The 57,486-nt window shown below is 59.1% G+C and carries 44 protein-coding genes and 17 pseudogenes (2 of these 61 cut by a window edge); 10 read left to right on the top strand and 51 right to left on the bottom strand.

Annotated elements, in window-relative coordinates:
- Positions 1–209, bottom strand: partial view of an amino acid synthesis family protein gene (locus PZL22_RS30595; protein ID WP_014528548.1) — the start only. The gene continues 394 nt to the left of window position 1, outside the view; 209 of the gene's 603 nt are visible here — the first part of the coding sequence; the start codon lies at positions 207–209; its stop codon lies off the left edge, out of view.
- A 466-nt stretch (positions 210–675) separates the two neighbouring features.
- The gene (locus PZL22_RS30590) at positions 676–1,371 is read right to left on the bottom strand and encodes a GntR family transcriptional regulator (RefSeq protein WP_088196075.1); all 696 of its coding nucleotides are present in this window, start codon (positions 1,369–1,371) and stop codon (positions 676–678) included.
- A gap of 1,173 nt (positions 1,372–2,544) precedes the next feature.
- On the opposite strand from PZL22_RS30590, the pseudogene PZL22_RS30585 reads away from it, so the two are divergent.
- A pseudogene (locus PZL22_RS30585) lies at positions 2,545–3,958 on the top strand (alanine/glycine:cation symporter family protein).
- A 580-nt stretch (positions 3,959–4,538) separates the two neighbouring features.
- Here PZL22_RS30585 and PZL22_RS30580 read toward each other — a convergent pair.
- Positions 4,539–5,132, bottom strand: coding sequence for an NUDIX hydrolase (locus PZL22_RS30580; protein WP_284718749.1), 594 nt, complete (start codon positions 5,130–5,132; stop codon positions 4,539–4,541).
- Between the two features lie 481 nt (positions 5,133–5,613).
- Here PZL22_RS30580 and PZL22_RS30575 point away from each other — a divergent pair, with 481 nt between their 5' ends.
- The gene (locus tag PZL22_RS30575; protein WP_014528033.1) at positions 5,614–5,817 is read left to right on the top strand and encodes a cold-shock protein; all 204 of its coding nucleotides are present in this window, start codon (positions 5,614–5,616) and stop codon (positions 5,815–5,817) included.
- A gap of 165 nt (positions 5,818–5,982) precedes the next feature.
- Here the strand turns inward: PZL22_RS30575 and PZL22_RS30570 are convergent, their stop codons facing one another.
- Entirely contained in the window at positions 5,983–6,189 is a 207-nt protein-coding gene (locus PZL22_RS30570; RefSeq protein ID WP_234827234.1) for a transposase, read from the bottom strand.
- A gap of 168 nt (positions 6,190–6,357) precedes the next feature.
- Here PZL22_RS30570 and tnpA point away from each other — a divergent pair, with 168 nt between their 5' ends.
- The 3 genes from tnpA to PZL22_RS30555 all read left to right on the top strand — a co-directional run bounded on the left by tnpA (position 6,358) and on the right by PZL22_RS30555 (position 8,866).
- Positions 6,358–6,801, top strand: a complete 444-nt coding sequence (gene tnpA, locus PZL22_RS30565; protein WP_127702012.1) for an IS66-like element accessory protein TnpA — start codon at positions 6,358–6,360, stop codon at positions 6,799–6,801.
- Positions 6,798–7,151: an IS66 family insertion sequence element accessory protein TnpB gene (gene tnpB / locus PZL22_RS30560; protein WP_010975539.1), complete on the top strand. Its 354-nt coding sequence runs from the start codon at positions 6,798–6,800 to the stop codon at positions 7,149–7,151. The genes tnpA and tnpB overlap by 4 nt, the downstream gene beginning before the upstream one ends.
- A gap of 62 nt (positions 7,152–7,213) precedes the next feature.
- Positions 7,214–8,866 (top strand): IS66-like element ISRm14 family transposase, encoded by a 1,653-nt coding sequence (locus tag PZL22_RS30555; protein ID WP_127702011.1) that lies wholly within the window; start codon positions 7,214–7,216, stop codon positions 8,864–8,866.
- A gap of 408 nt (positions 8,867–9,274) precedes the next feature.
- Here the strand turns inward: PZL22_RS30555 and noeB are convergent, their stop codons facing one another.
- The 17 genes and pseudogenes from noeB to PZL22_RS30470 form a co-directional block, all read right to left on the bottom strand.
- The gene (gene noeB / locus PZL22_RS30550) at positions 9,275–10,936 is read right to left on the bottom strand and encodes a nodulation protein NoeB (RefSeq protein WP_127701860.1); all 1,662 of its coding nucleotides are present in this window, start codon (positions 10,934–10,936) and stop codon (positions 9,275–9,277) included.
- A 6-nt stretch (positions 10,937–10,942) separates the two neighbouring features.
- Positions 10,943–12,373, bottom strand: a complete 1,431-nt coding sequence (gene noeA, locus PZL22_RS30545; protein ID WP_088196073.1) for a nodulation protein NoeA — start codon at positions 12,371–12,373, stop codon at positions 10,943–10,945.
- Positions 12,351–12,566, bottom strand: a complete 216-nt coding sequence (locus PZL22_RS30540; protein ID WP_088196072.1) for a hypothetical protein — start codon at positions 12,564–12,566, stop codon at positions 12,351–12,353. Before PZL22_RS30540 ends, noeA begins: the two co-directional genes overlap by 23 nt.
- A 196-nt stretch (positions 12,567–12,762) precedes the next feature.
- The gene (nodL, locus tag PZL22_RS30535; RefSeq protein ID WP_088196071.1) at positions 12,763–13,314 is read right to left on the bottom strand and encodes a nodulation O-acetyltransferase NodL; all 552 of its coding nucleotides are present in this window, start codon (positions 13,312–13,314) and stop codon (positions 12,763–12,765) included.
- 199 nt (positions 13,315–13,513) lie between these two features.
- Positions 13,514–14,586, bottom strand: a pseudogene (locus tag PZL22_RS30530) (heavy metal translocating P-type ATPase); the annotation flags it as partial.
- 58 nt (positions 14,587–14,644) lie between these two features.
- Positions 14,645–15,514 carry a cytochrome-c oxidase, cbb3-type subunit III gene (gene ccoP / locus PZL22_RS30525; RefSeq protein WP_284718748.1) on the bottom strand — a complete coding sequence of 290 codons (870 nt, stop codon included), beginning with the start codon at positions 15,512–15,514 and terminating at the stop codon, positions 14,645–14,647.
- A 3-nt stretch (positions 15,515–15,517) separates the two neighbouring features.
- The gene (locus PZL22_RS30520; protein ID WP_046067137.1) at positions 15,518–15,670 is read right to left on the bottom strand and encodes a CcoQ/FixQ family Cbb3-type cytochrome c oxidase assembly chaperone; all 153 of its coding nucleotides are present in this window, start codon (positions 15,668–15,670) and stop codon (positions 15,518–15,520) included.
- A 12-nt stretch (positions 15,671–15,682) separates the two neighbouring features.
- On the bottom strand, positions 15,683–16,414 hold the full coding sequence (gene ccoO, locus PZL22_RS30515; RefSeq protein WP_088196053.1) for a cytochrome-c oxidase, cbb3-type subunit II: 732 nt from the start codon (positions 16,412–16,414) through the stop codon (positions 15,683–15,685).
- Positions 16,415–16,425: 11 nt separating this feature from the next.
- Complete coding sequence (ccoN, locus tag PZL22_RS30510) at positions 16,426–18,045, bottom strand: cytochrome-c oxidase, cbb3-type subunit I (protein WP_284718744.1); 1,620 nt, start codon at positions 18,043–18,045, stop codon at positions 16,426–16,428.
- Between the two features lie 312 nt (positions 18,046–18,357).
- Positions 18,358–18,812, bottom strand: a pseudogene (locus PZL22_RS30505) (pyridoxamine 5'-phosphate oxidase family protein).
- An 80-nt stretch (positions 18,813–18,892) separates the two neighbouring features.
- Positions 18,893–19,528, bottom strand: a complete 636-nt coding sequence (locus PZL22_RS30500) for a helix-turn-helix domain-containing protein (protein ID WP_127702041.1) — start codon at positions 19,526–19,528, stop codon at positions 18,893–18,895.
- Between the two features lie 78 nt (positions 19,529–19,606).
- The gene (locus PZL22_RS30495) at positions 19,607–19,951 is read right to left on the bottom strand and encodes a transcriptional regulator (protein WP_284718747.1); all 345 of its coding nucleotides are present in this window, start codon (positions 19,949–19,951) and stop codon (positions 19,607–19,609) included.
- A gap of 104 nt (positions 19,952–20,055) precedes the next feature.
- On the bottom strand, positions 20,056–20,670 hold the full coding sequence (gene fixJ / locus PZL22_RS30490; RefSeq protein ID WP_088196049.1) for a response regulator FixJ: 615 nt from the start codon (positions 20,668–20,670) through the stop codon (positions 20,056–20,058).
- Positions 20,663–21,647 (bottom strand): annotated as a pseudogene (locus PZL22_RS30485) (PAS domain-containing sensor histidine kinase); the annotation flags it as partial. The gene fixJ and the pseudogene PZL22_RS30485, both read right to left, overlap by 8 nt.
- A 315-nt stretch (positions 21,648–21,962) precedes the next feature.
- Positions 21,963–22,655 (bottom strand): flavin reductase family protein, encoded by a 693-nt coding sequence (locus tag PZL22_RS30480; protein ID WP_127584950.1) that lies wholly within the window; start codon positions 22,653–22,655, stop codon positions 21,963–21,965.
- Between the two features lie 1,083 nt (positions 22,656–23,738).
- Complete coding sequence (gene nodD2, locus PZL22_RS30475; protein WP_046067437.1) at positions 23,739–24,665, bottom strand: transcriptional regulator NodD2; 927 nt, start codon at positions 24,663–24,665, stop codon at positions 23,739–23,741.
- A gap of 123 nt (positions 24,666–24,788) precedes the next feature.
- Entirely contained in the window at positions 24,789–24,968 is a 180-nt protein-coding gene (locus tag PZL22_RS30470; protein WP_201271949.1) for a hypothetical protein, read from the bottom strand.
- Between the two features lie 24 nt (positions 24,969–24,992).
- Here PZL22_RS30470 and PZL22_RS31525 point away from each other — a divergent pair.
- Positions 24,993–25,750: pseudogene (locus PZL22_RS31525) on the top strand (hypothetical protein); the annotation flags it as partial.
- Between the two features lie 225 nt (positions 25,751–25,975).
- Here PZL22_RS31525 and PZL22_RS30465 read toward each other — a convergent pair.
- The 6 genes and pseudogenes from PZL22_RS30465 to PZL22_RS30440 form a co-directional block, all read right to left on the bottom strand.
- Positions 25,976–26,264: pseudogene (locus tag PZL22_RS30465) on the bottom strand (IS3 family transposase); the annotation flags it as partial.
- Between the two features lie 126 nt (positions 26,265–26,390).
- Positions 26,391–27,115, bottom strand: a pseudogene (gene istB, locus PZL22_RS30460) (IS21-like element helper ATPase IstB).
- 12 nt (positions 27,116–27,127) lie between these two features.
- Positions 27,128–28,656, bottom strand: a pseudogene (istA, locus tag PZL22_RS30455) (IS21 family transposase).
- Between the two features lie 193 nt (positions 28,657–28,849).
- A pseudogene (locus PZL22_RS30450) lies at positions 28,850–28,966 on the bottom strand (transposase); the annotation flags it as partial.
- A 23-nt stretch (positions 28,967–28,989) separates the two neighbouring features.
- Entirely contained in the window at positions 28,990–29,454 is a 465-nt protein-coding gene (locus PZL22_RS30445; RefSeq protein ID WP_234827300.1) for an IS66 family transposase, read from the bottom strand.
- Positions 29,452–29,595, bottom strand: a pseudogene (locus tag PZL22_RS30440) (transposase); the annotation flags it as partial. The pseudogene PZL22_RS30440 and the gene PZL22_RS30445, both read right to left, overlap by 3 nt.
- A 142-nt stretch (positions 29,596–29,737) precedes the next feature.
- On the opposite strand from PZL22_RS30440, the pseudogene PZL22_RS30435 reads away from it, so the two are divergent.
- Positions 29,738–30,763 (top strand): annotated as a pseudogene (locus tag PZL22_RS30435) (IS110 family RNA-guided transposase).
- 368 nt (positions 30,764–31,131) lie between these two features.
- Here PZL22_RS30435 and PZL22_RS31770 read toward each other — a convergent pair.
- Positions 31,132–31,236 (bottom strand): annotated as a pseudogene (locus PZL22_RS31770) (transposase); the annotation flags it as partial.
- 228 nt (positions 31,237–31,464) lie between these two features.
- Here PZL22_RS31770 and PZL22_RS30430 point away from each other — a divergent pair.
- Positions 31,465–32,411 (top strand): IS630-like element ISRm2011-2 family transposase gene (locus PZL22_RS30430; protein ID WP_011970797.1). Its coding sequence is split into 2 segments (ribosomal slippage): positions 31,465–31,804 and positions 31,804–32,411, totalling 948 coding nucleotides; the frame shifts between segments, so codons are not numbered across the junction.
- On the opposite strand, the gene PZL22_RS30425 is transcribed toward PZL22_RS30430, so the two are convergent.
- The 7 genes from PZL22_RS30425 to PZL22_RS30395 form a co-directional block, all read right to left on the bottom strand.
- The gene (locus tag PZL22_RS30425; protein WP_284718746.1) at positions 32,383–34,062 is read right to left on the bottom strand and encodes an MFS transporter; all 1,680 of its coding nucleotides are present in this window, start codon (positions 34,060–34,062) and stop codon (positions 32,383–32,385) included. The two genes, PZL22_RS30430 and PZL22_RS30425, sit on opposite strands and share 29 nt — an antisense overlap.
- A gap of 374 nt (positions 34,063–34,436) precedes the next feature.
- Positions 34,437–35,450, bottom strand: a complete 1,014-nt coding sequence (locus tag PZL22_RS30420; protein WP_127624187.1) for an ABC transporter ATP-binding protein — start codon at positions 35,448–35,450, stop codon at positions 34,437–34,439.
- Positions 35,443–36,453: an ABC transporter ATP-binding protein gene (locus tag PZL22_RS30415; protein ID WP_088196064.1), complete on the bottom strand. Its 1,011-nt coding sequence runs from the start codon at positions 36,451–36,453 to the stop codon at positions 35,443–35,445. Before PZL22_RS30415 ends, PZL22_RS30420 begins: the two co-directional genes overlap by 8 nt.
- Complete coding sequence (locus PZL22_RS30410; RefSeq protein ID WP_088196063.1) at positions 36,450–37,403, bottom strand: ABC transporter permease; 954 nt, start codon at positions 37,401–37,403, stop codon at positions 36,450–36,452. Before PZL22_RS30410 ends, PZL22_RS30415 begins: the two co-directional genes overlap by 4 nt.
- On the bottom strand, positions 37,403–38,401 hold the full coding sequence (locus PZL22_RS30405; protein WP_088196062.1) for an ABC transporter permease: 999 nt from the start codon (positions 38,399–38,401) through the stop codon (positions 37,403–37,405). The genes PZL22_RS30410 and PZL22_RS30405 overlap by 1 nt, the downstream gene beginning before the upstream one ends.
- A complete protein-coding gene (locus PZL22_RS30400; RefSeq protein WP_127701723.1) occupies positions 38,401–40,071 on the bottom strand; it encodes an ABC transporter substrate-binding protein in 1,671 nt (556 codons plus the stop codon). The genes PZL22_RS30405 and PZL22_RS30400 overlap by 1 nt, the downstream gene beginning before the upstream one ends.
- A 139-nt stretch (positions 40,072–40,210) precedes the next feature.
- Positions 40,211–41,638, bottom strand: a complete 1,428-nt coding sequence (locus PZL22_RS30395) for a C69 family dipeptidase (protein WP_127701724.1) — start codon at positions 41,636–41,638, stop codon at positions 40,211–40,213.
- 211 nt (positions 41,639–41,849) lie between these two features.
- Between PZL22_RS30395 and PZL22_RS30390 the strand changes: the two genes are divergently transcribed.
- Together PZL22_RS30390 and PZL22_RS30385 are read left to right on the top strand one after the other, a co-directional pair.
- Positions 41,850–42,641, top strand: a complete 792-nt coding sequence (locus tag PZL22_RS30390) for a helix-turn-helix domain-containing protein (protein ID WP_234706469.1) — start codon at positions 41,850–41,852, stop codon at positions 42,639–42,641.
- Between the two features lie 89 nt (positions 42,642–42,730).
- Positions 42,731–42,900, top strand: a pseudogene (locus tag PZL22_RS30385) (efflux transporter periplasmic adaptor subunit); the annotation flags it as partial.
- Positions 42,901–43,422: 522 nt separating this feature from the next.
- On the opposite strand, the pseudogene PZL22_RS30380 reads toward PZL22_RS30385, so the two are convergent.
- The 16 genes and pseudogenes from PZL22_RS30380 to PZL22_RS30305 all read right to left on the bottom strand — a co-directional run.
- Positions 43,423–44,141: pseudogene (locus tag PZL22_RS30380) on the bottom strand (copper resistance D family protein); the annotation flags it as partial.
- 11 nt (positions 44,142–44,152) lie between these two features.
- Positions 44,153–45,096, bottom strand: a protein-coding gene (locus PZL22_RS30375) for an IS630-like element ISRm10-1 family transposase (RefSeq protein ID WP_284718745.1) whose coding sequence is annotated in 2 segments (ribosomal slippage) — positions 44,153–44,760 and positions 44,760–45,096 — 945 coding nt in all. Because the reading frame shifts where the segments join, the coding sequence is not laid out codon by codon here.
- An 86-nt stretch (positions 45,097–45,182) separates the two neighbouring features.
- A pseudogene (locus PZL22_RS31520) lies at positions 45,183–45,847 on the bottom strand (copper resistance CopC family protein); the annotation flags it as partial.
- A gap of 75 nt (positions 45,848–45,922) precedes the next feature.
- Positions 45,923–46,451: pseudogene (locus tag PZL22_RS30360) on the bottom strand (YcnI family copper-binding membrane protein).
- A 159-nt stretch (positions 46,452–46,610) separates the two neighbouring features.
- Entirely contained in the window at positions 46,611–47,036 is a 426-nt protein-coding gene (locus PZL22_RS30355; protein ID WP_234836935.1) for a DUF2946 family protein, read from the bottom strand.
- 239 nt (positions 47,037–47,275) lie between these two features.
- The gene (locus PZL22_RS30350) at positions 47,276–47,956 is read right to left on the bottom strand and encodes a Crp/Fnr family transcriptional regulator (RefSeq protein ID WP_014531561.1); all 681 of its coding nucleotides are present in this window, start codon (positions 47,954–47,956) and stop codon (positions 47,276–47,278) included.
- A gap of 91 nt (positions 47,957–48,047) precedes the next feature.
- On the bottom strand, positions 48,048–48,197 hold the full coding sequence (gene ccoS, locus PZL22_RS30345) for a cbb3-type cytochrome oxidase assembly protein CcoS (RefSeq protein ID WP_013845435.1): 150 nt from the start codon (positions 48,195–48,197) through the stop codon (positions 48,048–48,050).
- The gene (locus tag PZL22_RS30340; RefSeq protein WP_127701779.1) at positions 48,194–50,473 is read right to left on the bottom strand and encodes a cation-translocating P-type ATPase; all 2,280 of its coding nucleotides are present in this window, start codon (positions 50,471–50,473) and stop codon (positions 48,194–48,196) included. The genes ccoS and PZL22_RS30340 overlap by 4 nt, the downstream gene beginning before the upstream one ends.
- On the bottom strand, positions 50,470–50,958 hold the full coding sequence (locus tag PZL22_RS30335; RefSeq protein ID WP_013845437.1) for a FixH family protein: 489 nt from the start codon (positions 50,956–50,958) through the stop codon (positions 50,470–50,472). Before PZL22_RS30335 ends, PZL22_RS30340 begins: the two co-directional genes overlap by 4 nt.
- A complete protein-coding gene (gene ccoG, locus PZL22_RS30330; RefSeq protein WP_127701780.1) occupies positions 50,955–52,529 on the bottom strand; it encodes a cytochrome c oxidase accessory protein CcoG in 1,575 nt (524 codons plus the stop codon). The genes PZL22_RS30335 and ccoG overlap by 4 nt, the downstream gene beginning before the upstream one ends.
- A gap of 228 nt (positions 52,530–52,757) precedes the next feature.
- On the bottom strand, positions 52,758–53,627 hold the full coding sequence (gene ccoP, locus PZL22_RS30325; protein WP_127701781.1) for a cytochrome-c oxidase, cbb3-type subunit III: 870 nt from the start codon (positions 53,625–53,627) through the stop codon (positions 52,758–52,760).
- A 3-nt stretch (positions 53,628–53,630) separates the two neighbouring features.
- Positions 53,631–53,783, bottom strand: a complete 153-nt coding sequence (locus PZL22_RS30320) for a CcoQ/FixQ family Cbb3-type cytochrome c oxidase assembly chaperone (protein WP_046067137.1) — start codon at positions 53,781–53,783, stop codon at positions 53,631–53,633.
- 12 nt (positions 53,784–53,795) lie between these two features.
- On the bottom strand, positions 53,796–54,527 hold the full coding sequence (gene ccoO / locus PZL22_RS30315) for a cytochrome-c oxidase, cbb3-type subunit II (protein WP_088196053.1): 732 nt from the start codon (positions 54,525–54,527) through the stop codon (positions 53,796–53,798).
- Between the two features lie 11 nt (positions 54,528–54,538).
- Positions 54,539–56,158, bottom strand: a complete 1,620-nt coding sequence (gene ccoN / locus PZL22_RS30310; RefSeq protein WP_284718744.1) for a cytochrome-c oxidase, cbb3-type subunit I — start codon at positions 56,156–56,158, stop codon at positions 54,539–54,541.
- 244 nt (positions 56,159–56,402) lie between these two features.
- Positions 56,403–56,841 (bottom strand): annotated as a pseudogene (locus tag PZL22_RS31755) (pyridoxamine 5'-phosphate oxidase family protein); the annotation flags it as partial.
- 77 nt (positions 56,842–56,918) lie between these two features.
- Positions 56,919–57,486, bottom strand: partial view of a helix-turn-helix domain-containing protein gene (locus PZL22_RS30305; protein ID WP_284718743.1) — the 3' portion only. It continues 68 nt past the right edge of the window; 568 of the gene's 636 nt are visible here — the last part of the coding sequence; its start codon lies beyond the right edge, outside the window; its stop codon occupies positions 56,919–56,921.

Raw genomic sequence — 57,486 nt, 5'->3', positions numbered from 1 at the left:
TCGATGATCATCCTAGTTAGAAGCTCGCCCAGTACCGGTGCCGCCCTGTGAATCTCCGGCCTCAGATCTTCGACGAAGCCGTGCCCAACCCACGGATTTTTCACCACCGCCACCGCCGAAAACAGCTTTAACGGCTGAGGGGCGGCTTTCCCGCCCTCGATCAGGGTCGTTTCCATCTGGAGAAGCGTCTTGCGGATCTGAACGGGCATAGGACATCCTTCCTGTGAGCTATTTGATCTTATGGTATGCCATCATATAGGACAGTCAAGTGGCTCTTCAACGCAAAGCCCGAATTCCGGCCAAGTGCCCGATTTTGGTAGGAAAAAATTTGCGATTGAGGGCGAACGCAAACCGAGCGCTTTGATCGCGGTCGGTTTTTTGCTGCGGAATGCGGGGGATGACGCATCGTGCGCAAACCCGAGCACGTCAGCAGCGGCCACGTTAAGCGGCGATTCTCATGCGTTCAGAGGATGGCGTTCAGGCGGCGGCACAACCCGAAGGATGTTCCATAGGGCAATACCCAACCACATCATGCTGCACAAACGCTACGGATTACCCAACGAGTGCAATCAGAAGAAGGGAGGCGCCAGTCCGCTGGCGGCCAACGAGCAGATCTGAGAGCCAGTGTGAGGTGGGTTGAGGCAGCCTTCGTCGCGGATCGTAGTCGTAACCTCGTCAGTCGCCCGTCTGCTGCGCTGAGAGTACGGCCTCCGCGATGACGGAAGCTCTGGCGACATGATCAAGGGCAGCCTTGTAAGCCGCTTCACCGTCGCCTTTTCGAATGGCCTCAACGATCTTTTCCATCTGTGCCGGTCCTTCGACGTCACGATTCCTAGTCTTGATCGTCATGGAACGGAGATGGTTGATCCGGACGGTCAGCAGGCTGACGACACCCCAGGCAACGTGGCGATCGACCTTGGTGAAAAGCGTCTGGTAGAAAGCGGAGGTGTGATTGAGAACCGCGGGCATATCCTTAGCAGCATAGCTCTGGCGGATGCCTTCCAAGGACGCTTCAAGGGCTGCAACAATGGTCGAGTCTTTTCGCTCCGCACAAAGTCGGGCGGCCATCCCTTCGAGGGCGCCGCGAATTTCGTAGATCTGCTTCGCTTCATTCAGATCTAGACGCGCGACGATCGGCCCTTTGTTAGGCAAGTTCGCGACGAGGCCCTCGGATTCGAGGTGCCGCAGCACCTCACGGACGATTGTACGACTGACACCGAGTTGCGCACACAGATCGCGCTCGACAAGGCGATCACCCGGTCTGAAATAACCGTCTACAATAGCGTCCCGCACCTTGTCGAGCGCCAGTTCCCGCAATGTCTTTGTCGGACGCTCTACCCGAATGGCATTCCCTGCCAGTGCATCGTTCATCGGCTCACCTCGTCTAAATCCGCCCAATCAGGTATAAGCTCCGCACGAGAACGAGTCCGCCCTGCCGTATTATGGCGTACCAGTATATAACCTGGATGCCCCGCTTAAGGCAACTGCCATGACCAGTTGCTCGCGATCACTATCGCGTCGATGTTTCCGATGCGTAGCAACGGGACTCGTGAAGTCCGAATTGCTGGGCCGTGGCCGCACCTATTTATGATGCTTGATATCACCGCATTGAGCCAGGCTCATGATGTCAAAGTTCCGCCGCGGGGCGTGCTCACCATCTCGAGGAGTCGCATTTGACCCCTCGATCACTCCATGATCGCGCCATCGCGTGAACCCTTCGAGCATACAAAAAAATTGAGAAAGGCGAACTACGGCATATCCCGCAATGCAGTGCCGTACCGCGACCGTCGTGCAGGTCTCGTGCCGCGCGTACATTGAACAATCAATCGGCGGTTGCTACTCAGTGAAGTGCTACTCCTTCGTTCGGAACCACGTTGTATCGTCGGCTCACGACGTGTTCGAGAGGATAGTCGAGAGCCTTGATCCTTTGGCGGGCGGTTGTACACCCAGCTTTGCCGAAGAGAAAATGCCGAACGAGACGCAAAGCGCGTCCGTTCCAGGCAACACCACGCTGTCCGGTCTAATCATTTCCGTACCCGAGACCGCCGGTGGTCCATTCCCTCCCCTACCCTTGGAGAACAAGGGCGAGTTTGTCGACGTCGACAGTTGCGCGGTTGAACGGACCGTGGCCACACAGACTTGCTTCTCGCTTCTAAGGTAGCGTGTTCGTTCCTAAATAGCTGAAACAAAGCCAATTATCTCTTGATCGTAAGCGTGGCGTGGTGACCGCTTGGACTATGCTGGTGTGGGACAGTGCCACCACGATTAAGTGGACACTATGGCGGTATCCGATCTCGGAGAAGCGCGGCCGAAGCGCAATCGACCTCTCCGGCCTGCGGAGGCAGCTTAGTGATACCGGAGGATGCATCTATGCGAAGTTCCCAGGATATCTCACTGATCATGTTCTGCTGGATCTTGAACGCCAGACCTTGACCTGCGCCAAGTTCGCGCCGTAATGCCGCACAGTGCGTCGCATCAATCCAAACGGGAATTTGACCCGGGCGCAATTTCCAAAATCGACGGCATTCGAGGAGCGAGCACCGCATGAATACGATCATAGCCTTTCTGAACACCATCCTCTGGGGCTATGTGCTCATCTATGGTTTGCTAGCCGTCGGCCTTTTTTTACAATTCGCCTCGGCCTTCCTCAGATCATCCACTTCGGCGAAATGTTCCGAGTGCTAAGCAGCGGCGGATCCAAGGACACCTCCGGCATCAGCCCCTTTCAGGCCTTGATGGTCAGCCTCGCCTCGCGGGTCGGCACAGGCAATCTGGCCGGCGTCGCTGTCGCGCTCTATCTGGGCGGACCGGGCGCGACCTTCTGGATGTGGATGGTAGCACTCGTCGGCATGGCGACGGCCTATGCGGAAAGTGCGCTGGCGCAGCTCTACAAGGTGCGCAATGAAGATGGCCAGTACCGTGGCGGCCCGGCCTTCTACATCGCTCACGGGCTCAATGCCCCTTGGGCGGCGGCAATCTTCTCCGTCTGCCTCATCATCTCCTTTGGTCTTGTTTTCAATGCCGTTCAGGCAAACTCCATCGCCGATGCGGTCCAAGGCGCCTTCGGCGTTCCGAAGCTAACAGTCGGTTTCGGGCTCGCGGTGCTGTCCGGCGTCGTTATCTTTGGGGGCATCCGGCAGATTGCCCGTGTTGCTGAAATCATCGTGCCCTTCATGGCGGTCGCGTATCTGCTCATGGCGGTTTATGTGCTGATCGCCAACGCGGCGCTGGTGCCTCACGTTCTCTGGACGATAGTTTCGAGCGCCTTCGGCCTGCAGGAAGCAGCCGGTGCGTCACAGGTGGAATTGCAGCGGCGATGCTAAACGGCGTCAAGCGCGGTCTTTTCTCCAACGAGGCCGGCATGGGCTCGGCTCCAAACATTGCGGCCGTTGCCACTCCTGTGCCGCATCATCCTTCCTCGCAGGGCTTCGTTCAGTCTCTCGGTGTCTTCATCGACACGATTCTGATCTGCACGGCGACATCGGTGATGATCCTGCTTTCGGGAACGCTGGACCCCGGTTCCAACATCACCGGAACGCTCACGCAAGCCGCAATGAATGTCCACATTGGCGCCGCCGGAACCTATTTCATCGCAATCGCGATATTCTTCTTCGCGTTCACTTCAATAATCGGCAACTACTCCTACGCTGAAAACGCGTTGACCTTTCTTGGTGCCGGCAATCGCCTGGGTCTGACGATCATGCGCTGCGCCACGCTAGTAATGGTGGTCTGGGGCGCCTACGAGAGCATTGCCACCGTTTTCGACGCAGCCGATGCCTCGATGGGCCTGATGGCGACGATCAATCTAATCGCGATCCTGCTCCTCTCAGGCACCATCGCGAAATTGACGAAGGACTATTTCAAGCAGCGGAAGCAGGGTCTCGCACCGGTTTTCCACGCTGCGGATTACCCGGAGCTGCAAGGCAAGATCGACCACGGGATCTGGTCACGCGTCTGATGTGCCAGCCGGCGGCACATGTCCCGGCGCTGAGCACGCGGCAGGTGCAAAGCTCTCGCGAACCGCATGCATCCGCTATCGCGCGCTTAGGCGGCGCGCTCGGCCTCTCTGACGAGCAGATCGACGCTATGACGGCGGCAACCGCCAGCCTCTAACGGCTTTGTCAACGCTCGAGCTTGGTTTCTTCCGCCATTCGGCGACTGCGATTGCAGATCTGAACAAGGCGGTCCGCATAGCCAGCGCTCAGAGAGATCTGATTCATCCGAGTAAAAAAGCTTGCCGTCAAAGCGTAAGACTCGGTCGCCTAAACCGGGCGGCTGGCGCGCTTGCGGCGCATACCAGCGACGGGCCTAAGATTGCCGTCCGACCCGTCCGACAGCAGCATTTCACAACCATCGCACCCGTTCCCGACCGGGAGGCCCTCTGTAACTTAGTCGGGCGCTTTGTAAAATGGTATTCGAACGAAACGGATGAGCGGCGCTAAATTCCGAACCACCGGGCCGCGTGAGCTCGATCGCCTGACGCCTTGCCGGTAAACGATAGCAAGGAGCTTTGCGGAAGCAGATTTCTAGTGGCGGGTCTATCGAAGCGATTGTTTGAGCATGCGCATCAGTAACCCTTTCAATTCCGGCTCCTGCACACGCCTGGCGGCCTCGACTGGAGACAGCCACGCCACCTCCCTCTCTCCTCGTTCCGGGAACTCGAGGTGCAGTTCGTCCACCTTCAGTCTGAACACCTCAACGACCGATGGCGTTGTTTGTCCGTCGCCGAGAGTTTTTAGATACGTGAAATAGCCCAGAGCTCGCTTCTTCGCTTTTCCGGCTACGCCAGCCTCCTCCCACGCTTCTCTTTCTGCCGCCTGATGTGGCTTCAGGTTCTTAATGGGCCAACCTTTCGGAATCGTCCACCGCCCGGAATCGCGGGTTGTGATCAACAAGACTTCAACGGCGCCCGTTTCGTTGGTCCGGTAACAGATTGCTCCGATCTGATGGGCGGCACCACCTTTCAACAGTGAGCTCGCATGGGGCGCAAGTCTCGCGAGGTAGCGATCCGCTTTTTTCATTGCGGCGCACCAGTTAGGGTGCTGCGTCATCAAAGAAATGTCTTTGCCAGAGAACCGATTATAGAACCCACACAAAACATCGCGTCGAAGTTCACGCTGCAGATGTTTCATGAGTTCTCCGTCCTTGCGTCCGAGCAATGGATCAGAAAGAGGGTCACAAGTCGAGCCTGGAGGCCGCCGATTTGGCGGCCGCCACCCATGGGGCCTCGCGTGCACGCCATCAGTGTAGAAGCGCAGCCGCCAGGAAAGCGGACGCCGTGCTTGCAAACACGATGATCGCGCATCCGCGCAGTATCTTCCGCCGGCGCGTTTGCTTGCCGGTCCAATCGTAGCCCATCAGCGCCTCCGAACGGCATCATGCCGCTCCTCTGATGTTCTGGCCAAATATCCCTAACAAAAGGAAAACTTCACGCCGATACCATTTCGAGCCATTGAAGCACGTCGGCGCCTCCTGCCATCCGAATTGGGGAACAGGCATTCGAGCAAAATACCTAGCTAAAAGTCATCGAAGGATTTGCTCGCCTTGAGACCTCTTGCGGTCCCGGGCATTGACCGGTATTGCGAGGGATGCTCAGCAACCAACGAGGACAAGATGGCAACTGGCACCGTAAAATTCTTCGCCCAAGACAAGGGCTTTGGCTTCATTACCCCTGACAGTGGCGGCCCAGACGTATTCGTTCACATCTCGGCGCTCGGTTTTGGCGGTTCTCTTCAGGATGGCCAGAAGGTCAGCTACGAGCTGGGACAAGACCGCAAGACCGGCAAGTCGAAAGCCGAGAACGTCAGCATTCTTTGAAGCAGTGTCGCCTCGGCCCGTCTTGCGGCAATGTACATTTGCCGCTAGACGGGCTACTAACATCGTAGCTCAAAACAAAAAACGCGGGATCCCCCGCTTCCGTGATTGCATACCGGTCCGGTGTCGCGCCAACTTGCTAGCGACAGACGATGGCGGAACTAACGACTACCGACATGGCGTTGCTCGACGGTCTCGCCAGGCCCCAGTGATGAACACGGCGCCAAGCCCCATTTCGAAAAGCAGGTTGCTGTTGACCCCGCGCCGGCGCGCCACCTCCGCTACCGAGTTTCCGGGAAGCTGCGCTTCTTCAACAATTCGCCATTTGTCTTCCAGCGACCAGTTTCGTCGACCGCGCTTCGCCGCTTCGCTCATTCCCGACATCAATCACCGCCATAGTGTCCACTTAGCACTTGGTGCACACTATCCCACTCCACGGCAGCGCCGGTAGGCGGTAAGCGCCGTCTCCGCCCCATTGGACAGGCTGTATTTTGAGGCTGGCTGGGCGTGCGAAAAGGTTTCCAGGACTATCTGGAGATTTGCATGGCAGATGATGGATTTGTTGGGCGCTACGAAGTTGTCGAGCCGCGCCGCGGAAACCGGCGTTGGCCCGATGATGTGAAGGCGCGGATCGTCGCGGAAAGCCTTGAGCCTGGTGTTCGTGTTGTTGATGTCGCGCGCCGTCATGACGTTGTTCCGCACCAGCTTTCCTTCTGGCGCCGACAAGCGCGCGAGGGCATTCTGGCGCTGCCGTTTGAGGCTATGCCGGGCCTGTCGGAGAGCGGCGATGCCGAGCCTGCATTTGTGCCTTTGGCGATTGCGGCAGAGCCGAGCGAGGCTGTGAGTGTTTTGGCGCCGCCGCTGTCGGAGGCGGTTTCGTCGGTCTTAACGCTGGAGATCGGGCCGGACGTTGTGATGCGGGTTCCCGGCGATGTGCCGGTTGAACGTGTGGTGGCTCTGGTGCGAGCCATGCGAGGGACGGCATGATCGTCGCGGGCCAACGACTTCCGATCCTGATTGCAACGCGGCCGGTGGACTTCCGCTGTGGGCATCAGGCGCTGGCTCTGATGATGCAGACCGAGTTGAAGCTCGACCCGCATTCCGGGGTGACGGTGATCTTCCGGTCGAAGCGCGGTGATCGTCTGAAAATCCTGGTATGGGATGGCACCGGCATGGTGCTAACCTACAAAATTCTTGAACATGGAAGCTTTGCCTGGCCCAAGGTGCAGGATGGGACGATGCGTCTTTCCAGGGGGCAATACGAAGCTTTGTTCGAAGGTCTTGATTGGCGACGGGTCATGGCGCAACGGGTGACCGCGCCGTCGGCGGCAGGGTAAATATACGGCTGCCTTTGCATTGTTTTATTTGGCTTTTTTGTGCTGCCTTGCTATAAGACCGCATGTCGTCACCCCTTGATCTCAGCCTGTTTCCGGACCTTCCGCCAGAGGTGGTGAAGGCGTTTGCGGCGATGCAGTTCGAACTGTCGGTCGAGCGTGCTGCACGTCAGCATGAGCAGGCTGTGGTTGCCGAAAAGGACGCCTTCATCGCCGAGCTGAAGGAACTGGTCGAGAAGCTTGAAGGTCAGGTTCACGACTATCGGCGCACGAAGTTCGGGCCGAAATCGGAAAAGCTCGATCCGGCGCAGATGGAACTGGCGCTGGAAGACCTTGAAACGGCAATTGCCGAAACACAGGCGCGGATTGCCGCCGTCGAGAAAAAGATCGAAGCCAGCGCATCCGATCCGGACAAGGTCGCTCCTCGCAAGGAGCGTAAGGCCCGTGCACTGCCCGAACACCTGCCGCGGGTCGAGCGGGTGATCGAGCCCGAGAGCATCGTTTGTCCCTGTGGTTGCGGCAACATGGTCCGGATCGGCGAAGACCGGACGGAACGGCTCGACCGGATTCCGGCGCGCTACGAGGTGATCGTCACGATCCGCCCGAAATACGCCTGCCCCAAGGGTCGAACGGGCGTCGTCCAGGCCAGAGCGCCGGCGCATCTGCTGGAAGGGAGCTGGCCGACCGAAGCCCTTCTGGCTGAGATTGCCGTCTCCAAGCATTCCGAACATATGCCGCTCAACCGGCAGGCCGAGGTCATGGCGCGACACGGGGTGCCGATAGACCGCACCGTCCTGGCCGATTGGATGGGCAGGACGGGTGCTGCGATCGCGCCGGTGGTCGACCATCTGGCCAAACGGCTGCTGTGGGAAAGCACGCGGCTTTATGTCGACGAGACAACGGCTCCGGTGCTTGATCCGGGGCGAGGCAAGACGAAGACCGGTTATCTATGGGCCGTGTTGCGTGACGATCGCGGCTGGAATGGCTCTGCGCCGTCGGGCGTGGTGTTCCATTATCGACCTGGGCGTAAAGGCGAATATGCCGCTGAAATCCTCGACGGGTTCAACGGGACAATCCAGGTGGATGCCTACGGTGGTTACTCTCACCTCGCCACGTCGGACCGGGTGGGTGGCGATCCCTTGAGGCTGGCTTTCTGTTGGGCGCACGGGCGCAGAAAGCTGATCAAGGCCACGCCAAAGAGTGGATCGCCCATCGTCGACGAGGCGCTGGTGCGGATCGCCGCGCTCTACAAGATCGAAGACAGTATCCGTGGCTCAGATCCCGAACATCGCCGGGCAGTTCGACAGGACCTCTCCCTCCCGCTGGTGGACGCGTTCTTCGCCTGGCTGGCAGCGCAAGCCAAGCGCGTCTCACGCAAGTCTGACCTCGGAAAAGCCCTGGCCTATATGCTAACGCGGCAGGACGGGTTCCGGCTGTTCCTGGACGACGGCCACGTCGATATCGACTCCAACCTGGTGGAAAACGCGATCCGCCGACCGGCCATGAACCGCCGCAATGCGCTCTTTGCGGGGCACGATGAAGGGGGCCGCAATTGGGCCCGGTTTGCCAGCCTGATCGGCACTTGTAAAATGAACGGCGTTGAGCCCTACGCCTATCTGTGCGATCTCTTCACCCGCCTCGCAAACGGCCACCTCGCCAAAGACATCGATGCCCTGATGCCATGGGCCTATGCCGCCCGCATCACGGCCTCACAATGAGCTCGTCAGGTACTCTTCGGTGAGCTCATTTGACCGCCGAGGATCGGCCTCAGATCGCCGCAACTGAAAAATCAATGGGGCGTGGACGTCGCATACGGTAGGCGGTCATCACGCCACGCTTACTCTTGATCGACTGATGCGAGCCAATTGGCCTGACTCTTCAACGTTTACTTGTAGGCGCGCAAGCTGCCCTAGGTTCGATAGCGCGGAGATTAGCTCTTTCGCAAGCTGAGAGCGATTGACCCTGCCCGCAAGTTTATCCAATTTTCGCTCCAGCCGTTTCGGGTTGCGCATTCGTAGCGGCGAGTTGCGGTGCGGAGCCATTTCGGCTGCGCAGAAAGTGTGTGGGCCGTGGGGATACTAATGGGAGCCCGCTGAAGCGATGAGTCCGCGGATGCAGGCGAGGGATCAATGGGATGCGTCAAAGTCATGCATCGGCACTATAGCAACGTGGTCTGGGTCGGTAATGGGTGCGTACACTGCTGGATCGTCAGATTTACCCTGCATAGATCCTACTACGGTCGGGGCAACCTCTGATACATTGCCACGGAACAGAGAAGCGTTTAACCACTGGACCGAGTGTAGCTTGTAGTCCGTACCCGTCGCCACGCCCGGCTTTCTGACCGCGTAAAGAGCGGAATAATTGTCGACGTAATCCCTCGGAGACATAGTCTCGACATTTCTACCCGCAGAAATACGTGAGCCGTGGTCGCCATGAACGACTATCGTAGCGTCCTGAAATCTCTTATCGCTGAGAACCACATTAAAGAACTTATCTAGTTGCTTGGCGAGACACAGCGTCTGAGCGAAGTAGAATCCATATTCTTTCACCCGCGCTTCATCTAGCTCTTGACCTGCCAACCCGCGGACTTCCGTAAGATAGGACCTCTCAACCCAACGGTTCGTTGGTTTGCAATCTTTGTTGTAGACCGAGGGACTATGCGGAAATAGAAAATGTGCAAAAAAGGCGTTTCCACGACCTTTATCTAGAATCATGTTCTGAAACTGTCCGAGCCAGTAAGGGAAGGCTAGTTGGTCGTAAGATCGCGGGTGCCATTCTTGTAGTGCCGTTTCCTTCGTCTCCAGCAAGTTGGAGGCCACCAAGCCAACGGCTGCCATTGCAAGGCTTTGCCTGTTTCCCTCGACCAGCGCCTTAACATCCGCCAGCGAAGCGGAAGCGGGTGGAACGTCCCGGTATGGGCCGCCCTCGGTCCGCTGCCGTTGAATAAATCTACTTCCGTCAAATGATGCAAAGGTGTGACAGTCGACTAGTGCTTCAGTTTTGCAGAAATCAAGATGAGCAGACTGGAAGACATTGACGGATAACCCTTGTCGATGCCACAGATTGAATAACGACAGTTCCTTGAACTTTGTTACCTCCCCCGGGTAGGCATAATGCGATCTATCGCCGGGAAAATTATAAGAATAGTCCATGTTCAAGGCGGCTGGTACTGAAACCTGAGTCAGAATGTGGCGACTGAAAGCCTTGGAATGGAGCCGAAACCCATGTTTCTGGAAAACCCGCGACAATGCGGCTTTGGCTTCTGCTCCATGGGGTAATCTTGTGTCGATCCCGGAAATGCCGATCATTTCATCAGTTACGATATAAATCACGGCCGGCGCGGGCTCTTCGGCGCTCGCCTCAGTAATCAAGCCGCGATCAAGAACTGTAGAGCCCAGTAGGGCTACGGCAAATGCGGCCATCATACGGGGCACAGCGGCCATGAGTTTGAATAGGATAAGAATAAGTACAACCAGTCCAGCAAACGCCAATGCGGCGGCGCCCTCCATTCCGATGTGGTCTGCTAGTCTCCAGAAAACACCGTATGAAAGATCGCCAAAAAGGAAAAGGGTAACGGCGAGGGTGCCTGCTGTTACGACGTTGCCAACAGCTCCCCTTTTATAGCAAAAGGTTGCAATCATGCCCAGGGCGAGCCCAATTATGGCAACACAAGCGATGACGGCGTACCCTGCATCGCTTCTGGGGTCAATATACACTCCCTGAAACGCGTCAATGATCGGGCTAAGCAAGATTACCAGAGGTGATAGCAGTAAGACGATTCGCTTCATTTCTGCTTACTCCGATCTTTCGAACGTGTACAAAGTTCGTTTGCTGCCAGGTATCAAGTGCTTGCTCACCACCCGGGCTTTCTGGCTGAGCGCGCTTGCAAAAGTTTCTTCGTTGTAGTCACTGAAGATGTCCTCTCGACCCGCCAACATGCGTCGCACAGTCTCGTCCTCCTTCGGAACGAATTCGATAATGCCCTTTGGTGCAACTTGGGTCACCCATGCGACAACCTCGGCGAGAGGAACGTTGTGAGCAATTGCCAAATGATGTTCGAAGGCTAGCGCCAGAACAGCATCTGCCGAAAACCTTGAGCTGAACCCTTGGCGCTCCCGTTCGCCCCACCCTTGGCTCGGCGATGGATTACGTGCATCAAGGTAGAGTGGAAGAAAGTTCTGTGATGTCTGAACTGACCGGTCGAACGCGGCGTCGAGCGCGTGCGGGTCGAAATCAAAGCCGATCGCCTTCTCTGCACCATTCTCCAAAGCTACGTAGCTAAAGTCACCGGTATTACAGCCAAGGTCGATTATAGTCCGCGGCTTATGTTGAGCGACAAACTCTGCGACGTACTGCCCTTTATCGCTTCTCTGGGTAGCTGTGTACGTGTTGTTCGCAGCGTATCCTTGCCAAACCGATTGTTTTCCAACATCAACTTTCAGTTCGCTAATCCAGCTGTAAAGTTGGGCGAGCATGGCGCGGAAGGCATCCTTGGGAAGCCGTCTCGCACGAGAGTCTCCAAGGTCTACCTTGGTCTGCGATGTCCTAGATGACTGCAGCTTTGCAGGCAAAATGATATGCATGAACAACTTGTGGGAAAACCAATGTCGGGTACTCAGCAGCTTTACGAAATCCGCACTCGGCACCCCTTCGAGATTGCCGCGATACCAGCTGTGATGCGTGATGTCGAAAACGGATCGTAGTAACAGTGGAACGAGGAACTGCTCACAAAACTGCTTATGTCCATACCAAAGCTGTCCATCGCGGTACGGCTTTATCGACAGATGATCGATGAAAGTTGGTCGTGACCCTTCAAACTGAACGTTATAAGCGGTCGCATCCGACAGGCAAAAACCCTGATCAAGTAGATCAAGCTGCAGTTGAAGATGAAAAAGCGCCGCCGCCTTCAATCCAGCAAACGACCACTCGTATGGGTAGGTGATTTGCTCCAGGAGGGGATGCTGCAGAACTCGGGCAATACTCCCTTGAAAAAGCTGATGAAGGCTCGGCTCCGCGTCTGAGAAGTCGACGAGTCGCCCTTCATCCACGAGCTGTCGCATTACTCTCTCAGCACTGGCAAACTCGATTGCAGCAGCCGTATCCATTGTCCGCAGAATGCGATCCTGGAAGTGGAAGACTTGACCAGAGGGATCTCTAAAGGAACCGGCGACGCGTCCGGGTCTCGGTGCGGCCGCGACCAACTTACTTTCCGCCATTCTTGCCATTGTTCTCCCGGCCTAAAACAGATCTGACAGCCCATCTGATCTTATTCCAGTATCCGGAGACAGCTGCTCCGCCGATCGCCAACGCACCGATCAAGCCCTGAACGAGCATGCTGCCCGTGCCGGGGTCGAGATATGCATGAGCTGGCACAATAGAAAGGATGAGAAATCCCACAACACTCATAATTATCGGCATCGATATCCCCTTCGCATGTTGGTTGTTATTCAAGTTTTAACGGTGGTCAATTTCCTGTGCCTTCAGTGGCTGGTCCTGATTCTGTTGCGCCCCGAACGTACGCATGGAAGCGTTGCGGCCTCAGCACAGGATACTTTCGGCTGAGCGCCTAGAGAGCTCGAGCCATCTGGCAAGCGCGCCACCAAGGAGCCGAAGGTCAGCCCCTTACCCGAGCTGGGCTTCCCATTACTTTTGCGCCCGCAGGGACGTCGCGCGTGACTACGCTGCCCGCGCCAACGACCGCATGATCGCCAATGCTCACGCCCGGGAGGATGATCGCGCCACCACCAATCCATACGTGCTTGCCAATGCGGACAGGTCGCCCGAGCTGCAGCCCCGCCTGCCGCTGCTCGGGGTCATCCGGATGATCGGCGGTATAGATCTGCACAGCGGGCCCAATTGCGGTCCCATCGCCAATCGTCACCTTTGCCACGTCGAGGATGACGCAGTTGAAGTTCATATAGGCGTGGGCTCCGATACTGATGTTGAAGCCGTAATCGCAGTGAAAGGGCGGACGGATAACCGCTCCAGGCCCAACCTCGCCTAGCAGTTCGCGGAGGAACAAATGCCACTGCTCGGCGGAGTCGCCCAAAGTACTATTGTAGCGCTTCAGCCAAGCCCCAGCGGCCAGCAAGTCGGCTTGGATTTCTGGATCCGCTGCGTTGTACATCTCGCCTGCGAGCATCTTCTCTTTTTGAGTGCGTGTCATCGTCTCCTCTCAGAACGTCTTTGATGGTTGATAGGGGGTTGCCCGATGTTGACTATTGCATCGCCTTGACTATGCCCGGCGTCTTTAGCGCACGGGCCCGCACTCACTTGAATTCTTTCGCCTTGTCTCCTATCGAGCACACTTGATGATTAGTAAAATCGATTGTTTGGATCACCTTCATCCGCGCGGTGGATGACACCCGCTTAGCGCCCTCCCCGCCTTCGGCCGCCTCCATCAGCCCCATGATCTCGGCAAGGAAGGAGTTGCGCGCGTTTGCCGTCGCCCGGAGCACCAGCGGGCCGGTAAGGTTGAGCGTGCCGGCCTCGACCGCGTCACCCGAGCCGACCGAAATCGGCTCGCTCTCGCCGTTGACCGAGCGGTCCAGGTCGCTGGTGCCGGATACCACGCAGCCGTCGACCGGTATTCGTTCGCCTGCAGCGATCATCAGTCGCTCGCCGGGTTCGATCTCACTGACGGCGCGATATTCCGGCGAGCCGTCGGCATGCAGGACTGTCGCGCCACGCGGCGATAACCGTGCGAGGCCCGATCGCGGATCGTGCGCGGCCGCGCATCATATGGTCGAGCGTCCGGCCGATGAGCAGGAAGAACAGAAGGGTCACGGTCGCGTCGAACCAGGCATGCTCCCCATGGCCGATCGTCTCGTATAGCGACATGGCATAGGAGAGAGTGACGGCAAGTGCGATCGGCACGTCCATGTTCGTCCGCCCGTGGCGGAGCGCATTCCAGGCGGACTGATAGAAGAAGCGGCCGGCGGTAGATCAGCGTCGGCCCTGCGATCATGGCCGAGACCCAGTGGAAGAGATCGCGTGTGGCCGCGTCCGCACCCGACCAGACGGACGCGGAAAGCAGCATGATGTTGGCCGCAGAAAAGCCCGACACCGCGACCGCACGGATCAACTGCTTCAGAACGGCATCCCCTTCCCCCTCACCGTGCGTGAAGATGTGCGTCTCGTAGCCGCGCTCGCTGATCGCGCGCACCAGTTCTCCACGGTCGCTGCGCTTTCCAGCGACCTCTGTTTCCAGACGATCGAGACGCGGCGGGTGGAGAGATTGACGCGCGCCCGTTCGACTGTTCGACTTGGCTCTTTCCCACAACGCCGTCTCGATGGTCGTGATGCAAGCACCGCAGTGAACGCCGGGCACGCTGAGATCCGTCTGGCGAAACCCGCCTCCAAGTGCCCGGCTCGTCAGCCAAAGCTCTTCGGAAGAAGGGAGCCACTGACCCGCCCGCGGCAGTGAACAACTGCACAGAGGGAAGTCGCTGCGCCGGCCACACCGCTCTCGTTCGGCCGACGGGATCTCGTATCCGCTACTCGCCGCCGCCTAGCGAATGGACGAAGACCGCAAGCTCTTTCACCACCGGATCGCCGATGCGCTGCAACCAGGCTGGCATGACGCCATGCTTCGGCGATTTCATCTGATCGATGATCGCCTGCTCGCCCTCGCCTTTCAGCCAGATCGCATCGGCGAGGTTGGGTGCTCCCATCTCACGGTTTCCTTTCGCGTCCGCTCCATGGCACGAGGCGCAGTTCTCGGCGAAGAGCTGCTTGCCGGGTTCCACGAGCGCCGGGTTGGAGGGTGTTCCGGTGAGGCTGGCCACGTAGGCTGCGGTCGCCCGTACCTCGCGCGGCGCCAGCATGTCGGTAAAGGCCGGCATTTCCGAAACGCGCGTCTCTCCGTCTCCGCTGTAGCGGATGCCATGCGCAATCGTTTGGTAGATCTCCTCAGGCTTGCCCCCCCAGAGCCACTCGTCGTCGTTCAGGTTCGGGAAACCTTTCCCGCCGGCCGCACCCGACCCATGACATTGTGCGCAATTCACCTTGAAGGCAGATGCACCGGCCGTGATCGCGAACTGCTTCAGTTCCGGGTTGGCCATGATGTCCTCGACCGCACTCGAAGCGATGCGCTCAAGGTTACCTGCCTGAGCTGCCTTCGCTTCGGCCAGTTCCGCACTGACCTCGGCGCGGCTCGAATAGCCGAGCATGCCCTTGGTCGCCTCCGTCAGCATAGGCCACGAGGGATAGGCGATCGCATAGCCGATCGCCCAGATGATCGTGGCATAGAAGCTGTAGACCCACCAACGCGGCAGAGGATTATTGAGTTCGCGGATGCCGTCCCATTCGTGTCCGGTGGTTTCTACGCCGCTGACCTCGTCGACGTGCTTGTGCTTGTCGGCCATGGATCAGTCCTCCTTTAACGGGATGACAGACGCCTGAGCGGCAGCGTTCTTGGCGCCTGGGCGGAAGATGAAAAAAACGACGCCGAGGAAGAACAACGCCATGGCGAGCAATCCCCAGCTGTCGGCAAAATGGCGCATGGCCGTGTAGGTTTCCATGTTGCCTCCTTCTCAGCGATAACCGGTGGTGTCGTCATAGGTGGAGAAGTCGACGAGGGTGCCGAGCATCTGGAGATAGGCGATGAGCGCATCCATCTCGCTCAGCCGCTGCGGATCGCCGTCAAAGTCGCCGAGCTTGGCTTTGGGGTAGCGTGCCTCCACGCCGGAAGCATCGGCATCGGGATCCGCCTGGGCCTTTAGGTCGGCCGTCGCGTTGTCGATCATCTCATCAGTGTAGGGAACGCCGACCGCCCTGTTCGCCTCGAGGTTCATGGCAATATTCGTCACCTCGAGCGGAGTTTCCTTCAGGAAGGCATAGCTCGGCATGACCGATTCCGGCACGACCGAGCGAGGTTCGATCATGTGCTGCACGTGCCATTCATTGGAGTAGCGGTCGCCGACGCGGGCGAGATCCGGTCCCGTCCGCTTCGATCCCCACTGAAACGGGTGGTCGTACATCGACTCCGCCGCCAGTGAATAGTGGCCGTAGCGCTCGACCTCGTCTCGGAACGGGCGGATCATCTGGCTGTGGCAGACATAGCAGCCTTCGCGAACGTAAATGTCGCGTCCGGCGAGCTCCAGCGGTGAATACGGCCGCATGCCCTCGACCTTCTCGATGGTGTTTTCGAGATAGAAGAGCGGTGCGATTTCCACGATGCCGCCGATGGAGACGACGAGCAGCGAGCCAACGAGGAGCAACGTGGCGTTCCGTTCGAGTAGCGCATGTTTATCGAGAATGGACATAATCTGCCCTCCTATTCCGCCGGTGCCGGCAGCGGCGCGGCATCCAGGGCCGCGGCCTCATCGCGCACGCGGCCGTGGATGGTCATTGTTACGTTGAAGGCCATGAGGAGCGCGCCGGCGAGGAACAGGGCACCGCCCGCGGCACGCATGACGTAGTACGGGAACATCGCCGCCACCGACTCCGCAAAGGAGTAGACGAGGAAACCCTGATCATCGTATTCGCGCCACATCAGCCCCTGCTGGATGCCCGCTACCCACATCGTGGCGGCATAGACGACGATGCCTAGGGTCGCGAGCCAAAAGTGCCAGTTGACCATTTGCAGGCTGTAAAGACGCTCCCGGTTCCAGAGCTTCGGGACCAGATAGTAAACGGCACCGAAGGTGATCAGGCCGTTCCATCCGAGGGCGCCGGAATGGACGTGACCGATGGTCCAGTCGGTGTAGTGGCTGAGCGAATTGACGGTCTTGATCGACATCATGGGCCCCTCGAAGGTCGCCATGCCGTAGAAGGCAACGGCCATCACCATCATGCGGACGACCGGATCCGTACGGATCTTGTCCCAGGCACCGGAGAGCGTCATCAAGCCGTTGATCATGCCGCCCCAGGAGGGCATCCAGAGCATGATGGAGAAGACCATGCCGAGCGTCTGCGCCCAGTCCGGCAATGCCGTATAGTGCAGGTGGTGGGGACCTGCCCAGATGTACATGAAGATCAGCGCCCAGAAATGGATGATCGACAACCGGTAGGAATAGACGGGGCGATTCACCTGCTTCGGGATGAAGTAGTACATCATTGCCAGAAAGCCGGCGGTCAGGAAGAAGCCGACCGCGTTGTGGCCGTACCACCATTGCGTCAGCGCGTCCTGGACGCCGGCGAAGGCCGAATAGCTCTTGGAACCCAGGAACGATACCGGCACCGCCAGGTTGTTGACGATGTGCAGCATGGCGATCGTCACGATGAAGGCGAGATAGAACCAGTTCGCGACGTAGATGTGCGGTTCTTTGCGCATCAGGATCGTGCCGAGGAAGGCGACGAGGTAGGCAACCCAGACGATCGTCAGCCAAAGATCGACGTACCATTCCGGTTCCGCGTATTCGCGGCTTTGGGTAATGCCGAGCAGGTAGCCGGTCGCTGCAAGCACGATGAAAAGCTGATAACCCCAGAAAACGAACCAGCCGAGATCTCCGCCGAAGAGGCGCGCTCGACTCGTGCGCTGAACCACATAGAAGGACGTGGCGATCAGTGCGTTGCCGCCGAACGCGAAGATCACGGCCGACGTGTGGAGCGGCCGCATGCGGCCGAAATTGAACCAGGGCTCCACGTTGAGGTCCGGAAAGGCAAGCTGAAGGGCGACGACGACGCCGACGAGAAAGCCGACCACGCCCCAGAATACCGTGGCGATGACGCCGTACTTCACGACCTCGTCGAAATATTCCGTCTCTCCGGCCCGGCGACCCGCGGCAGCCGGACGGAAATCAACACGGCGCAGGAGCACCAATGTGCCGCCGAGCAGCACGAAGAACAGCACCCACATGTGCGCGCCGAAAAGGCGGTCCTGGGCGAGGCCGGCTCCGACCAGCGCCAGGAAGGCGCCGACGGCAAGTACGACCATCTCGACTGTGTGTTTCATGGTTGGGTCCCAACTCTCGCTAATCGCTGACTGGCGTGTGCGCGACGCGCCAAACTGTTGCGAGAATTGCCAGAGCCCAGCCTTGGGCACCTTGATCCAGATCAAGTGCTTTGGAACTCGCGACACATGCTAGCAGGTTGGTCAAAAAGAGGCCGGACAGCGGTACGGACAAAGACGTCACGAAGGGCCCGGAAGGCTGCCGGCTTGGGCTCTGGGATCGGCCGAACCACCCGAGCTGCAGCAGGAAAATACAAGCAATGGAAGCTGAGGGCGGGAGGACCGTTGGAGGGGATCGCCTTCGCGTGGGGGAGACTATAACTCACCCGCGCAGGCTGCCCGGCCCGTCATCTCGTCCATCTTTACGCAGAAGAAGATGTGCGCAGACGCCCCTCAGATCTCTTGTGGCACAGGTTTGAGGTCGCCTGGTTCCCACCAGTTGGGTTTCTTTTCGAGCAGGTACCAGGCGTGAATACGCTCTGGTGGCAGCCTTGCGTCGCCGGTAGTTCTTGGTACCTGCCCGTCACGACCACGCTCTTCCATTGGCGATTGCTGGCAAACTCGGCAATCTGCAGCGACACCTTTGGGTTGCTGCGCATCCAATCGATTTTCTGGCCGGGCATAGAGAAACAGTAGAGCCTGTTGCCCGATTGCGCATAGGTGATCGGCACGATGTAGGGCTGGTCGTCCCTACAGCATGCCAGCCGCGCAAGATCTCCAGCGGCGGCGACGCCTTGGCATTCCTCACGAGACATTACCCTCACGAACATGTCTCGCTCCGTTTCTGGAGTAACGGGCGCCCGCCAGGAAGCCGAAGAGAGGGCCCGCTTTCGCGGCCCCTCGGACAACCTCAATTGCAAAGCGAGCGCAGCGCGTCCGGCTTCATGATGTCGATCGTCCTTGCGTCCCTGAGCGCGATGACACTACGCGCCTTCAGTTTTGTCACCACGCGCGACACTGTTTCGATCGTCAGGCCGAGATAGTCCGCGATATCCTGTCGCGACATGGGCAAGCGTAGCTGCCTGCCTCCGCCCTGACGTTCGCAAAGATCGACGAGGAATGCGGCAATCCGTTCCACGGCACATTGCCTGCCGATTACCAGAAGATGCTGCTGAGCCCGTGCCATGCCGGTCAAGGCGAGCGCGAGAAGCTCCCGCGAACGCTCCTGCATATGCCGGCGGCCAAGAATGGCCAGTGTTGTTTCCGTGATGGCTTCGGCAAAGAAAGCATGGTTGGATCCTGCTTCGAACCCGAACATTTCGCCTGGGAGATGAAAGGATACGACTTGTCGGCGTCCATCCGAAAGGAGGCGGTAGATACGCACGGCTCCGGTCGAAACCTGATAGCACTTGTCGTTCAGATCCCCCTGCGCATAGATCTCGCGCCCCGGCTTGTAGGTGGCTACAAGATGCGGCCCAGACATTGGTGCCGGTCCAAGGTGTTCGACCTCGATGGACTGTGGTTTGGCTTTTACAGCGGCGTACATGGATTATCCCCGTTCGATGTGGGGACAGATTGCCAACTCGCGTGATTTGGAGAAATTGGGTTAGATCACTAAGGGGAACTACTTAGCTGCCACGACCAGGCTGTTGATCACGCCGAGCAGGTCGGCACCGGTGAACGGCTTCGTCAATGTCGCGTAGTCCTCACGTCGCTGAAGGGCCGACAGGCCATCAACCAGCAGTATGGCCCCGCCCCCCCGATTGCTAAGGAATTGCGCGGCGGCCTGAGGCTCGGATCTTAGTATGTCGTCGTCAACAATCGCGCAGAGCGCCAGCCGGGAAGCATCTTCGGCTGCCCGCAAGGTGTCGTACGACTGGGTCGCATATCCTTCGACCTCAAGCGCGAATGCCACGGACCGCCGGAGGCCCTGGTCCGCTGCGATGACGATGATGGTTTTCGCATCCAACAATTTCAGTCCCGCGCAATGTGACGTGCATCTCCCCGCAATGAGCCGGTATTAGACCGCTTGCGGCAACGCACTGCATTGCGCGAGATCAAATCAGCAGAAAATCAGAATGGACCGAAACCTGCAGCGAGAGCCATGCGAACGAGATGGGGGAGGCTCTTCGCCTTCATCTTGGCCATTACATTGGCGCGGTGCACCTCGACGGTACGCGGACTGATGTCCAGATCATAGGCGATCGACTTGTTGGGAAGGCCCGCGACGACTGCCGAGAGCACCTGGCGTTCTCTCTCGCTCAGCGTCTGGAGCCTGGCTCGGATATCGTTGGCATCGTCCACATCGGCTTCCGCAGCCACCAGATGTTCAGACGCCCTCTCGATTGCCTCGATGATCACGGTATCCTCGAAAGGCTTCTCTATGAAGTCCACCGCCCCCGCCTTCATCGCCTCCACCGCCATGGGCACGTCGCCGTGCCCGGTAATCACGATCGACGGTAGATTGATCTTGCGATCGCCGAGATTGCGCAGAAGCTCTACGCCGGACATGTCCGGCATTCTCAGGTCCGTCACGAGAACCCCGTTTCTGACGTCCGGCGCGAAAGCCAGAAAGGCCTCGGCCGATTGATGCATTTTCACGGCGAAACCGTTCATTGTCAGCATGAATGCCAGCGACTTCCTGACCGGCTCTTCGTCATCAACAATGTGCACCGTATAATCAGTCATTTGCAACGATCCGTTCATCTAGATAGGCGGGAAGCGTGAACCGGAAAGTGGCTCCGCCGGCCTCATTTTTCGAAACAGTCATCTCTCCGCCGTGCGCCTCGACGATCCGCTTAGAAATGGACAGCCCGATGCCCATTCCGCTTGCCTTGGTCGTGACGAACGGCTTGAAGAGCTGACCGGCGACTTCTTCCGGAATGCCTCCGCCGGTGTCTTCAACGACCACTGCTACCTCGCCCGGATCGGCCGGCATCGTGCGGATCGTCAGTTCCCGGCGGTCGACGTGGCGCATCGCCTCGATCGCGTTGCGCATCAGATTGATGAGGACCTGCTGCACCTGGATACGGTCCACCAATACCATTTCGGCACCGGGCAGATACTCGAATACGGTGCGGACGCCCTGCTCGCGCGAACCGACCAGAGCCAAGGCCGCGGCCTCCTCCACCAGCTTGCGTATATCTTCCGGAGCCTTTTCCGTCTCGCCCTTGGTGACGAACTCCCTCAGGTGTTTGATGATCTGACCGGCCCGCAACGATTGGCTCGCGATTTCTTCGACCGCGCATTCGTGCTGCAACGGCATCGTCCATGTCACGCAGGAGCCTCGTACAGCCGTGCGAATAGTTGGCGATCGCCGACAAAGGCTGGTTCAGCTCATGCGCAAGCGTCGACGCCATTTCGCCCATCTCATTTAGGCGGGCAAGGCGCGCAAGTTCAGCTTGTGTCTGCTCGAGCCTTGCGGCAGACTCCTCCCGCTCCGTCAGGTCTGTGATGAAGCCGGTCAAGAATCTCTCACCGCTCGATCGCATCTCCCCCACGGCGAGCTTCATCGAAAACGTCGATCCATCCTTCCGCTGCCCGGAGACAACGCGATCGATACCGATAATGCGCTTTTCCCCGCTTCCCATATAGCGCTGCATATATCCGTCGTGTTCCGGGCGGTAGGGTTCCGGCATCAATATGCGCAGGTTTTGGCCGATCATGCTAACTGGCAGGTTAGTGATACTATCTTGCTAAGGCCGCCGAGCAAAACCCTAGGCCAACATCCCGCCAAGGACAAACGAGGGTCATTCGTTCTCTCGCGCTGGTCTATCGGCAGCGGAACCTTCTAGAGCAGTGTCAACGGCGCTGTGAGGCATCGCGACCAGTTCAATAGAAACTCGGAACAGTACTCCATATAGTAGAGCAATCGGTGCGGAGCTAGGGTGTCATAGTGATGAGCAAACGCTCTAGATGTGCAACCTGAACAGGTTACCCTCGGTCAGGCCGAGTCTGTGATTGTACCCCGCCGCTTGCCCCTAAAGATCGAGCAGAGAAAACCAATCGTGGACGCTCAGTCCCAATTGTTCGAGGTGGGATGCGAGCGTCTTTGCTGGGTCACCGCCCCCGGCGCTGCAACTCCGAAGGGACAGATTATCGTCGCCCAATGGAAAAAGCGCGCCGTGGCGCTCCAACACCGCGACGGCGCCGACCTCTCCGCCCGCTGCAGAGGAATTGGCCTTTGCCGCGACTTTCGGAGCGAAGTAGTCGCCGCGAGCATAGCCCAGGCCATTCAAGCCGCTGCTCTTGAAGGCTGTCACGCGACCGACCATCATGACATGGTCGCCCGCCTCGATAACATCATGCATCGAACATTCAAACCACGCCGCCACCTGCGCGAATATCGGACAGCCGTTCGGACCCCTCGCCCAGTCGACAGCAGCGAAGCGATCTTCGGCGGGGCGGGCAAATTTAATGGACACATCCTTTTGCGCCTCTGACAATATGTTGATCGCGAAGTGCTCGGCTGCGGTCATTGTCGAGTAGTCGCGCGCAGTCTTGGCAAGGCAAACGAGCAGCAGCGGCGGGTCCAAGGATACAGACGTAAAGGAATTGGCAGCGAAACCAACCGGTCTGCCCGCCGGATCGCTGGCGGTGATGACCGTCACTGCGGTTGGAAACGCTCCAAACGCCTCGCGCAAAGCTCTCGGGTCGAAAACGTCCGCCTTCATGTCAATCCCTCCTTGCGCGCCAACCATTCTGCCATCGTCGCATAGACGGCTTCTGCAGGCAGTTTCACCATTTGCCGCCGCGGGTCGCCAACGATAGGGCCGTTCTGTCGACTTGAGACGTCCAGCACTTCCCTGCTTATTCAAGCGGCCATCGGCGCCCTCTCTAGATTATATCTTATGGTATGCCATATTATGTCGCTGTCAAGCGACTCTTCAATGCGGGACCTGATGCCCCGACGAAGCGCCTGACCGCGTTGACAAAAAATTTTGTAGGCGCTTCAAATTGGCGCCGAGCAGCGGGCGGGCAATTTCTACCTACGACGAACATTTTGTTCAGTGAAATCGACGCACTTATTCCTCTAGCGATATCTCAGTGACAGAATTAGAACTTCGGAATGCTCCTGGGAGAATGAGGCTGAATTCCGCTCCCTCCCAAGGAAAGTTTACGTTCGGTGAAGCGGCTGCGAACCAGATAATTCAAGCCACGCGATGAGGTCCCAGCTCGCCGGTGGACGCGCTGCCCTGTCGTGAAGCAGGACGTTTGATTCCTAGGAAAGGGCGATCGGCAAGGTCGGGCCTAGTAGTGTTGAGCAAAGGCATCGCAAGGCTGTTTGAATCAATAGCCTGTTCGGCAGCCGCCTTTTTTGGCGAGGTGTGACCTCTGCTTGTCCGGGCATTTTGCCTCAACCGCGGCTATTGCTCGTGATGCTCTCGCAGTCGCGTGCAGCTCTCTCCTTGAGCATCAAATTAAGCTCAGTGAACTATAGAGTGAGCGCAAGCGTCGAAACCGGCTTCTCGAACGCGTGAATTCTGTTTCTGCATCAGCTCATTCTGGCAGCGACGGAAGAAGTCCTGCCCTAGCATGAATCTCGCGTGCTCCATGTTAATGTCCGAAGAACCGGCCCACGTCGGTGGCGCCCCTTGCCAGGCGGCCTCCTCCGTACGGGCATTTACCGGCTTGTAGGCGCTTCTGGCCCGGCCTTGAAGATGACAAGGCCTGACGATCAAGCCTGTCGGCGGATGCATTTTGATCCCGTGACGTACAGTCTCGACGAGAACTCAGTTAATGTCGCTCGGGGACGCCTAAGACATTTCTCCCTGAAATTCGCTGCGCGAGGCTTCCTGCAGGAGTATCTCCCGCATCCAGATATTTCCGGGATCCTTGTTGTGGAGGGCGGGCCACTGGACAGCCTCAGTGAACCAGAGGGGTGGCAGCGGGTGTTTGACGATCCGCAGGGGTATCGTTTGTTCGAAATACTTGACCAGGCGCAATGGAATAATGGCTATACGATTGGTGCCCGGCAGCAACGGCGGAATCAAGGTAAAACCTGGCACGACAAGTTCGACACGTCTCTTGAACCCGTGCTCCAGTAATAGCCATTGCTCGAAGGATGGCTTCAACGCACGCCCGAACTGGGCTGCAACATGCCCCATCGACATGTATTTCTCGAAAGAGAGTTCCCCTAGCAACTGCTCATTCGTCGGGCAGCCGACGCACACGAGTGCCTCGGCAAACAGCTTCGCTTTGGGGTGCGCACTCGACATGAACAAGTCCGGAAGAACTAAAAAATCGACATCACCGCGCCGGAGAAGCTCATAGGGATCGTCGTCTAGCGGCAGCAACTCGAAGCTGACACCGGGGGCCTCGCGAGCCACGCGCTCCACAACCCTCTCAAAGAATACGAGTGTCATGAAGTCCGAAAGGATGATCCTGAAACGGCGATCCGACTGGGCTGGGTTGATCGGATCCCAAGCAATGACGGAGAGCTGAATGTGCAGTAAGGCGTCGCGCACGGCCGGGGCAAGTGCCTCGGCACGCGGTGTCGGGATAAGTTCGCGGCCCTGCATCGAAAACAGCTCGTCGCCAAAATAGGTGCGCAGGCGCGCGATAGCCGCGCTCATGGCCGGTTGACTGAGCTTGACCCTGCGTGCGGCGGCCGTGAGCTTGCGCTCGGTCATCAGTGCGTCGAGCGCGACGAGGAGGTTTAGATCTAGGCCCCTAAAACGCATGTGCGGTATCCATAGCGCAGATGATTGTTCCCAAACAATCGATTTTCACACTCCCATTAGAGAACCCTGAAGTTAACGAAATCAAGCTTCAGCGAAGGAATCTTTCCTCATGACATCGCTGGACTAACATTTCATTCCTTCATTCAATCCATCGATCGCCGGACGCGGCCGATTTTCCTGCCAAGCAGGCAGCGAGCCAAAGATAGGCGTCAAGTCTTTTTTCAGTTGCTTGCTTGGACGTACCGCCACGGCCGTTGCCGAATCCCCTTTGCCGTAGAACGCGATCTGACGCTGAGCTGCCACCTTGTTTCCTTCGTTGTTTGAAGCATCTCGGTCGTTCGGACACCGCAGAAGGAGATTTCCGCTCTTACTGAGCAGCTTGCCCCGGCCGGGCCGACGAAATCGGCCAGTGCATCGAAGGCCTCATGAGCGGCGGCATGCGGATCTCCGAAACGATCACTGCTGCAAACCCGGTCGAAGAATACCGCCTTTCCCTCCGCAACGTGCCGGTCTTCGGGTTGCGCCCCGCCTATGTGAAGCTGAAGCGGGCGGCGAATACGAAAACATCAACAGGGCTTTCATTCCCCTGCCGGCCGAGCTTACAGCCCTGGCCAATGCCGAATGCCGTCTCATCCGTGAGGACCGGTTTCGCAAGCAGGAAACGCTTAGGGCGATCGAGGACTCCGTCAGCCGAACGCTGCCCAGTTGTCATGGGCTCATGGACCTGCGCGTCTCCCAGCGCGAGCGCGCCATCGAGTTGGCGGAAAGGGCTTTGTCAGGGTCGCCGAAGTGTCGACCATCTGGAATTCGCCCACCTCGCCAAATCGCGGAAACTGCCTGCCGGTCTCGGCATCTCTGGGCAATTGACGAGGTCTGGTCGCCGATCGCCGTCCGCGTCAACTGCAGCAGGATCCAGACCAAGCTGAACGTCCAGCCCCGCCGGTGTCGTCGGAGCGCGCCGACGAGCTCGCCCGCATGTTGGCGCTTCCCATACAAGCCAGGTCACCGCCGAACAGATGGCCTATCGCGGCAAGGTAAAGGCCGACATCGAAGCGGCGGAGCCGGTCGAAGAGGAGCGGGCGGCATGGCCACCCAGCACCGCACCGTCGATATCGAAGCAGCTGCCAGGTCCTGATGGGGGTCAAAGGCGGCGGCCTAATGCTCAAGCCAGATGCCTTGGCGAGTTGTTTAACCGGAAGGCGAACTCCATTCGCGGTCTCCCGGCGCCGTTCCAAATCGCCAGCCCGGCCGATTGGCTTCGGTCGGAAGGAATGAACTTCTCGAAAATTGCCGAGGCCGTGGGCATCACACCCAACGCGGTCCGATACCATCTGCGATGGGTTGATGTTAGCGCTCCACCCTTCGCGTTCCAGCAGCACATGCACACGGCGGTAGCCGTCTCGCGCGCGTTTCGCAAATATCACGGATACGGCGTTCCAGTAGGTCGACCGATCAAAGTCGCGTGCGCCGCAAGCACGCCGGATCGAGATCGTCCAATCCCGGCACATACCCCTCACCACCTCCCGCTTCCGAGCAGGCCTTGAAGCTTCGCCGAATGACATTCTGCAACATCTCGCGGTCCAGCGTCAGGTCCGCAACGTGCCGATTCCGATGAAGCCGCCCCTTTGTTCCGAGATGATTGCGCCCCCGGTTTCCGGGATGATCTCGCCCCTGTTTAGTGGGGTCTGCAGGCGATGATTGTTGTCAGTTCATTCAGGCGAGGTGTCAAGCTTTGCGCGGTAGATTTCGGTGCAGACTATCGCCGCTCAATTCGATGCGGTGGGCATTGTGGACCAACCTGTCGAGTATGGCATCGGCGCAGGTTGGGTCGCCAATGACGCCGTGCCATGCGGACACGGGAAGTTGGCTGGTAATGATCGTTGATTTGCGTCCATAGCGATCTTCGAGGATTTCCAGCAGGTCGTGGCGGGCCTGTTCGTTGAGCGGCTCGAGCCCCCAATCATCCAGTATCAGGAGCTGAACATGGCCCAAGGTCCGTTGCAGGCGAGCGTAGCGGCCATCACCACGCGCGAGCGCAAGCTGGGCAAACAGCCTTGGGACACGCTGATAGAGAACTGAGCGATCGTCTCGGCAAGCCTTGTGGCCGAGAGCGCAAGCCAACCAACTCTTTCCGACACCCGAGGCCAGATTGTCATGGGCGTTGATCCAGTCGCCACCGAGCAGCTCATGAAGAGAGCACGGTCGAGGCCGCGGTCGGCGCGATAGTCGACATCTTTTGGGTTGGCCTGGTGGCGAAGCTTGGCAAACCTGAGGCGTGCCGCAAGCTTCCGATCGTAACGGGAGCTCCATTCCCGTTCGAGCAGCAGTCCGAGCCATTCGGCGTGCGAGAGATGTTCGCTTTCGCCGTTGGCAACGAGTTCACTGAAGGCCTTTGCCATGCCGGACAGGCCCATGGCATTCAATTTATCCAGTGTTGGATGAGCAAGCATCTTTCGTTCTCCTTAGTGGTAATAGCGGGGGACGCGGATGTTGGCGTGATGGATCGGTTCATGCGGCGCCGCTCCATTTGAGGCAGCCGTCCGGTCAAGGTGATTGTCGAGGATGGATCGCACCGAGCCATAGGTTCGTGCGCCAATCTCCAACGCACGCCCGCAAGCGGCATTGACCCTGTCGCGGCCGAAGCTCTTGTTGAGGCGGATGATGCCGAGGCAAGCTCGAAAGCCCTGCTCGGGATGAGGCCTGTCGGCAAGAATGCGCTCGCACAACAGCGCAACATCCGGCCCCATCGCAGAGGCTTCGCGTTGAATCCGTTCAATCGTCCAGTCGGCAAAGCGGCGATGCGCAGAGGGCATATGATCGGGGATCGTCGTGTGCTTGCCGTTGCCGCTGGAGCGCCGGTGAGCGGCAATTCGCTCGCCCTTGTGGAAGATCTCGATCGTATTGGCGGTGATACGAGCCTCGACCTGCTCGCGGGCAAAGCGATAGGGAACGGAATAATAGTGCCGCTCGATCTCGACGTGATAATCCAGCCCGGCACGCCGGATACGCCATTCGGCAAAGACATAACGTTCGACAGGCAGCGGTCGCAAAGCCAGCGATCAAGCTCCTCGAACAATTGGCGGCGCGTGGCGCCGACACGGCGCAGAACGCGCTTATCATTGAGATCATGGAGCAATTGGCCAATCGCCGCATTGACCTCGGCCAAACTATAGAAGATGCGATGGCGCAGCCGGCCCAACAGCCAACGTTCGACGATACGAACCGCAGCTTCCACTTTCGCCTTGTCCCGCGGGCGTCGCGGCCGCGTCGGCAAGACGGCGCTGCCATAATGGGCCGCCATCCCGCAATACGTCCGGTTTACCTGGGGATCGAAGTGGCAGGCCTTGATGATCGCTACCTTGGCATTGTCGGGAACCAGCAAGGCTGGCGCACCGCCAAAGAACTCCAGCGCCAGGATATGGCATTCAATCCAGTCGGGAAGCGTCTCGCTCCAACGTGCCTGCGCATATGAAAGGCTGGATGCTCCCAGAACCGCCACGAACAGGTGCGCCTGCCGTGTCTTGCCGGACAGCCGATCAATGGCAACCGTGACCGTGTCGCCGGCGTAGTCGACGAACAGCTTGTCGCCGGCCGCGTGATCCTGCCGCATCGTCACAGGCAACTTCATCGCCCAGCCGCGGTAGAGGCCACAGAAGCGACTGTAACGATAGCCCTCCGGATAACGGCTGATGTATTCGTCCCAAAGGATCTGCAGCGTCATATGCTTGCGCTTCAGCTCGCGGTGGACCTGCGTCCAGTCCGGCTCAGGGCTCCGACGATGACCCGTCTTCGTCCCGCCTGCTTTGTAAAGCGCCGCTTCCAGGACTGCATCGCTGATGTCGTCACCCAACGGCCACGATAGCTCCGCAATGGCCGCACGCCGAAGCGTCTCGCGCACCGTCGATGGCGCAGCTCCAACCCGAACCGCGATCGACTTGTGGCCAAGTCCTTGTTCGAAGCGATATCTCAATATCTCGCGGACACGCCGCATCTCCAGTCTCTCCGCAGGCATCCCGTTCCTTCCTCGTCACGTCGAAGGAAGAAACTTCACACCAGCAAAACACCCACGCCAGATGCTTTCCGATGGGGGCGGCATCATCTCGGAATCAGGCGGCGACTATTTCTCGGAATTGGGGGGGCGAGATCATTTCGGAATCAGGGGGCGGATTGCCTCGGAGTTTGCACGCAACGATCTTCTTCAATCGCGCATTCTCGTCCTCGAGTTGCTTCAGCTTCCTCATCTCCGATGGCAACAGACCGGCATATTTCTTCTTCCAGTTGAAGTAGGTCGCCTGGCTGATCGTAAGCGACAAGCTGAGGCCGTTCAGGCGGCGTAGTTCCACGGCATGAGCGCTTCGATTTCTGAACTCGGCCAGCCGTTGGCAATGCGCTCGAGAGTCTGGATGAGCCAGGCAAGCGGATCGACGTTATTCATCTTTGCCGTCTGCAGCAGCGTTGCGATGGTTGCCCAGGTCCTTCCGCCGCCGTCGCTGCCGGCGAAGAGTGAGTTCTTTCGCGTGATCGCCTGTGGCCTGATGGCGCGTTCGACGATGTTGGAGTCGAGCTCGATGCGACCGTCGGTCAGGAAGCGCTCGAACATGGCACGACGCGAGATCGCATAGCGGAGCGCCTCGGCGACGTCTGCGCCGGCGCGCACGACAATGTCACCAATGATAATCTCGACCACCGCGGCAGCCGCGCGCACCGAGGCCCCTGCGCCAGCCGAACGCTGCGGGGAGGCATCGGTCCGAGCGTTACGACGCCAGGCGAAGAGCTGAGAGGGATGAATGCCGATCCGATGGGCGATCGCCGAGACGCTTGCGCCGGGCTCCAATGCCTCTGCCACCGCCCGCGCCTTGAACTCATCCGACCAGCGCCGGCGAAGCTGCCGCGGCGCACCCTCAAGGCGGTCGGCAACAGCTTCGATCATATGGAAGGTTCTAGATGGGGTATTCGGCTTGGCGCCTCATCTTCAGGGTGATTTGGGATTGTAGCCGGGGTGCTGCGCTTCGAGGGGTGATAAAACGTGGTCTGTATCGCAACAGCCACAAGCATTTGAAAGGAAGCGCAGCATGAAGCATTATGTCGGAATGGACGTCTCTGTGAAAGAGACTTCACTGTGCATCGTCGATGAAGCGGGCGGGATTTGCCGAGAGCTAAGGTCTCCAGCCATCCGGATGACCTCATCGAAGTTCTGAATGATCCTGCCTGGCATCTTGTGCGTATCGGTCTTGAAGCTGGACCATTATCGCAGTGGCTTTTCGAAGGCCTTTCGAATGCCGGTTTGCCGGTTGTTTGCATTGAGACCCGTCACACCAAGGCCTTCCTGAAGGCGACCGTGAACAAAACAGATCGCAACGACGCACGTGGCATTGCGCAAATGATGCGGGTTAACCTGTTTCGGCCTGTGCACGTCAAGACGATATCGAGCCAGCAGCGACGCGCTCTCCTCACAGCGCGCAAGCTGATATTGAATAAGATCAGGGACATTGAGAATGATATCCGAGGACTGCTGCGTAATTTCGGTCTCAAGGTTGGCTTGATCGGACGCATTGGCTTTGTGGCGCGGAGAAGAGAACTTCTTGAGGGTATGGTCGATTTGGCAGAAATCATCGAACCGTTACTCTCAGCTAGACAGCAGCTGCGCGAGAGCTTCGAAGTTCTGCACCGCAAGGTGTTATCCATCGTTCGGAATGATGCGACCTGCCGACGCTTGATGACCATTCCGGGCGTTGGGCCGGTTGTCGCTTTGGGCTTTGTCAGCACGATCGACATACCTGGACGCTTTAAAAATTCCAAAGCCGTTGGCCCTGCGTTAGGGCTGACCCCAGTGATGAACCAATCTGGTGAGAGCAATCGCGTCGGCCGAATTTCCCTATGTGGTGACATAATGATGCCGTGAAGCGGCTCAAGTCATGCTGACGGTGGTCAGAAAATGGTCCTGGCTTAAGGCGTGGGCGATGAATATTGCCAAACGTCGCGGCCACCAAAAGGCAATTGTGGCCTTGGCACGCCGACTGGCTGTGATCATGCACCGCATGTGGAGTGATGGTACAGACTTCCAGTGGTCAAAGGACTCCGGACCGGCGAAGGCCTGACCATTTTAGACGACTAGATTCCACCGCCGGTGGAAAGAGGTCCTTCACGGGACGATGAATGAAGTGAGTCCGCTATGGAACTCGTACCGATCGGCTTCACCGACCAGGACGCGTTTTAGATTGTTCAACTTCATTCTACTGACCCCATAATGGGAGGGGCAAATGCCCGATCCCGAAGAGAAGCAAGGCTCCGTGAATGACGTCAACCAACGGTGAAAGTGGAAGGCTCGATAGCGCTTGACCTCAAGACGCCGAATAGAGAAGTTCCAGAACTAGGCGCAGACATAGAAGCTCACTTCGGCTCACAACGTGCGCTACCGATATCCGACCGCCACCCCCCTACGCCAGATGGGGTCTCCTTGCCGCTTACGGCTGATCCCCGCCTTGCGGCAGAACTCCGCAACCGGCACACCTCCATCACCCTGCTTCAGAATGAACGCCTTCGCTGCGTCCGAAAACTGCGATGCCTTCATCGTCTTCCGTTCCTTTCCCAGTCAGGAGAAATCACCGGAAAACTCTAACCAGAATCGGTCCAGTTTGAAGGTTCAGATCACACTGCAAAAGCACAGCTGTTCGTTCGGTGATGGGTTCATGCCGACATCACCTTAGAGCGGGATGCATTTAGGCGGAATCGGAAAGGGGATTCCTTTTTCTGCGCAAATCAGATTCACCATTCAGGCCGGTGAAGGAGGCCGGCCTTTATGGCGAGACCTTTTTCGAATGATCTTCGGGAACGCGTTGTCGATGCGGTGACGGGCGAGGGCCTATCGTGCCGGGCAGCGGCCAAGCGCTTCGGCATCGGCATCAGCACCGCGATCGATTGGGTGCGGCGGTTTCGCGAGACGGGCAGCGCCGCACCCGGCCAGATGGGTGGGCACAAGCCCCGCAAGCTTTCCGGTCCGCACCGGGCTTGGCTGCTTTGCCGCTGCCGCGAGCGCGACTTCACGCTGCACGGACTTGTCGCCGAGTTGAGCGAGCGCGGCCTGAAGGTGGATTATCGCGCCGTCTGGACCTTCGTGCACGAAGAGGGGTTGAGTTATAAAAAAAGACGCTGGTCGCCAGCGAACGGGAGCGGCCCGACGTCGCCCGCCACCGGGCACGATGGCTGAAGCACTGCCCCGGAATTGATCCCGCCCGCCTCGTTTTCATCGATGAGACCTGGACGAAGACGAACATGGCGCCGCTGCGGGGCTGGGCGCCTCGCGGCGAACGACTGGTGGGCTACGCCCCCTTCGGCCATTGGAACACCATGACCTTTGTCGCCGCACTCAGGGCCGACCGCGTCAGCGCTCCCTTTATCCTCGATGGCCCGATCAATGGCGAACGCTTCCGCATCTATGTCCAGCAAGTTCTGGTGCCGGAACTCAAAGCCGGCGACATCGTCATCCTGGACAATCTCGGCTCCCATAAGGGTCAGGAGATCCGCGCCGCCATCCGTAAGGCCGGCGCCCGCCTGTTCTTTCTGCCGAAATATTCCCCCGATCTCAATCCGATCGAAAAGCTCTTCGCCAAAATCAAGCACTGGTTGCGTGAGGCACAGGCCAGATCACGCGACGCAATCCATGACGAACTGCGCCACATTCTCCAAGCCGTCACCCCACAGGAATGCGCAGCCTACTTCAAAGAGGCGGGATATGAACGGGCTTAAATACATACCGCTCTAGGGGCCGTGAAATGACTTCGATGGGCCGGGTGCGCGCTGCGTCCGTCGTACGTTCGATCGAAAGCACCGTCTGCGGCGGAAGCTTACCATCATGCAAGGCCTGGAGATGCTCGACGACCTCCTTGTCAGCGGCAGTGAGCCGAAGGTTTAGGCGAAGAAAGTCGATCCAGGTTGGCGTACGGAATGTCTCGATCCAGACTGACGGCATTTGCAGATTGCGCTGGAGGGTCCAGTTTCGGGCGCCGGCACGGCTTTGAACGTGGCGCCTGGCGCGCATACAGCCCAGAAACGCCTCGATGTTCTCTTCGGGTATGGAATACTCGATCTTGACGCCGATCGGGCCACTCCTGGGCTTCAGGGCAAGTGCCAGTTCGGGCGGATGGAAATCCGAACTTTCCTGGTCCGCTTCTTCCCATGGCCGCACTGGAAACAGTATTCCCGCTGCCGCGACCAGCAACAGAGCCGCTGCCGCTCCCACGAGAGCCCAGGTCAGGGAGTGATTCTGGGCGACAGTACCCCAGACCCAGCTGCCGGCAGCCATGCCGCCAGCGCTCAGGGCGTAGTAGATCGAGAGCGTGCGACCGACAACCCATCTTGGGCTGGCCAGCTGCACCGAGACGTCGATGCCTGTCCAGGTGATGAGCCAGCCGGCACCCCCAAGTGCCAGCGCAAAGGCGGCCACCGTGACCGACGACGTCAGAGCGAGGGAAAGGCAGCATGCTGCACAGGCAACGGAGGCGACCGCCACCAGCTTATTTTGAGACATGATCCGCCTAAGGAAGCTGTTGCTCATGCCGGCGACGAAAGCCCCGCTGCCGAAGCCGGCCAGCAGAATGCCGTAGACGATTGGCCCGCTTGCCAACTGGTCGCGTACGACGATAGGCAGCAGCGCCAGGATAGAGATACTTGCCAAACCGAACAGGGTCGCTCGGGCGACCGCTGACCTGATCTCGAAGGACATTGCCGTGAAGCGCAGCCCGTCATGAATCGCAGTAGTTATTTTCTCGCGCGGTAGAGGCGAAGCGCGCACGTGCCACTTGGTGCGCCAAATAGCGCCAAGCGGCGTCAGATCGCACAGCGCGGCCAAGGCAAAAGCGGTGAGCGGTCCGAAGAAAGCCAGGATTACGCCGCCCAAAGCCGGACCGCCGCTACGCACGATGTTGTATCCGACAGATGTCAGCGTCACCGCGGCCGGAATGTCGCGCTTGTGCAGGATATCGCCGATGGAAGCGTGCCAGGCTGGATCATTCAAGGCGAAGCCGCAGCCGGCGATGAAACCCAGTCCGAGAATGAGCCAGGGACTTATAAATCCGATTCCCACGGAAATCACCAGTGTCGTGGACGCCAACGCCAAAAGGCAGTGTCCTGCAAACATAACCCATCGGCGGCTGAAATTGTCGGCGATGGCGCCGGCGAGGATCGACAGGAAGAATACCGGCAACGTCGACGCAGCCTGGACCAGTGCAACCATCAGATCGGACGCCGAAATGGTTGCCATCAGCCAACTGATGGCAACCGTTTGCACGAGCCACCCGAGACTGGAAATTTGTGAGGCCGTCCAGATCGAACGAAAAACTCCGTTTCTGAGGGGAGCGAGGATTGCTGAACCGGATTGATGGGGGTCGACGTGCTGCATGTCTCTCTGACTTTCAGGCCTTCGAGCCTCGTTGCTGCGTCGCAACAGGATATCCAGCGCTCCCCGAGAAGGGCGGTATAACGTACCGCACAGGAAACCTTTTGGAACTCGGGAAGTGGCTGGTCGGCTCAAGTGCGTTTGACGACCTTGAGAAGTGGCAACGGCTGTTTGCGATGGTCATCCTCAAGCTACTTTTCGCCCAGCCGTGATTGCAGTGACTTCGCCGGATTCCACCAGCGAAGCCAAACCAGTGGCGTCGTGATTGACATATTCCCTCAACTTCATCGTCTTGTTTACTTCCTGAGTAGGGAACTTGATGATTTTGGGGGACCGCGGCGCCTGCCGACGGTTCGATGGTCGGCTCGTTTTAGCAGTCATGAGTGCTGGCTTGTACCAGCCAGCCAACATGCGCTCTGGTGATGTGGACCAACGTCCACGACGGGCGGCTCTTCTTGCCGGCAGCGGTCCATGGCAAGCGGGCAGCGGGGATGGAACCGGCAGCCAGTTGGGATGCGTGCAGCACTCGGCACCTCACCATTGAGCCCAGGAAGGGGATCGGCATTGATCATCGGCCGGACCTTCGGAGTGGCATCCCTGAGAGCAACCGTATAGGGGTGCTTGGGATTGAAAGTGATGTCGTCGGCGCTACCGATTTCCACGATGCGTCCAAGGTACATAACCGCTATCCGGTCGGCGATCGACCACGCAACCGGCAGATCATGCGTGATGAATAGAAGCGCCATGTTCCGTTGCGTACGCAGATCGATCAGGACCTGAAGGATTTGCGCCCGTATCGAAACGTCAAGCATTGACACCGGCTCATCCGCAACGATCAGTTCCGGCTCCACGGCAAGGGCCCCAGCTATCACGACGCGCTGACGTTGGCCGCCGGACAATTCGTGCGGGAAACGAGCGAAGAAGTCCTGTGGCGCATTGAGTCCGGCTGCTGCAAGCGATTTGGCAACGCGCTGCATTATCGCCTCATGACCACTGACCAAGTGCAGAGAGCGCACGCCCTCTGCGACGATATCAAAGATGGTATGCCTGGGATTGAGTGCCTGATAAGCGTCTTGGAAGATCATTTGGACGCGGTGACGGTAAGGACGCAAGGCTAACCCTTCGACCGAGGTCATGTCCCTACCATCAAACACCAGTTTGCCTCCCGTCGGTTGGACTAGTTTGGTGATCACCCGGCCGACAGTTGATTTACCGCTGCCTGACTCGCCGACAACGGCAAGAATTTCTCCGCGGCGAACAGTCAGATCCACCCCGTCAATGGCGCGAACGTGCGCGGCCGGGCGCCCGAACAGGTTGCTGAGCATTCCGCCTCGGCCAGGAAAATGCACTTGGAGATTTTCCAGCGCCATTATGTTTGTGACTTCACCCATTTGATGGAATCCTCGTGTGCTCTGCAGCAGCCGGATAAAGGTGACACGCGACGCGGCCTTGCTCGTGCGCTCCAAGCTCGGGCAAGTCGAGCGCGCAAATGCTCATGGCCGATGGACAGCGTGAGCGGAAAGCACATCCGGACAAGCGGTTCTGCAAAGTCGGCGGATCGCCTGGAATGGGTCGAGAAATCCGCTTTCCGGTGCTTGGATCCGGGATCGAATCGATCAGAAGCTTGGTATAGGGGTGCTTCGGATTGTTGAAGATGCCAGCTACAGTGCCGTCCTCTATGATGCGGCCGGCATACATGATCATCACCCGGTCGCACGATTCCGCCACAACGGACAGATCGTGAGTAATCAGGATCAACGCGAGATTAAGCTCTTTCCTTAGCTTTGTGAGTAGCTTCAGAATTTGGGCTTGTGTGATGACGTCGAGTGCCGTCGTCGGCTCGTCCCCAATGACAACGGAGGGATTGCAAGCAAGTGCCATGGCAATCATCACGCGCTGACGCATGCCCCCAGACAATTCGTGCGGAAACGCTGCTCCCCTCTCTGACGAGATCCCGACGAGTTCCAGGAGCTCCCTTGCGCGTTCCGTGGCCTCATCACGCGCCATCCCGAGTTTGAGCATGCACGGTTCGGCAATCTGCTTTGACACCCGCTGCACCGGGTTGAGAGCATTCATTGCGCCTTGAAACACCACCGAAAGATCGTTCCAACGGTGAGGTCGCATTGCATCGTCATCATCGATCGGAAGGCGCCTGCCTCGGTAGCGGACCCCGCCTGCAGTGACTGCTGCATTAGGCGACAACAAACCTGCAACTGCCATTGCTGTTGTGGTCTTGCCACTTCCGGATTCACCGACCAGGGCAACGGCTTCGCCTGCACGCAGGTCGAAGCTCACATCGCGAACGGCAGGCAAAGAGATGCCCTTCAACTGATAGTTGACGGCAAGATCTACTACCTCAAGCAACGGCTGGCCGGGCGTTTGAGGTGCGTTCATGGGATGGCCCTCCTGCGTGGATTAAAGGTGTCATCGAGGGCGTTGCCTATCAAAACGAAGCTCAGCGATACGATGACCACACAAAGACCCGGAGCGCCGAGATACCACCAGGCACCGGAGCTCGCGGCACCTGCGCGTTGGGCAAGGGCCAGCAGCGTGCCCCAGGAGGGCTGCAAGGGGTCGCCAAGCCCGAGGAACGACAGGGCAGTTTCGGTATAGATCGCATTCGCAACAACCAAGGCGCCGTTGGCCGCAATTTGCGGCACCAGGTTTGGCAGAAGATGGCGCAGCATGATGTTGAGATTGCTTGTTCCAAGCACCCTGGCGCGTTCGACGAATTGCCGCTCACGTAACGTCAGCGTCTGGCTTCGAACAATACGAGCAACGAAGGCCCAGCTGGTCAAGCCAATGACCAGGATGATGACGAACAGAGACGGACGAAAACCCAGGATGTTCCCACTTCGCCCTATAGTTTCCAAAACCACAGGCGTGATCACCAAGGCAAGAACGAAGGATGGAATAACGAAAAAGAAATCCGTCATGCGCATCAAGCAGTTGTCGACCCAACGTCCGTAATAACCCGCTGCCATTCCGACAGTGGTTCCGACCATGAGGCTGATAATCGTCGAAACCAGCGCGATTACGAGCGATGTACGTGCGCCGTGCACAATGAGGTTCAGCACATCGCGACCCGCTTCGTCAGTACCAAGCAGGTTCACTTGGGAGGGTGAGACGAGAAAGTCGCCTGTTGCGTTCACTGCGGTTTGCAGGGGACCGACCAGTAGGTTCGGCATCGCCGCCATGGCAATGCACAGGATCAAGGCGCAAAGCCCTAGCCTGGCTCCGCTGTAGGCCAAGAACTGGCGAAGAAACGATTTGATCGCACGCACTCTGATCCTCCGGCGGTTCTCAGTAGCTGGTATGGTCTCAGTCATCATGATCTCTGTCATTACCGCACCCGCGGGTCGAGGAGGCCGTAGATCAGGTCGGCAATGAGGTTCGCAAACACAATCGAGGCACCGAGTAGAAGGAATATGCCCTGCAGTACGGGATAGTCACGCGCGTTGAGTGCCTCCACGGTCAAGCTGCCGATTCCCGGCCAGGCAAAAACCGCCTCGACGGTGATTGCACCAGCAACAACATAGCCGAGATTGAGCGTGATCAGGGTCACGACAGGAAGCAAAGCATTGCGGAACGCATGCCGCATCAACATTTGGCCGTTGGTTAGTCCCTTGGCCCGCGCCGTCACCATGTAGTCTTCAGTGACAACGTCACTCATTGCTGCTCTTGCAACGACGACGTATTGACCGATTAGCCCCAATGCCACAGCGAGCCCGGGGAGCGTCAGATGGCGCAGACGATCGATCAGCCCCGTCAGAAAACTGCCAGCGCCAGCGCCCGGCGAATATGAACCGTAGCCCGGCAACCAGCCAAGCATGGTACTGAAGGCTACGACGAGCAACATGCCGAGCCAAAAAGGCGGCGTTGAATAAAGCGCCAGGGAAGTGCCTGTTGTGAGATTGTCGATGACTCCACCGCGCCGCCAACCGGCATAGGTCCCCAGGAAGACCCCAAAGATGATCGCGACTATCTGGGCCAGTCCCGCCAAGGCAAGGGTTGCCGGCAAGCGCTCCATGATCAACTCGCCGACGCGTTTTCCCCTAAACTTGAAGCTATAGCCGAAGTCGCCCTGGAGCGTCGTTGAAAGATAGCTGACCAGTTGGTCCGGTACGAGGGGTTTGTCTAGGCCCCAACTCTGCCGCTGGGCCTGCATCTGTTCGGTCGTGACTGAGCTGCGAGCCCCCGCCAACAACATTGCGGCGGGGTCTCCAGGAATAACCCGAAACAACAGGAAGTTGAGGATCGCGACCATCAAAAGCGTGATCACCGCCCTGAACACGACCTGCCCGATGTGATGGCCACTATGGCCGCGTACACCCCCGCTCATCACATCGCCTTCAAGCGATCAAACGGAAAGTAGCTCCACATGGAGAACATGTCTTCTGTTCCCCAACCCTGAAAGCAGTCCTTTCTGCGGGCATCGAGCATGAATGGATAAGCCAGAATGATGTAGGGAGCCTCTTGATAGATGAGGCGCTCAGCTTTATCGACCAACGCTTGACTTTTCTTGATGTCCGCAGTGCCTTCAACTTCGGAAGCTAACCGGTCGAACTCGCTGTTTTGCCAATAAGCATTATTGGATGTATGGTCGCGTTTTCCTAGGACAAGTAAGTCCGTGGCGCTGGGAGTTAACCACGATCCATATACCAGAAGATCCCACGCCCCACCACCCTGGTCCGGTGAGGCCGTGCGTGCTTCTAGCGCTCCTGGATCCAGTTGAATAACCGACACCGGGATTCCGATCTGCCCCAGCCAACCAGCTACCAGTTGGACAGCAGTCACTGGTGTCTCGATGGTGCCTGAGCCCGTTCCGGTAATCAATTCGAGTTGCAATCTGTTTCCGTCTGTATCCTCTCGAACGCCGTCACCATCGGAATCCTTGTAACCTGCTGCATCAAGCCTGCGAGCTGCCTCTTCAAGATCGAAATGGCGCTTTATGTCATCAAGGCCCGAATAGTAATCGGATACAGACGGCATAACCAGACCTACACCGGGATCGGCATGTCCTCTGAAGGCTCTTTCAGCAATCACCTTCTGATCTATGGCGTAACCAATTGCATCGCGGAACGCTTTGTCCTGCAAAGCCTTGGTGCTGCCCGCTCCCTTGCCGGGGGCAGTGTTGAACGCGAGATAATTGCGGGCCTCGGTCCGTCCCTGTCCGACAACGATCGCTTCGTCCTTCGACAAATCGCTCCATTGCGCTGAGGTGAGGTTCATACCGTAGTCGAGGTTCCCGCTCTTTAGCCCTTGCGCGATCGAGTCTGCATTTGGGAAGAACGAGAATATAAGTCCGGCAATGTTCGGCTGCCCTTTGCGGAAATGAGCGTTTGGCGTCAGACCCGCGAACTGTCCTTGCTGGAACTCCGAGACAATCATAGGTCCGGTACCGACCAGCGGCGGTTCGTTGCGAAAGGTGCCGCGTGCATCTGCGTAACTGACAGAACTCCAGATATGCTCTGGGACGATCATGATTGTGTTGTCAACCGGCCATCTAGTGGGGCTCTTGGTAATGATTCGTAGGGTCGTCTCGTCCAAGACCTCGATGGACTCGACTTGCCCCAAGCCCGAAGTATTATTCCACCCCACATTCAATTCATCTGGCATTCCAATAGAGTTCTTGAGATATTCATACGTAAACGCCACATCTTTTGCAGTCGCAGGTTTGCCGTCCGACCACTTCATCCTTGGCCAAATCTTGAAAGTCCATATGAGTTCTTTTTTATCGACAGACCATTCCTTGGCAAATCCGGGCCGGTCAGGATGCCGCTGTGCGTCAACGCCTACGAGAAAGTCATACGTGAACGTCGTTGGCCAGAACGAAGACCATGTAGCAAAGGGATTCATCGTATCAGGGGCGGCCATGCCCGCCACACGAACTATTTGATCGCCACAGGAGACAGAGGCCGCGAAAGCATGTGATGAAGCGATGAAAGGAGCGGCTGTTCCGGCAAGGAGCCCCTTCAAGACAAAGCGGCGGTTGAAATAGAAATCTTCCATTTTTGTTCCCTCTCTTTACCCGAACCTTATTGGTTTCGAGACAACGTTGGATTGTACGCATGAAGACGTGTGGACTGCTACTCAGGATGATCTCGGCGAGCGCACCCTTGGTCCAGATCAGAGACAGGAGTGAGCACCATCACCGAATCTGCTCAGGACCGAGTAGTCTATCCCTGGCACAGGTCGCATGGAGGGCTCGACTTCGAACGTCCAGTGCGCAAGCCAGTTGTTCGGCGGAGTCGAGTGCTTTGATAAGCTCAGTATTGGTCACATAGGTGAGATACCGCTCCGCTAGCGCGGGTTCCCCGGCATGGAGCAGGATGCGAGCTGTCTTCGAGACGTCAACGCTCACTTCCAACAGCCTCCGCTCGTACGCTGTTAAGAAGGCCGAAACTTCGGGCAAAAATACTTCGCTGTCCCTGAAGACGAGATTTAAGAGGCGCTTGAACACATAGGTCGCCGATCGCGTCGACTCGACTTGTTGCGAGACGAGAGAGACCTTGCTGTCGAAGCAGCGGCCATCCAGGAAACGCTCAGCCTCACCGTCAGTGAGATATCGATGCATTCTGAATTCCGGTGGCACTTCGCGGACGCCCATGAACACTGGAGTAAAGGGCGCTACCACGGGTCCGACATGGGTGTGCCAAAGCATCCGTAATTCTGGGTGAACAGCATCTCCCAGTGGCACGACTTGACCGTAGCCTGCCGTATCTCCTGTCAATCGCTCGGTCCTTATCGCCCAGAAGATGTCCTCAACGGTTATTTTCCGCGGCCGCATGGACAAGGAGGCCAGCTCACCTTCTATCCAGCTGACCCCGTCCCATTTGCCCTTTGCGTCTCCGTAGATCTTATTGACGTTGAACTTGTCCCCGGAAGTGGGACAGTACCAGCCTTGCGAGATCGCGAAGTCGACCAGGTTGGCCGAGTATAGGAAGTCTCCAGAAGTTTGGCCTTCGATCGGAATTTCTTCAATGTAGCCTGGCCGGGACGCTCTAATGGAGTTATCGCCCAGCCGCTCCGCCGCCCATAATCCTTGCCCACCGGCGAACTGGATGATGACCCACGCCTCATTCGAGTCTGCGATAATGTTGGAATTGCCTCCGTAGGTCGTGTGACCATACCGGGCTATAAGATCGCCCATGAGCTTTACGCCTTCTACAGCGCTTTTCGCTCGCTCAAGAACGATGCGCGAAAGATCACTGTAGCTAGGTCCCGTTTGGTCCCGAGGGGTCATCGCTACGAGTTCGGGGCGCGATGGTGACCAGATATCGCGTACAGCGACCCCGTACTCGTTGAGCCCGCCGTTCGTCAGCGGTGCCGGCGTGCCCTTGTAGAAGCTGTAATTGACCCGAATGTGTCGCGCGGTCTCGCGCGCCTGCGGTATCTCAGTTATTACGCCCGGCAAATCCGCCTGCGCGGTGACGCCGACCTTGATCGTGGTCCCTTCGGAGTGCTGCTTTCGCTCAACCACCTCGAGCCAATGGCTTGAAGGTTCATCACCATAGCCTCCCAAGTACGCGATGCCGTCGGCGGTGTGGTTCTTGCCAATATAGATGCCGTAGCTCATAAAAGATCCGCTTTCGAGATGCTGCTGGTCCCCTCACGCACCCCCACCGCTCCGCGACTGGGCCATACAGATAGGTCGTGGTGTAGGTTACCGTTCCCATTGTTTTGACCGGAGGTTAGAAGGGCTGGGCGTCATCAACAATGGCGCATTTTTCATTGACTTTGCGTCTGGTTTCGCGATTGTGCGCAAAGTAGCGCAAGGAATCGGGCTATTGAGCAATACTTTCTCAGAAAAACTGCGCAGCCTGTGCGCGCACTATCGCTCAATTTCGGAAGTGTGCCGCATGCTTGGCCTCAACAGGCAACAATTCGACAGATACTTGACCGGGCGGGTTCGGCCGTCACAACACAATCTTCAGCGGATAGCCACGGCTTTCGGAGTTGACATCAATGAACTCATCGATCCAGCCAGAGAAATTAGACCACCGGCGCGGCTAAAGGAGGCATCAGGTCGCGACCGAATGAACTCGTTGATAGACCGCGCTTTTCCGGGGGATTTGAAGCGGTTGCGAACCATGCTCGGCTATTATCATACGCATTTCCTCATTCCCTCTGACCGAGATGAGGTCACCCGTTCGCTGGTCTATCTCTACGAACGGGAGGGAAGGGTTTGCAGCAAGACAATCGAGCGAACCGGGCCGCACGAGGAGGTGCAGGAAATCCTCAAGTACGAAGGAATGGCCACATTCCTTGGGAATTGCATATTTCTGCTCGAGTTCGAAATACTATCGGCCGACACGATAGTCGAATCCATTCTTTACCCGTCGTACCGAAAAAGCCTGGATATTCTCACCGGACTGACCTTCGGTATGACTTCGCAGGTCTACCGGCAGCCGTTCGCATCGCCAATCGCCTGGAAGTATCTCGGTCGGACGGTCGACGTGAAGGAACAGTTGGGGGCTTGCGGATCGTACAATAGGAACGATGTTAGGATCGACCCCCGCATACGAAAATACCTTAACGCTGCGGGTTTGTCCGGCACTTTGAGCTTGGCTCCTATGTAGTGTATTAATTTGCCATCGAAGAACTGACGCAAGAGACCGCTGTCCCGCCGTTGCAGCGACCATGCACTTCCGGGGCTTCTTTCGAAGCTGCCGATCCACCGGAACGACGGCGTCTCGGGCATGGTTATCGCGTGGACGTGCAGTTGACCTGTTCGAGCGTGACGTCCTCAGGCTGCCGCTTGGCACCTTGTTCCGGCAAGGTGAAGAATGGGCCGTCCTTGTCGCCGCAGAGGGAAGCTCGAGGCGCCGCCAATTCGCGCCTCTTTGTGGCTGACCTCCTCGATCTCGCGGCGAACGGTCTCGACGCCCTCATCGAGCCACGGCCATCCCACCACAGAAGCTCGTCGGCGCGCTTTCCACGGAACCCGAAGATCGCTCCGGAACCCGAGCGCTTCCTTGATCACCGCCTCGACCATCGCAGACAGACCATCGATACCGCGCCGCATATCGGTCACCTCCGCAAGCCAAGTAGATCCGCACATTTCCTGTCGGCCCGATCATGCAGTCTCAACACAGGCGATCAACGATGACAGCGTCTTGCGTTCAATGTCCGCCGGAACTTTCAAACTGCGACCATTCGCAGCTGGAACTTGATAAGCGCGGGCGTCCCGCCGGCCGCCGGCATCTGCCCGAGGCTTACTTCGTTGACCAGGTGGACCGGAAGGAACGTTGCTAACATATCGAAGCGGCTAAGCGTTTTCCGCCATCAACGGATCTGCGCAGGATAAATGTCATGGCGACGAGCGACATCACCAATGCGAACGCCGGGTTGATCGGCTGCAGCCAATATCGCCAGCCTCGCCGCGACCTGCCCGGCGCGGCCAGGCGAGAGCCGCACGTTCGCCATGGCCCGCGGTGCATGGAGATGAACGGTTGCAGGCTGGGCAGCGGCGATCTCCAAGGCGCGCGGCGGGGGCGTGAACCGCCAAACTGCGGCTACCCCGAAGATCAAGACGGCGACGACGGTTTCGATGGCGATCGACCGAGCGAGGCGCCGTGCCGCCGGTGCGTCCCGTCGTTCTGCCGGCTCCGTCAGCCGTAGGCGATTGAACACGCCAAGTGCAAAAAGCAGGACGAACAAGGCCAGTTTTGCGAGGAGGACGGCCCCGTAGGCAGTTTCGACCAGTGCCGAAAGATTTCGAACCTGGACCACGGCCAACACGATGCCGGCGACGATCAGCAAGGCGAGGACGAGCGGGATCGTGTTGGAGAAGCGGCGCAGCATGTATCCGGACTCTGGAGTGCGGCGTGCGAGCGCTAGCCCAAGCGGCATGAGCGCTCCTGTCCAGAACGCGATGCCGACACCGTGAAGGAAGACCATCGGGCGCGTAACCCATTGCGGTTCCGCGGCGCTGGCATGGCCGCTCAGCGCAAGTGCCAGACCCGTCCCGATGAGCGCAGCCAGCGAAAGAAGGCCCCCCAGCCGCCTTTCGCGACAAGCGCGAAGATCGCCATCGCAGATGCAAGAACGGCGACGACGGAGGTCCGGCCGAAGCTAGAGCAGATCCTGTTCAATCCGGGTCATACCCGGCAGCCCTGAAGTAGTTGGCACACTCGTCAGGAGTGAAGCGGGGTATCAAGGCGCCGACTGCGTCCCACAGGGCATCGATCTTTCGCTCCGCGCGGCCTCGCAGCATGGCTTTCAGTATCGAGAATGCATTCTCGATGGGATTGAAGTCTGGGCTATAGGGCGGGAGGAACATAAGCTTGGCCCCGGCGCGCTCGATGGCATCCCGCACACCGGATGTCTTGTGTGCTGGCAAGTTGTCCATGACTACGACGTCCCCGGCCTGAAGGGTCGGCAGAAGTACCTGTTCGACATAGGCCAGGAAGACGTTGCCGTTCATCGCGCCGTCGTAGACAAACGGTGCGGTCATTCCGGTTAGGCGCAAGGCGCCGGTGAAGGTCGTTGTCTTCCAGTGCCCGTGCGGTACGCCGGCCCGGCAACGTTCGCCTCGCAGTGCACGCCCGCGCAGACGTGCCATCTTCGTGGAAAGGCCGGTTTCATCGATGAAGATCAGCTTCTCCGGATCGAGATCGAGCTGACCATCAAACCAGACGCGCCGGCGCTTCAGGACATCCGGCCGGTCTTGCTCCAGTGCGTGTGCGGTCTTTTTTTAAAGGTCCATCCTCGGCCTCGAAGCCAGGCGCCAAGTGCGCTACGGCTGATCTTCACCTGCCGTTCGACGGACAAGCGCTGGACCATTTCATCGAGCGTCACGTCCTTCCGCTCTTCGATCAGGGCGACAACAAATTCCTCGTGTGCGTCTACCGCCGATGGCCGCCTCCAGCCCTGCGGCCGAGGGGTCAGCTCGCCCTCTTTCGCTCTCGCGATCCAGCGGATCGCTGTCGAGATCCCAACTCCGAACCGGGCTGCAGCCTGTCGAGCTGACATGCCCGCTGCAGACGCTTTCAAAACCCGTATTCGAAGATCGTCGCTCAGTGCCTGGCCCATCATCCACCTCTTCGCTGTGGATGTTGAATCAGCTTCGGCCTGCGTCGTCACTTCACAATCGATTCATCGATCGCAGCACGTGCTCTAGTGCTCATTCCAGCTTGCCAAGTCGCCGAATCCGCGAGGCGCCGAAGCGGAACGGCGAGTGCGTCGAGGCCCTGGAAGCCGACAGACAACAGCGCTCCGAAGAGCCCGATGCCGAGAATGATGTGAACGGTCACGGTTCCGGAGCGCTCGACCTTTCCAAGCCATGACGGGGCGAACGACCCACCAATCCCTAGAAAGAGGCCGAGATAGAGTGCGACCTTTGCCAGCCATATTGCCGTGCCGACCTCTCCGTCGATTTTCACTGCGGCTGCGCGAGGGGTTGCGCCCGGCGGTCCGATCGAGAAGATCACGGAGCCGCCGATCGGATGTCCATCTTCGGACATCGCGTGCCCCGGACGAGACTGGATGGTGGCTCGACTTCCAAAGTTCGATCGCGCGGCTCGTAACGTTCGAGGCTGACACTCGAGCCGTCCGGCCCGACCAGCTTGAGGGAGAGCGGCGAGACCGCTTCGCTGAAGGTCATCGAGAATGTCGCAGGCGACTCCGCAAGCACGGCGTTGTCGGCAGGAATGGTCTCGACCAGCGACGCATGCGCGAAGGCCGTTGCGGCGAGCCAGAGCCATGCGGAACAGGCAAGCACGGACACTGACAGCGGGCGAGCCGGGTCGCGGAATTGGTGCCCCTTCAAGCGTTGCCTGCGCATGATCTTCAAGCCTTCCTCCGTCAGCTATAGGGAAGCGCGCCTGGAGTGCGCCCTTCCCTCCGCCTCTCGTTGATTTCAGTGGCCCCGTGCCTTTTCGAGGAGCTTTACGCCGGGAGCCGGAAACTCGAGATCGTCGCCGCTCTGGCCTTCGGCCGGAATCTCGATCCACCGTTCAACCGCATTCGCCGAGCATTCCTGCACGGTCGGGAAATAGAGAATCTTTCCGACCGGCAGGTCAGGAGTGAGGAAGACGCGCACCACGAACTCGTCGTATTCGTCGTCTCCCAGATTGCCGCCCTTCCACAGCACCTCCTTCACGCCCTCCTTCGTCGGAGTGCCGTGGTTGTCGTAGGCTTTCTCGTAAGCGCCGCTCACCTTCTCCAGGATCCAGCCGGGCTTCGGCATCGGCTTGACGGCAATGACGCCTTCCGGAATCAGGACGCACGACGTTTGTCGGCTTGCCCTCGCAGCCGTGCTGCACGCGGAAGACGGCCTTGTAGCTCGCGCCGACCGGGGCTTCCTTCGTTTCGAGCGAGGTGTGAGCGATCGCCGCTCCCGCACCAACGGCAACCAGGGCGGCGGTCAGCGCCAGTTTCTTTAGCATTGGACTTCTCTCCTGTATCGAATGCTAGCTCCCGCCAACGAGGTTTCACACGGACCAGCATTGCCGGTCCGCTTCATCGCTGAAGGCATTGACTTGCGGACTGGGCGGCCAGCCGGTTTCATGAGGTTCGGATAGCCCGCACCTCGACGAACGATGGTTCTAGGTGGCGGTATGATATTGGCGTGCGATGACACGCACGACGCGGTCCGGGATCGGTGGCGGGGCTCGCGCACTGCCGGGCTCATGGTCGCTTCTGCGAATGAATACCTCGCAGTATGGAGGCAAGACAGCGCCTGAAGACCGCGGCGTTACGATCAGCGACGTGCCGCCGCTAGGTGCAGCCGGCAGCGCCGAGGACATGCCGCATCCGAGAATGCAGCACTCGGGCAGCTTGTCATGATCGCCGCCGCGATGCCCGGTGTCTGAATGGCTTGCGCCCGTAACACAGAACGGATTGCCGAACGCGTCGAATGGTAGGATATCCGGCGCCTGGCCGGCGAACGCGTGGACCACGGACTGCAGGACGAGCATGCAGGCGGCGACCAACGCCAGCCGCCGGCTCAATCCCGTTCGTTGTCTCGCCATCATCCAATCTCCGTTCCGGCGCTGCAATCAATCCGACAAATAGACGAGCCTCCGGAACCGATCATTGTTCCAGATCAACAACCGTTGGTGTCGGAAAGACGTGCGCAGTCGCCGCAAACATGTATATTGCTCGCGCGCGAGGCATGGAGAGTATCCATAACGTAGTGGGTTGCGAATTTCGTGGCTCGGACGCAAGAAAGTCACAGTGGATTTTCCCGTCCAGCGCCTGTAGGCACGCATCAGAACCGCTCCAGCGCATGCCTGTCGTGAATTTCGATCATCCGACCCTTCACGGTGACTCCCGACTGGCGGAGCGTCGAAAAGGCGCGTGACAGGGCTTCCGGGGCAAGGCCAAGTTTCCCCGCAAGCACGCTCTTCTGGAACGGCAGGCGGAACGAGAAGCTTGTGGCGGTGCCGTTTGGACAATGACCGAGTAGATAGCTGGCAACCCGCTGGGGAGCGGTGAGCAGGCGATCTTGCGCGAGCAGGTCTTCCGTCATCTTACCTCGATGGCAAAGATGCTCGATGAAAGCCTGCGCCACGTCGGCGTCTGCGGCGGCGAGTTGGCGAAGCTTGGCACCGTCAATGCGCGCAACAATGGATGCTTCGGCAGCCTCCGCGCTGGCGGTTGCACGCCCCAGACACATGGCGTTCTCGGCAAACATTTCCCCTTTGGAAAACACCGCGACGTCGGCCTCGCGCCCGTCTTTGCCAACACGGTAGAGGCGAATCAGACCTGAAAGTAGAAAGAAAACGTCGTCGATGCTGTCGCCTTGGTGGAAGAGGACATCGTGCTCCTCGTAAGTGGACAGCCTCGTGTCCTCGAGAATGGCGTCGACAGTGGAGCGCGGCAGCCGCACGAAGAAACGCGAACCCAAGAAGGTCGTCCTATCGCTCGAAGTTAATTGCAGTGTCTCCATTGCGCGTGTCCCAATGAACATGCCACCAGTCTAGCGCTATGTCGGTTTCGGTAATTTGATCTTGGTCAAATAGCTATAAAGTCTGGCTTCATTAACCCTCGCCATCGCCGTCGTCGAGTATGCGCCAGGACGCTCCGTCGAGGTCCTCGTACTGCCCGCTCTTGAGCGCCCACAGAAATGCTACGAGTCCAAGACCACCGAGACTGAGTGCGATTGGAATGAGATAGACGAGGGTGTTCATGACGTCACCGCGCCTGGATGCATCAATGTGGCTGGCGTACCGGGCTTACCGTCGGCAAGCGTGTGCTTCAGTCTCAGAGCATTGAAGACTACCACGAGCGACGAGGTGGACATCGCGACAGCGGCAACGAGCGGAGTCGCGTAGCCAAGAATTGCGATCGGCACGGCGATGACGTTGTAGCCGATCGCCAGCACGAAGTTCTGCCGGATAAGTCGGCCGGCATGCCGCGAAGTCTCGATGGCGAAGGGAACTGCCGATAGGGGCTGATGCATGAAGACTAAGTCGGCAGCCTGCCGTCCGACATCGGCGGCAGTCGCCGGAGCCATGGAAACGTGCGCCGCACGCAGAACGGGCGCGTCGTTTATGCCGTCCCCAACTACCAGGGCCTTGTGACCTGCCTCGGCGGCAACCGCGCATGCCTCGACCTTTTCGCGTGGCGAGAGTTCGGCATGCCAGTTCGCAATCCCCAAACTGCTGGCGAGGGCCGCTACCACAGGCTCCCGGTCGCCGGACAGGATTCCGGTCGCAATGCCCAGGCGGCCAAGGGCTTCGATCGATTCGCGTGATGCGGGCCGCGGCCGGTCCTCGAACCGGAAGCAGGCAAGCTCACAAAAGTCCAACGACAGGATTGTCTCAGATTGGCCGCCGTCGGGCCCCGGACCGCCGACCGCAAAGTCGCGGCTCCCGAGCCGATAGATGCCCTCCTTGGTCTTCACTTCGATGCCGGCGCCGGGAATTTCCCGGATATCGCCGGCAATCGGCGAGGCTGCCCCTGCCGAATTCTGAATTGCTATTGCCATTGGATGGCGCGAATGCACCGCGATACCCGCCGCCATTGCGAGCCGACCCGGTGAGATTTCGTGCCCGTTCACGAGCCGTGGTCTGCCGATGGTCAGCGTGCCCGTCTTGTCCAGGAGCACTGTGTCGATCTCAGCGAGACGCTCCATCGCCGAGCCATCCTTGACCATGACACCGCCTTGGAAAAGCCGCCCGGCCGCAACGACCTGGACGACCGGAACGGCGAGACCGAGTGCGCAGGGGCACGTGATGATGAGCACCGCCACCGCGACCAACATGGCGTGGCGGACATCTCCCTCCACCAGCATCCAGCCGACGAAGGTCAGGAGCGCCAGCAGATGCACGGCCGGCGAGTAATAGCGAGCGGCGCGGTCGGCGATGCGTCGGTAACGCGCCCTTCCCCCTTCGGCAGCCTCCATCAATCCGATGATTTCGGCGATGAACGAGTCGCGCGCCGCGGCCGTCGCCTCCAGCGTCAGCGGACCCGTGAGGTTGAGCGTACCGGCCTGAACGGTGTCCCCTGTCGCGACCACGGCCGGCGAGCTCTCGCCGTTGACCACGGAGCGATCGAGATCGCTTGTCCCGTGCAGCACCCGTCCATCGACCGGGATACGCTCGCCAGCCGCGACAATCAGGCGTTCGCCTGGCTTGATCTCGTCGACGGGCCGATACTCGCGCGAGCCATCCGGATGGACAACCGTGGCCCCGCGCGGCGACAGGCGTGCGAGACCGCTGATCGCCGTTCGTGCACGTCCCCGCATCATGTGATCGAGCGTACGGCCGATCAGCAGGAAGAACAGCAAGGTCACGGATGCATCGAACCAGGCATGTTCGCCATGACCAATCGTCTCATGGAGCGACATGCCATAGGAAAGGCTGACGGCGAGCGCGATCGGCACATCCATGTTGGTTCGGCCGTGGCGAATGGCGTTCCATGCCGACTTGTAGAAGAAGCGGCCAGCATAGATCAGCGCTGGTCCGGCGATCAGCGCCGAGATCCAGTGGAAGAGATCGCGCGTGGCCGCATCCGCCCCGGACCAGACTGACACGGAGAGCAGCATGATATTGGTTGCGGCGAAGCCGGAAACGGCAACCGCGAGAATCAACTGCTTCAGCAGGTCGTCGCTTTCCTCCCCCCCGAACGAAAAGAGATGTGTCTGATAGCCACGCTCAGCGATCGCATGCAAGAAATCACAGGGATTGGTGCGACGACCGCCAACCTCCTCCTTCCAGACGATTGAAACGCGGCGGGAGGAGAGATTGACGCGGGCGCGTTCGACTTCAGGCTTGGCGCGCAGCGCTCCTTCGATCGTGGCGATGCAGGCGCCGCAATAGGCGTTGGGGACACTTAGCTCCGTCTGACGCAACCCGCCTCCGAGGTCCCGGCTCGCAAGCCAAAGTTCTTCGGAAGAAGGGAGCCGCTGGCCCGCCCGTTCTGCAGCCAAGTTTGTCGCGGCTCCCGCGGCGCAACAGCTCATTGGACCTCTCCCGAGACGATGAAACGAATGGCCTGGCGATAGACGAGCGCTCCACCCGCCATTGCCGTCACGTCAGCAACCCACTGGCCGGGTTTCAGCGACTGCTCGGCGGCGAAAACACCGACACCCATACGCACCAGCTCGACGTGCATATCCTCATGCTCCTCGACTGGTCGTTTGAGAACGGCGATGACCTTGTCAATTTTTCGCTCCGGTTCGCCGTTGCGGGTAAGCACGTAGCGAATAGCACCGGGTTCGGTCGATAGCCGTCCCCTGATGCCGCTTGCCTCAAAGGCGCGACCCTCGGCCACCTTGCCGTTGAACTGCTGGCTGGCGACGTAGGTGTTCTCCACGACAAGGCCGCTCCAGCTTCGGCTGGCGTTCCAGGCCATGACGAGGTTTACGGAGATAATGGTCCCGAAGAAAAGGCCCATGACGGTCAACATGTGCCAACCGGTGAATCCGCGCTGTTTTGCCGTGCTCATCGTCTTGCTGCTCCCGGTAGATTGAAATTGGCCTGATATACATCGCGTTCGTGGCTGGACGGGTCCTCCGCAATGAGGGAGAAGCCCCCTTCCGCCTCGGCAAACCCGCCCTTTGGCAATGTGACGAAGACTTTGAGGGGTGTGACCTTGTCCGGCTCGACACCAATCGTGACGCTCCGCCCGTCGCCCGTCGCCTGTCCTGCCACGCGCATAGTGGCGGTGGGCATACCCTCGATCGTCAGGCTGATGGTGCGCTGTTCTGGGATCATGTTGAGAAGCTTCACCATGTAGCCGTTGCGGACCGAGCCGTCGGATTCGACGACGAACTGGGGGTTGCGGTCGTGCAGGACGTTCAGTTCTAGCCGGTCGCGCGCCAGCAGGCCGAAAAGAAGACCGAATCCGACCATCGTCCACACGCCGAAATAAACGAGAACGCGGGGTCGGAAGACGATGCGCCAGCTGAGATGCCTCACCTTGTCACGGAAAGCGCCATGGGCGTCGCGCACACGGCTCGGATCGATCGCCGCAGTCCCGCCACTCGTCGCGAGGGCCATATTGGCGGCATAGTCGCTGAGCGTCGCGTATGAGATCAGCCCGCGCTCGCGGCCGAGCTTGTCCATCACGCCGTCGCAGGCGTCGATGCAGAGCGCGCAGGTGATGCATTCGAGCTGCTGGCCATCGCGTATGTCGATGCCCATGGGACAGACGGCAACGCAGGCGTTGCAGTCGACGCAGTCCCCGACGACGTCGCCGGCCGCAGCCGCCTTCTTCGCATGCCGCGAGCGCGGCTCCCCCCGCCAGTCGTTGTAGGTTACGACGAGCGAGTTCTCGTCCAGCATGGCCGCCTGGATGCGCGGCCATGGGCACATATAGGTGCAGACCTGCTCGCGCATCAGTCCGCCGAGGACATAGGTCGTCGCGGTCAGAATGCCGATCGTGGTATAGGCGACCGGCGGCGCATCGAGCGCGATCAGGCTCGACATGAGCGAGGGCGCATCGGCGAAATAGAATATCCACGCGCCGCCGGTTGCAACGCCGATCGCAAGCCAGATGGCATGCTTGGCCACGCGCTTGCGTATCTTGTCGAGGCTCCACGGTCCGGCGTCGAGGCGCATGCGGGCGTTGCGGTCGCCCTCGATGAAGCGCTCGACGACGAGGAAGAGATCGACCCAGACGGTCTGCGGGCAGGCGTAGCCGCACCAGGCCCGCCCAACTGCCGACGTCACAAGGAAAAGCCCGAAGCCCGCCATCACCAGGAGCCCCGCGACGAAGAAGAACTCCTGCGGCCAAATCTCTATGAAGAAGAAATAGAAGCGCCGGGAAGCGAGGTCGATAAGGACTGCCTGATCCGGCGCATGCGCCCCGCGGTCCCAGCGGAGCCACGGCGTCAGATAGTAGATGCCGAGCGTCACCAGCATCACCAGCCATTTGAACCGGCGGAAACGACCCTCGGCCCGCTTCGGGAAGATCTTCCGACGCTTCTCGTAAAGCGGACCTCGCACGCGGGCGGCATTGACGGTTTTGGCATCGAGCCGTCCGACTGTAGCTTTGGTTGTGGGTTGGTGGAGCATGGAGGCAGGTTCCGGCGATAGTTTCGCTTGTGAGGCGACCTTTGCCGATGTGCACGCTGTTCACCTTGATCTGCGTCAAGTCTGCGGCCCACATGCCCCACATGCGGTGGAAAACCCCAAGAGCTTTGAACGGAGCGGTTTCTTGCGATAGAGGAACGAAAATCTGACCAGGCCGGCCTGTGATCGGGAAGCGGCCGCGCGGGTGCACGGCCGATTGATCGTGGGCCTCTACTCGCCGCCGCCTAGCGAGTGGACGAACACCGCAAGCTCTTTCACCACCGGATCGCCGATGCGCTGCAACCAGGCTGGCATGACGCCATGCTTTGGCGATTTCATCTGATCGATGATCGCCTGCTCGCCCTCGCCTTTCAGCCAGATCGCATCGGCGAGGTTGGGTGCTCCCATCTCACGGTTTCCTTTCGCGTCGGCGCCATGGCAGGAAGCGCAGTTGTCGGCGAACACCTGCTTACCCTGCTGGACCAGGTGTGGTTGCGAAGGAGCCTGGGTGAGGCTGACCACGTAGGCGGCCGTCTGCTGCATCTGCTCTGGTGTCAGCATGTCGCCGAAGGGCGGCATCTCCGAAACCCGCGTCTCCCCATCGGGGGCGTGGCGAACTCCATGAGCAATAGTCTGATAGATCTCTTGCGGCTTGCCGCCCCAGAGCCAGTCGTCGTCATTGAGATTCGGGAAACCTTTCCCGCCGGCCGCACCCGACCCATGACATTGTGCGCAATTCACCTTGAAGGCAGATGCACCGGCCGTGATCGCGAACTGCTTCAGTTCCGGGTTGGCCATGATGTCCTCGACCGCACTCGAAGCGATGCGCTCAAGGTTACCTGCCTGAGCTGCCTTCGCTTCGGCCAGTTCCGCACTGACCTCGGCGCGGCTCGAATAGCCGAGCATGCCCTTGGTCGCCTCCGTCAGCATAGGCCACGAGGGATAGGCGATCGCATAGCCGATCGCCCAGATGATCGTGGCATAGAAGCTGTAGACCCACCAACGCGGCAGAGGATTATTGAGTTCGCGGATGCCGTCCCATTCGTGTCCGGTGGTTTCTACGCCGCTGACCTCGTCGACGTGCTTGTGCTTGTCGGCCATGGATCAGTCCTCCTTTAACGGGATGACAGACGCCTGAGCGGCAGCGTTCTTGGCGCCTGGGCGGAAGATGAAAAAAACGACGCCGAGGAAGAACAACGCCATGGCGAGCAATCCCCAGCTGTCGGCAAAATGGCGCATGGCCGTGTAGGTTTCCATGTTGCCTCCTTCTCAGCGATAACCGGTGGTGTCGTCATAGGTGGAGAAGTCGACGAGGGTGCCGAGCATCTGGAGATAGGCGATGAGCGCATCCATCTCGCTCAGCCGCTGCGGATCGCCGTCAAAGTCGCCGAGCTTGGCTTTGGGGTAGCGTGCCTCCACGCCGGAAGCATCGGCATCGGGATCCGCCTGGGCCTTTAGGTCGGCCGTCGCGTTGTCGATCATCTCATCAGTGTAGGGAACGCCGACCGCCCTGTTCGCCTCGAGGTTCATGGCAATATTCGTCACCTCGAGCGGAGTTTCCTTCAGGAAGGCATAGCTCGGCATGACCGATTCCGGCACGACCGAGCGAGGTTCGATCATGTGCTGCACGTGCCATTCATTGGAGTAGCGGTCGCCGACGCGGGCGAGATCCGGTCCCGTCCGCTTCGATCCCCACTGAAACGGGTGGTCGTACATCGACTCCGCCGCCAGTGAATAGTGGCCGTAGCGCTCGACCTCGTCTCGGAACGGGCGGATCATCTGGCTGTGGCAGACATAGCAGCCTTCGCGAACGTAAATGTCGCGTCCGGCGAGCTCCAGCGGTGAATACGGCCGCATGCCCTCGACCTTCTCGATGGTGTTTTCGAGATAGAAGAGCGGTGCGATTTCCACGATGCCGCCGATGGAGACGACGAGCAGCGAGCCAACGAGGAGCAACGTGGCGTTCCGTTCGAGTAGCGCATGTTTATCGAGAATGGACATAATCTGCCCTCCTATTCCGCCGGTGCCGGCAGCGGCGCGGCATCCAGGGCCGCGGCCTCATCGCGCACGCGGCCGTGGATGGTCATTGTTACGTTGAAGGCCATGAGGAGCGCGCCGGCGAGGAACAGGGCACCGCCCGCGGCACGCATGACGTAGTACGGGAACATCGCCGCCACCGACTCCGCAAAGGAGTAGACGAGGAAACCCTGATCATCGTATTCGCGCCACATCAGCCCCTGCTGGATGCCCGCTACCCACATCGTGGCGGCATAGACGACGATGCCTAGGGTCGCGAGCCAAAAGTGCCAGTTGACCATTTGCAGGCTGTAAAGACGCTCCCGGTTCCAGAGCTTCGGGACCAGATAGTAAACGGCACCGAAGGTGATCAGGCCGTTCCATCCGAGGGCGCCGGAATGGACGTGACCGATGGTCCAGTCGGTGTAGTGGCTGAGCGAATTGACGGTCTTGATCGACATCATGGGCCCCTCGAAGGTCGCCATGCCGTAGAAGGCAACGGCCATCACCATCATGCGGACGACCGGATCCGTACGGATCTTGTCCCAGGCACCGGAGAGCGTCATCAAGCCGTTGATCATGCCGCCCCAGGAGGGCATCCAGAGCATGATGGAGAAGACCATGCCGAGCGTCTGCGCCCAGTCCGGCAATGCCGTATAGTGCAGGTGGTGGGGACCTGCCCAGATGTACATGAAGATCAGCGCCCAGAAATGGATGATCGACAACCGGTAGGAATAGACGGGGCGATTCACCTGCTTCGGGATGAAGTAGTACATCATTGCCAGAAAGCCGGCGGTCAGGAAGAAGCCGACCGCGTTGTGGCCGTACCACCATTGCGTCAGCGCGTCCTGGACGCCGGCGAAGGCCGAATAGCTCTTGGAACCCAGGAACGATACCGGCACCGCCAGGTTGTTGACGATGTGCAGCATGGCGATCGTCACGATGAAGGCGAGATAGAACCAGTTCGCGACGTAGATGTGCGGTTCTTTGCGCATCAGGATCGTGCCGAGGAAGGCGACGAGGTAGGCAACCCAGACGATCGTCAGCCAAAGATCGACGTACCATTCCGGTTCCGCGTATTCGCGGCTTTGGGTAATGCCGAGCAGGTAGCCGGTCGCTGCAAGCACGATGAAAAGCTGATAACCCCAGAAAACGAACCAGCCGAGATCTCCGCCGAAGAGGCGCGCTCGACTCGTGCGCTGAACCACATAGAAGGACGTGGCGATCAGTGCGTTGCCGCCGAACGCGAAGATCACGGCCGACGTGTGGAGCGGCCGCATGCGGCCGAAATTGAACCAGGGCTCCACGTTGAGGTCCGGAAAGGCAAGCTGAAGGGCGACGACGACGCCGACGAGAAAGCCGACCACGCCCCAGAATACCGTGGCGATGACGCCGTACTTCACGACCTCGTCGAAATATTCCGTCTCTCCGGCCCGGCGACCCGCGGCAGCCGGACGGAAATCAACACGGCGCAGGAGCACCAATGTGCCGCCGAGCAGCACGAAGAACAGCACCCACATGTGCGCGCCGAAAAGGCGGTCCTGGGCGAGGCCGGCTCCGACCAGCGCCAGGAAGGCGCCGACGGCAAGTACGACCATCTCGACTGTGTGTTTCATGGTTGGTCCCCAACTCTTTTCTAATCGCTGACGGTGAACGCTTGCGCGCAAGCCGCTAACGTCGTTCGAGAATTGCCATAGCTTCGGCACCTTGATTCAGATCAAGACAATGGGAGCGTCGCCGCGCATGCCTCGGAGACCTGAGTGACCGCGACGTCGGAAACATGGCAGCCAGGCCCCTGTTCGCGGGACCGGTCACCCGGGCACATTGCGGTCTTGATGCAAGCTCGGCGCGCAGTACGCCGGCTACAGCAGCGCTTGCTGCCCGCCCCATTGTCTCGTCTATCTCAACGCGGGTGAAGATATGGACAGATGCCTCTGGTACAGGCTTGATATTGCCTTGCTTCCACCAATTTGGCTTCTTCTCAAGCAAGGACCAGGCGTGAATGCGCTCGTCAAGGCGGCCCTTCGCCGCCGTTGGTTCGCGGCAACGGCCAAACACGCCCGCGCTTTTCCATTGGCCGTTGCTGGCAAACTCCTCTATCTGGAGCGACATCTTTGATTGTTGCGCGTCCAATCGATCTTCTGGCCGGACATGGAAAAACAGTAGATGCGATTTCCCGAGAGCGCGTACCTGATCGGCACGACGTAGGGCTGGCCGTCCCTGCAACAACCCAATCGCGCGAGATCTCCAGCGGCGACTATCCGTGACATTCAACACAAGAAATCTCCCATACGAACATAGCTTTTTCCTCTGCTCTCACCACGCCCGGTCGACTGCTGCAACCGGGGAGAGGGCTGAGCGCGCAACCACTGCCGGTCAATCGCAGAGCGAACGCAGAGCTTCCAGCCTCACGATGTCGATCGTCCTTGCGTCCCTGAGCGCGATGACGCTGCGCGCCTTCAGTTTTGTCACCACGCGCGACACGGTTTCGATCGTCAGGCCGAGATAGTCCGCGATATCCTGTCGCGACATGGGCAAGCGTAGCTGCCTGCATCCTCCCTGACGCTCGCAAAGATCGACGAGGAATGCGGCAATCCGTCCCACGGCACATTGCCTGCCGATCACCAGAAGATGCTGCTGAGCCCGTGCCATGCCGGTCAAGGCGAGCGCGAGAAGCTCCCGCGAACGCTCCTGCATATGCCGGCGCCCGAAGACGGCCAGTGTTGTTTCCGTGATGGCTTCGGCAAAGAAAGCATGGTTGGATCCTGCTTCGAACCCGAACATTTCGCCTGGGAGATGAAAGGATACGACTTGTCGGCGTCCATCTGAAAGGAGGCGGTAGATACGCACTGCTCCGGTCGAAACCTGATAACACTTGTCGTTCAGATCCCCCTGCGCATAGATCTCGCGACCCGGCTTGTAGGTGGCGACAAGATGCGGCCCC

Origin of the sequence: Ensifer meliloti (assembly GCF_030064585.1) — a bacterium.
GTDB lineage: Bacteria > Pseudomonadota > Alphaproteobacteria > Rhizobiales > Rhizobiaceae > Sinorhizobium > Sinorhizobium meliloti.
This window is presented reverse-complemented; position numbering and strand designations above follow the sequence as displayed.

What these genes read in the sequence shown, in the direction of transcription:
- PZL22_RS30590 (WP_088196075.1), bottom strand. Translation starts at nt 1,371, where the DNA reads ATGAACGATGCACTGGCAGGGAATGCCATTCGGGTAGAGCGTCCGACA.
- PZL22_RS30580 (WP_284718749.1), bottom strand. Translation starts at nt 5,132, where the DNA reads ATGAAACATCTGCAGCGTGAACTTCGACGCGATGTTTTGTGTGGGTTC.
- PZL22_RS30575 (WP_014528033.1), top strand. Translation starts at nt 5,614, where the DNA reads ATGGCAACTGGCACCGTAAAATTCTTCGCCCAAGACAAGGGCTTTGGC.
- PZL22_RS30570 (WP_234827234.1), bottom strand. Translation starts at nt 6,189, where the DNA reads ATGAGCGAAGCGGCGAAGCGCGGTCGACGAAACTGGTCGCTGGAAGAC.
- tnpA (WP_127702012.1), top strand. Translation starts at nt 6,358, where the DNA reads ATGGCAGATGATGGATTTGTTGGGCGCTACGAAGTTGTCGAGCCGCGC.
- tnpB (WP_010975539.1), top strand. Translation starts at nt 6,798, where the DNA reads ATGATCGTCGCGGGCCAACGACTTCCGATCCTGATTGCAACGCGGCCG.
- PZL22_RS30555 (WP_127702011.1), top strand. Translation starts at nt 7,214, where the DNA reads ATGTCGTCACCCCTTGATCTCAGCCTGTTTCCGGACCTTCCGCCAGAG.
- noeB (WP_127701860.1), bottom strand. Translation starts at nt 10,936, where the DNA reads ATGAAGCGAATCGTCTTACTGCTATCACCTCTGGTAATCTTGCTTAGC.
- noeA (WP_088196073.1), bottom strand. Translation starts at nt 12,373, where the DNA reads ATGGCAAGAATGGCGGAAAGTAAGTTGGTCGCGGCCGCACCGAGACCC.
- PZL22_RS30540 (WP_088196072.1), bottom strand. Translation starts at nt 12,566, where the DNA reads ATGCCGATAATTATGAGTGTTGTGGGATTTCTCATCCTTTCTATTGTG.
- nodL (WP_088196071.1), bottom strand. Translation starts at nt 13,314, where the DNA reads ATGACACGCACTCAAAAAGAGAAGATGCTCGCAGGCGAGATGTACAAC.
- ccoP (WP_284718748.1), bottom strand. Translation starts at nt 15,514, where the DNA reads ATGGCCGACAAGCACAAGCACGTCGACGAGGTCAGCGGCGTAGAAACC.
- PZL22_RS30520 (WP_046067137.1), bottom strand. Translation starts at nt 15,670, where the DNA reads ATGGAAACCTACACGGCCATGCGCCATTTTGCCGACAGCTGGGGATTG.
- ccoO (WP_088196053.1), bottom strand. Translation starts at nt 16,414, where the DNA reads ATGTCCATTCTCGATAAACATGCGCTACTCGAACGGAACGCCACGTTG.
- ccoN (WP_284718744.1), bottom strand. Translation starts at nt 18,045, where the DNA reads ATGAAACACACAGTCGAGATGGTCGTACTTGCCGTCGGCGCCTTCCTG.
- PZL22_RS30500 (WP_127702041.1), bottom strand. Translation starts at nt 19,528, where the DNA reads ATGTACGCCGCTGTAAAAGCCAAACCACAGTCCATCGAGGTCGAACAC.
- fixJ (WP_088196049.1), bottom strand. Translation starts at nt 20,670, where the DNA reads ATGACTGATTATACGGTGCACATTGTTGATGACGAAGAGCCGGTCAGG.
- PZL22_RS30480 (WP_127584950.1), bottom strand. Translation starts at nt 22,655, where the DNA reads ATGAAGGCGGACGTTTTCGACCCGAGAGCTTTGCGCGAGGCGTTTGGA.
- nodD2 (WP_046067437.1), bottom strand. Translation starts at nt 24,665, where the DNA reads ATGCGTTTTAGGGGCCTAGATCTAAACCTCCTCGTCGCGCTCGACGCA.
- PZL22_RS30425 (WP_284718746.1), bottom strand. Translation starts at nt 34,062, where the DNA reads ATGCAGCACGTCGACCCCCATCAATCCGGTTCAGCAATCCTCGCTCCC.
- PZL22_RS30420 (WP_127624187.1), bottom strand. Translation starts at nt 35,450, where the DNA reads ATGGGTGAAGTCACAAACATAATGGCGCTGGAAAATCTCCAAGTGCAT.
- PZL22_RS30415 (WP_088196064.1), bottom strand. Translation starts at nt 36,453, where the DNA reads ATGAACGCACCTCAAACGCCCGGCCAGCCGTTGCTTGAGGTAGTAGAT.
- PZL22_RS30410 (WP_088196063.1), bottom strand. Translation starts at nt 37,403, where the DNA reads ATGACAGAGATCATGATGACTGAGACCATACCAGCTACTGAGAACCGC.
- PZL22_RS30405 (WP_088196062.1), bottom strand. Translation starts at nt 38,401, where the DNA reads ATGAGCGGGGGTGTACGCGGCCATAGTGGCCATCACATCGGGCAGGTC.
- PZL22_RS30400 (WP_127701723.1), bottom strand. Translation starts at nt 40,071, where the DNA reads ATGGAAGATTTCTATTTCAACCGCCGCTTTGTCTTGAAGGGGCTCCTT.
- PZL22_RS30395 (WP_127701724.1), bottom strand. Translation starts at nt 41,638, where the DNA reads ATGAGCTACGGCATCTATATTGGCAAGAACCACACCGCCGACGGCATC.
- PZL22_RS30355 (WP_234836935.1), bottom strand. Translation starts at nt 47,036, where the DNA reads ATGGCGAGACAACGAACGGGATTGAGCCGGCGGCTGGCGTTGGTCGCC.
- PZL22_RS30350 (WP_014531561.1), bottom strand. Translation starts at nt 47,956, where the DNA reads ATGGAGACACTGCAATTAACTTCGAGCGATAGGACGACCTTCTTGGGT.
- ccoS (WP_013845435.1), bottom strand. Translation starts at nt 48,197, where the DNA reads ATGAACACCCTCGTCTATCTCATTCCAATCGCACTCAGTCTCGGTGGT.
- PZL22_RS30340 (WP_127701779.1), bottom strand. Translation starts at nt 50,473, where the DNA reads ATGAGCTGTTGCGCCGCGGGAGCCGCGACAAACTTGGCTGCAGAACGG.
- PZL22_RS30335 (WP_013845437.1), bottom strand. Translation starts at nt 50,958, where the DNA reads ATGAGCACGGCAAAACAGCGCGGATTCACCGGTTGGCACATGTTGACC.
- ccoG (WP_127701780.1), bottom strand. Translation starts at nt 52,529, where the DNA reads ATGCTCCACCAACCCACAACCAAAGCTACAGTCGGACGGCTCGATGCC.
- ccoP (WP_127701781.1), bottom strand. Translation starts at nt 53,627, where the DNA reads ATGGCCGACAAGCACAAGCACGTCGACGAGGTCAGCGGCGTAGAAACC.
- PZL22_RS30320 (WP_046067137.1), bottom strand. Translation starts at nt 53,783, where the DNA reads ATGGAAACCTACACGGCCATGCGCCATTTTGCCGACAGCTGGGGATTG.
- ccoO (WP_088196053.1), bottom strand. Translation starts at nt 54,527, where the DNA reads ATGTCCATTCTCGATAAACATGCGCTACTCGAACGGAACGCCACGTTG.
- ccoN (WP_284718744.1), bottom strand. Translation starts at nt 56,158, where the DNA reads ATGAAACACACAGTCGAGATGGTCGTACTTGCCGTCGGCGCCTTCCTG.